This is a genomic window from Stenotrophomonas sp. YJH_SMC_82 (assembly GCF_059368875.1).
In genome coordinates, this window is the sequence record NZ_JCAFSE010000001.1 from 789144 (window position 1) to 846424 (window position 57281).

Here is a 57281-nt window from a genome sequence, read left to right on the forward strand (position 1 = left end):
CGACGCCACGCAGCGGGTGCCACATGCCGATCCACTCGAAATGACGCTCGTAGCGCAGGGTCTGCGCACTGCCCAGCCATAGCGGCGTATTGCCCGGTTGCAACTGCGCAGGGGCTGGCCACAGGCGCAGTACATAGCGCTCATCGCGGTGTGTACCCGGGCGCACCATCAACAGCGCTTCCACGCGCGTGTCCAGCGTGGCTGGCAGCACCGGCAGTTCGTCGGCACCCGTGTTCTTGTCCAGCATCAGCAGCGCCTCCTGCCAGCCGGCCTGTTCCTGCCGCTTCCAGCCGCGTGCTTCCAGCTGCGCCTGCAGCGGGGCCAGCGGGCCCGCCACCTGCACGTCCAGCGGCCAGCGCTGGTCGTCGTCGAACTCGTTGCGGCGCGCCGGCAGTGTCGCCCAGTCGTGCTGCCACCAGGCCTGCATGTCCATCGCCTGCGCCGCCGGCAGGGTCGGCTCGAAGCGTTCCAGCTTCACCGGAATGTGGCGCGGCGCGTACCACATCGCCGCCACGGCGAAGACACCGTAGAACAGCCACGCCACCGGCTTCACCCAGAACGAGCGGTTGAAGCGGCGGCGGTAGGCGATGCCCAGCACCAGCAGCCAGAACGTACCGAACAGCATGCCGCCGATCACATCGCTCAGCCAGTGCGCGCCCAGGTACAGGCGCGAGAAGCCGATCAGGCTGACCACGATGCCCGACACCAGGTACGGCCAGACACGGGTGCGGCCAGGCATCTCGCGGGCGATCAGCACCGCGAAGAAGCCGAAGGTGATGGTGGCCATGGTCACCGACACCGACGGGAAGCCAAAGCCACTGCTGGCATCGACCGGTCGCACCACATCCACCGTTGCGCCGAGCAGCATGGTCAACGCCAGGCCGAAGGCAAGCGCGGCCAGCCAGTGCGCGGCTGCCATCCAGCGGCGGCGCCAGATCAGGTAGCCCATCGCTGCAGCGGTGGCCGGCAACAACACCTGCCAGGCGCCCAGCGATGCCAGCGCGGCCATCGGGTAATCGGCCAGCGGATTGCGCAGCGCCAGCATGGCCTGGTGCACCAGCAGGTCGATCGCCAGCGGCTCGCCATGGGCGACCACCACGGTCAGCAGCGCGAACCAGCCCCAGCCCAGCACCAGCAGCATCAGCGCCAGCATCGCCAGCGGCACCGACTCGCGGCGCTTCGGGTCCAGCACACCGACGGTGTAGCGGCCCAGCGTCGGGTGTCGGTTGGACCAGTCCAGCAGCCGCGCCAGCCAGTTGTCCATGCGCGCGGCCGACCAGCGGTAGCCGTACAGCACGATGGCCCAGACCAGGCCGAGGATCACTGCCAGCAGGCCGACCACCACCACCAGGCGCCCTGCGACGGCGGCCACCGCGTCGTAGGCCTCGCCGAGCACCCAGCCCGGTGCCAGGAACAGCACCGCCCACGAAATGCTGGCGATGCCACTGGCCTGCATGTAGCGGCTGGCCGGCATTTTCATCATGCCGGCGATGGCCGGCACGAACGGCCGGATCGCGCCCACGTAGCGTGCTACCAGGATGCTCTTGAAGGCATTGCGGCGGAACAGGTTTTCGCCGCGGTCGAGCAGCTGCGGGTAACGGCTGAAGGGCCACACGCCACGCAGGCGGTCACCCCAGCGGCGCCCGATCCAGTAACTGATGCCATCACCGGCGAATGCGCCCAGTGCGGCTGCCGCCACCGCATACGGCCCGGAGATCTGGCCCAGCCCGATGAACACGCCCACCGCGAACAGCAGCGGCAGGGCCGGCACGATGGCGCCGAGAATGATCACCGCATCGCAGAAGGCGATGAGGAAGATAACGGCACCCGCCAGCACGGGGTGAGCGGCAATCCACGCGAGGGTGGCGTCGATCCATGAAGAGTCCATTGCCCGATTATAGGGGCGTGAAGGTGACTGGTTCCCGGCCGCTTGGTGACCGTTTGCAACGGGCGCCATCGCCTAGAATGGGCACATGCCGCATTCGTCAGACACGCCCTCGCACGCCCTGAAGGCCGACAGCTTCGGTCGCATCCTCCTTGTGGAAGGGCCGGCCGGCTCCTTTGTACGCCGTGATCTGGGCGCCACACCACTGTGGTTGCGGCTGCCGGCCTGGTGGCTGGCCCGCCGTGAAGCACGCGCACTGCGCCACATCCACGGCATGGCCGATGTGCCGCAGCTGCTGGCGTGGGATGGACGTCATCTCGACCGCAGCTTCATGGCCGGCGACGCCATGTACCAGCGTCCGCCTCGCGGTGACCTGGCCTGGTTCCGCGCCGCGCGTCGCCTGCTGCAGCAGCTGCATCGCAATGGCGTGGCCCACAACGATCTGGCCAAGGAAGCCAACTGGCTGGTCACCGACGATGGCCGCCCGGCGCTGATCGACTTCCAGCTGGCGGTGATCGGCAACCCGCGCTCGCGCTGGATGCGCCTGCTGGCCCGTGAGGACCTGCGCCACCTGCTCAAGCACAAGCGCATGTACTGCCGCGAGTCGCTCACCCCGGTGGAAAAGCGGGTGCTCAAGCGCACCTCCTGGGTGCGCGAGCTGTGGTTCGCCACCGGCAAGCCGGTCTACCGCTTCGTCACCCGCCGCATCCTGCATTGGGAAGACAACGAGGGGCAGGGGCCGAAGCCGTGAGCCGTACGCAGGTGGTGACCGGCCCGCCGAGTGCAGGCAGCATCCTGCGCCCACAGCTGGCTGGCGCCGACTTCGTGCACGCCTGCCAGGCGACGACCCGTCGTGATGGGCGCTCGGCCTTGCAGGCCTATCGCGACATGGCGGCGACCATTCCCGGCTGGTTCGATGGGCTGATGGCACTGCGCAATCGCGGCATGCGCCTGCTCGGCATGAAGCACCTGGGCTCGTTGCGTGCGGTACAGGACATCGCGCAGCCGCGTCCGGGGCAACGGCTGGGCATCTTCACCCTGCAGTCGCTGGATGACGATGCCATCGTGCTGGAAGACGACGACCGCCACCTGCGTGTGCAGCTGGCCCTGCAGTGGCAGGGCGATGTGCTGGAAGTGGCGACGGTGGTCCATACGCACAACGCGTTCGGGCGCGTGTACATGCTGCCGGTTGCACCCGTGCATCGGCTGATCGTGCCGCATCTGCTGAGGAAGCAGGTGCAGGCGTACCGGTAGATCCACGCCATGCGTGGGTGCATTAAGCAATTCAATGGTCGCGTGCAAGTGCCAGATGATTGCCGTTGACGACCCCTTCCATCTGTTCGCAGCGCTCGCCTAGAATCAGGAACGAGAGAGTCGCATGGAAGCAACGTCGCGCCGTCCTGGCGCGGCTACGCATGCGGACGCGAGGGGGAAATTGTGAAGCGAGTTGCTGCTTGGCAGTGCCGTGTTGCTACGGCACTGACGCTGTGCGTGGTCGCAGGTTCGGTCTCGGCAGTCGAGCCCTACCAAGAATACCGCAAGCTCATTGAGTCCGCCCAGAACCTGACGGCGCTGAAGGATGATCTTTTCGGCGAGAGCGTCAGCCTCTACAACGGCAAGACTGAGTTTGCCGTCACCGACGTCAGCCTGCCAGGCAACAACGCCCTGCCGGTGCAGATGCGGCGCCGGTTCAGTGTCGAGATGGACCTGGTCGGGAGTGGCAGCTTCAACGCCAGTCTCGATGGTGTGGGCGGCTGGGAGGTCGACACGCCGTACATCACCGGCATGTTCCCCGGCGCGAGCGCCTGGCTGAACAATCGTTGCAGTGGCGACATGGTGCCTCAGTGGCCCATTTCCTTCCGGCTCAACGAAGTCTGGCAGGGCAACATGATCCATGTCCCGGGTGGTGGTGATCGCACCATGTTGGGGGCCTGGAACAACACGCCGATGCCGACAGACGGCGTTGCACGCAAGTGGAGCACCTCGCATCGCGATGCCATCGACTGTATTCCAATGAAGTCGGGTCTGGCTGGCGAGGGCTATCGGGTCAGGACCACCTCGGGCGAGTCGTACTTCTTCGATACCGCGTTCACGCGCTTTGGCGGCACGCTGGAGCGCTCGGGCGGCGAAGGAGACAGGACCAAGATCGCTCGCACGCGCATCTACCTCATGGCCAGCCGTGTAGAGGACCGGTCGGGCAACTGGGTACAGTACGAGTACAACGGCAACGGTCACCCGACCCGGATCTGGTCCAGCGATGGCCGCGAGATCACGCTGGCCTACAGCGGCACGCTTCTGGTATCGGTGACTGCCGCGGGCCGTACCTGGAACTATGGCTACGGTCAGGTCGAAGGCCAGAACCGCCTCACCGCAGTTACCCAGCCCGATGGAAGCACTTGGTCCTACGCCTACTCCAGCGCGCTGCGCGCCTGGGAGAAGGTGAACTGGGACGGCAACAGCAACGAGACCTGTCAGGAGCAGCCGCCGGAGCGTGACGGTACGCTGGTCATGACCATCAAGCATCCGTCCGGTGCGATGGGTGAGTTCCAGTTTTCGAATGGTCGCCAGTACCGCAGTGGCGTCCATGCCAGCGAGTGCATCCGCCGGATCGCACAGTCGGCGTACTACTACGAAATCGTCACCCCGTTTTTCTACGACGTAGTCTCGCTGAGAGCCAAGAAGATCTGGGGACCGGGCCTGCCGAAGGTGCTGCAGTGGAGCTATGACTATGGCAGCGGCTACGAGCCGCTCTGGGGCGGCGTGGGCGGTGCAGCCATCTACCCCTGCACGACCTGCAAGAAGGAAAAGCAGGTCACGATCTCAAATCCCGACGGAACCCGCACGGCCTACCGCTATGGCTCGCAGTACGCGCTGAATGAAGGGCGGCTGCTGGGTAGCAGCGTCATTGACGCGGCCGGGAATGTGGTCAAGAGCAGCACCTCGGTCTACATGACCGAAGACGAAGTGAAATCACAGCCATTCGCCCCGCTTCACGGGATGATCTACAGTGGCGACGAGCCGAGCACAGCTCAGGTGCGGCCGGTCGTGGCCGAGGCCATCCAGCAGGATGGCGTGACCTACCAGACCAGCATATTGTTGTTCGATGATCTGGCTCGCCCGTTGCGTGTCAATAGCGCCAGTCCTTTGGGCAGCCGCACCGATGCCACTCAGTATGCGGACGACCGAAGCAGATGGATTCTGGGCGCGATCGCGAAGGTCACCAACGAGAATACCGGCGTGGTGGTCGAGCAGACGACGTTCGATGGCCTGATGCGGCCCACGGAAGTGCGTTCGTATGGGTTGTTGAAGCAGGTACTGGGCTACAACCCTGACGGAACCGTGGCCATGGTGGATGACGGTCGTGGCAATCGCACTACGCTTTCCGGCTGGAAGCGCGGCACGCCACAGCAGATCCAGTTTGCCGACGGCGCTGTGCAGTCGGCGGTGGTGGACGACAATGGCTGGGTCAGCAGCGTTACCGATGAGAACGGTGCAACCACCCAGTACGGCTATGACGCAATGGGACGCATGGCCACCATCGACTGGCCGGCGGGCGACAGTGTGGCTTGGGCACGTACGACACAGAGTTTCACCGCCATCAACGGCGACGAGTACGGTATCGGAGCGGGTCATTGGCGGCAGACCGTCGCAACCGGAAACGCGCGGCGCAACGTCTATTTCGATGCCTTCTGGCGTCCGCTGCTGACTGAGGAATATGACGAGTCCTCGCGTGGCGTGACCCAGCGCTACCAGAGGTTTGCCTACGACGAAGCGGGTCGGCAGGTGTTCGCCTCGCACCCTGGCGAGTCTGCTGTGCTGAGTACAGGTACATGGACCGGCTACGACGCGCTGGGGCGACAGACCTCGGTGTCCGTCGACAGCGAGGCCGGTCTGCTGACATCGCTGACCAGTTATCTGGCGGGTGGCGGCTTGAAAGTGGTCGACCCCAAGGGCAATACGACGCTGACCACTTTCCAGGCGTTCGGTGCGCCGTCGACGGAATCCCCGGTGTCGATCATTCACCCGGCGGGCGCGTTCACCGATATCGATCGCGACATCTTCGGCAAGCCGCGCTCGATCGTGCGCCGCAACCAGGACGGCAGCGCCCGGATTGCCCGCAATTATGTGTATGACGGTCATCAGCAGCTCTGCAAGAGTGTGGAGCCGGAGACCGGCGCAACGCTGATGGGTTACGACGCAGCGGGCAATCTTGCCTGGAGCGCAGCTGGCCTGGACCTTTCCAGCACCACGGCATGCGACGCTGATGCTGGACCGGTTGCGGCCCGCAGGATCGTTCGTGGCTACGATGCGCGCAATCGGCTGTCGACACTTGCGTTCCCGGATGGGAATGGCAACCAGGGCTGGACGTATACAAGGGACGGCAAGCCGGCCACGGTGACCACGGCAAACGATGCGGGGACGACGCAGGCGATCAACACCTATACCTACAACAAGCGTGGGTTGTTGACGGCCGAAACCTCCAGTGACAGTACCCTCGGCATCCAGTCGCTGGGATATGCCTACAACGCCAATGGCGCACTTTCAGGCCTGACCTATCCGAGTGGGCGCTTCGTTGACTATGCGCCCAACGCGCTGGGCCAGCCGACCAAGGCGGGAGGCTACGCCTCAGGGGTGACTTACTACGCCAATGGGGGCATGAAGCAATTCACCTATGGCAATGGCATCGTGCACACGATGGCGCAGAACCAGCGCCAGTTGCCTACCCGGGTGGTCGACAGTGCCGGAGCGCTGGACACGACCTACGAGTACGACGCCAATGGCAACGTCGCGCGTATCGTCGACAATCTGGACGGGCAGCGCACGCGCACCATGGCCTACGACGGACTGGATCGTCTGATTCAGGCCACCTCGCCTTCGTTTGGCGGAGATGGCGTGTACCGCTACACCTACGATGCTGTGGACAACCTGCGTTCGGCCGCGCTGACCGGTGTCAAGGATCACGTCTATTGGTACGACACCCATAACCGGCTTACCAACGTACAGAACAGTGGAGGCGCCACCACTCTGGGCTTGAGCTACGACGCACAGGGCAACCTCTCCAGCCGCAACGGCGTCGGCTACAGCTTCGACTTCGGCAATCGCCTGCGCAGTGTGGCCAGCGCGGAGCGATACCGATACGACGCACATGGCCGGCGCATCCTGTCGGCGGGCGCCAATGACGGTGCCACCATTCGATCGCTGTACGGCAACGACGGTGTGCTGCGCCGGCAGGAAAATGCCCGGGAGGGCCGCAATACCGAGTACATCCACCTCAATGGCAGCCTGGTGGCGCAGGCCATCCAGGTCGTCGCGCCGGTTACGCCGGTCCTGACCGCGCCCGCGTTCAGCAACAACGGTGCCTATGCACTGCAGTGGACGGCGGTGTCTTACGCCAGCCGTTATGAACTGCGAGAGCAGGCAGCTGGCGGAGCTTGGGCCACGATCTACAACGGCGCCGAACGTAGCTGGAACACGTCCGCGAAGGCGGAAGGAACGTTTGGCTATGCTGTCCGCGCTTGCCAACAGGACAGCTGCAGTGGCTGGTCGGCGACGGCCAGTGTCGTGGTGCAGCGTCCTCCTGCGGCAAAGGCTGCTGTAAGCGCGCCCGCAACGGCATTCAATGGCAGCTACAGCATTACTTGGACGGAAGCGGCGGGCGCGGCAACCTATCGCCTGCAGGAGCAGGTGGGAGCGGGCGCCTGGCAGACGGTGCAGGAGAGCGCGGCGCGCAGTCTCGCGGTCTCCGGCAAGCCGGCCGGGACGTATGGGTACCGGGTCTTTGGCTGTAACCCAGCGGGCTGTGGTCCTGAATCAGATGTTGCCCGGACCCAGGTGATCTATCCGCCTGCAGCGGCACCTTCGATCAACGTGCCGGGGCAGAGTCTCGATGGCAACTATACGATTGCGTGGAGCAGCGTCGACGGCGCATTGCGCTATGCACTGGAGGAGAGCTTCAACAATGGTGCATGGGCACAGGTTGCCTCACTGGCCAGCACCAGTCAGGCATTCGGTGGCAAGGGGACCGGCAACTATGCCTACCGCGTCCGGGCCGGCAACGATGCGGGGTGGGGCGGGTACTCGGCGACGAGTGTTGTTTCAGTGATCCGGCCACCGGCACCGCCCAGCCTGAGTGCGCCCGCAGGAACCTCGTCGGGCAGTGTCACGTTGAATTGGACGGGCGTTGCCATGGCGGCCAGCTACCTGCTGGATGAGAGTGTCAATGGCGGAACCTGGACGGCGGTCCAGAACGATGGTTCGACCCAGTCGCAGCGCAATGGTCTGGTGTTCGGCAACTACGCCTATCGCGTAAGGGCATGCAACATCTCTGGCTGCAGTGACTTCTCCAACACGGTGGTCGTCGCTTCCAATCCGCCCCCGGGTACGCCGCAGTTCATTCATTCCATCAAGTCGCAATGGAAGGAGGGGCGCGCCACCAAGATCTCCTGCGAGGTGAAGTGGACCAGCATGCCGGGTGCAACCAACTACGAGATGATGGCCTACGGCGGAAGGCTCGAGTATTCCGGTCCGGAGAGCTCAATCGAAGCCCAGGGCGCGGTCTACTGCGCGGAAGTACAGATTGTGCGCGCCTGCAATGCCAGCGGTTGTTCAGCCTGGTCCAACCCGTATCCGCAGAGCGTCGTGGATTACGGCGACCTGACCAACCCTTGGTGACCTGAAAATGAAGATCAAGAAGATTCTGGTTGGTGTCGCTGTCCTGTCGGGAATGTTGCTGGGGACGGTGAGTGCCTCGGCGCAGGAGATCGTCCAGTATGTGCATACCGACGCACTGGGGTCCCCGGTCGCCGTCTCTGATGCCAACGGCGCGATCATCGAGCGCACGGTGTATGAGCCCTATGGTGCGGTTGTAGGTGGCGCGAAGGGCGATCGGCCTGGGTTCACCGGGCATGTGTCGGACTCGGCGACGGGTCTGACGTACATGCAGCAGCGGTACTATGATCCTGAGATGGGTCGATTCCAGTCTGTAGATCCGATAACTGCATATGGCAGCCCGCTTTCGGCATTCAATCGATACTGGTATGCCAGTAGTGGCCCGTATAAATTCATTGATCCCGACGGACGTCGCGCGTGCGGAAAGGACACAACGTGTGCTCTGGAGCAGGGAGCCAGTGGTGGAGCGGTAATGGTCAATGGGGAGCGGAGTGAGCGATCAGAACAGCAAGCTCAGGTTGTGGGAAAAGCAGCGACCGCGGCTGCCAATAGCGCAATAGGCTCAATACGGGGGAAGGAGTTCAAGACGGCTGGGGCTGACGGGAGAGCGTGGCACGAGCGCGTTCGTAGAATCGCAGATAGATTCGACGCCGAAATAGCGTCCAGAATGTTCTATGGCAAGGATGGCATTGTTATCGGTAGCGCTACCAGTGACGGCCTGCGGAACTCGGTTGATCCTGATTTTTCGTCTGGGCCAAGTCCCTATTCAATAACTGCTGGGTATGTTCACTCGCATCCGGGTACGAATCTGTTCAGTAGAAATGACCTGAACTATGTCATTGGTCAGTATAGGAAGGCTAATGGATGGGTCCATAATGGAAAGTTCGATCAAAGCGTCATTGTTTCATTGTCAAATGGTAGGGTGGTGGAGTGGAAGGCAAGTAGCTATCTGGAGTCCGGTGGAAAATCGTACCTGAATGAGGCCTATTACAGTGATCATTGAACGGGGGGTCGCCTTCCTTCTCTTGCTTGTTTCATGTGGTGCTATGGCTGAGGTGCGTGAGAACCATGCCAAATGCTACGCGGTTTCAGAAGTTGACGGCGATGGCAAGCCTATTCGTGTCTGCACGCTGCTATTTCAGGACCTTCGGAATCGTCGCGATTCCGTGTACGTCGAAGTTTCGGGGTACGTTGCTTACATAGGTGGATTGCCCTATTTGTTCCCCTCCAGGGATGCGTACATTTATACCGGTGGGAAGGGGGGGGTGGCTCTTGCAATTCCTTTGCCGGAGAAGAAGCGTTTCAAGCGGCTGGTGCGCGCTGATTCTACGGTGACAGTTGCGGGATTGTATTCCCCGGGGGCAGGGTCCGGAAATGGAGGGCTGGGGCAGCTTGAAGTGATTGGTCGACACTACTGGCTGCAGGAACTGCCCGGGGATAAGCCTCAGTTGCCGATTGACTGATCAGTAGATTTGTATGTCTCGTTCTTTAATAAAAGGCATTGGAGTGATGGAGGGATGCTATGAACAGCTGCGTCGGAATTGCCAGTCGTTGGTCTGCAACCTGAGAGAAACTCGAAGCACAGGTTGATAAGCTATCCACGTCGCAGACATTTGGTGATGCTAGGGCCGGGGTAGACGCGAGCGAACCCGGCTCAAGGTATCCTTGTCCAACTCGAGCAGGTACTTCAGTGGAAGGTGCTGCTGGCTGAGATTTAGTCGTGCTACATGCCCTACCACCGGCCCTGGCGGGTGGGTGGCCGCCGCACTCAGTGGAAACGACGCCGTACATCCACTTGCTGCATCAGTGCTACACCTTCAAAGGTCCGGGCATGGAGCAAGCCCTGTACGAGATCGCTTCGGCGCGACTGATTACAGGGCTCAGCGAGCTTGATGTCTGTAGACAAGTATGGCTCAGCCATATTTTTCTCCAAGGTTGCGGGCCAGCGGGAGCCGTAGATTGAAGAGTGGCATTATCGTATCTAGGCCACATTTGAGCGCTCACAGCAGATCATTGTGGGTGATGGTGTCGTACCCGCACAGGTGCTGGGTGGACGATTTGCGGAGTTCAAGACGGAGCGATTGCGGACGCTCACAGACATGCGCGGTTTTTGCGCAGAGTACGACGACTGCATCATCGTCTACTCCGGTGGAATCTTGCCGACTGCCCAAGTCGGCCAGGTTTGCGATCCCCCGGCAGATCGCGAATAGTGTCCGTACGGCCGGGCATAGCCCGGCTCGACCGGGCCATCACTCCGGCCGGATCTCATGGCAGGCCCATTCCGCCAAGCCGCGGCAGGCCAGGAACATGCCTTCAACAACGCCCTCGTCGAGGTGTTGCTCCGGCTGCGCCGCCACGCGGCAGCGCTCGGCGGCGTGCAGCATTTCCAACACGGTCTGCAGCCCAACCAGCGCGCGCTCGGTGCGCGCCAGACTGATGCCACGGCCAGGAGAGAGGTCGTGCTCCGACCATGGATGGCCGTCGGCGGCCTCGCCAGCGCGGAGGTATTTGAGGATACCGAAGAAGGTACTGAGGTCTGGACGTTGAGTGCCGTCATTGGTGGCGGTGGCAACGTACGAGGAGAACGCGTCGGATTCATTCATGGCGATGGCTTCCGTGGCAATGCTGGGCAGCGCCACCGCGCAGAGCGAGGTGGCGGACGGTGCGGGTTCCAAACCGGGATGAAGTAGCGCCATTGACCGGCGGGCCCGAAAGCCCCCACGCACCGCCCGCCATAGAGGCCAACGGATTGCCCGCCGGCACCACGTATTGGTGATACCGGCGGGCAAGCGTAAACAACTAGCGCGAACTTCATCTCGGGTTTGGACGCCCGGCCACCCGTTATCGGTGGCGCGCCATGGTGGTTACGTCTTCGCCTCGAATTCCAATTGAACATTGCAAAGAGAACGCGTGATTCGAGAGCGTGGCGCTATTGTTGCATGCGACCCCCAGGCCTCACGCGACGCGGGAAGACGCACTTGCGCAAAAGTACTGACGACGGCGCATCAAAATGTCGCAATTGGCGGTGGCACACGCGAATAGCGCTACTGGCCACTCTGCAGTGATCTTTGCAGCGTAATGTAAGGCACAGCGTTTTCGGCGATCGCTCGGCCGTGTAGTCGGGCCAATGCCGACATGCGTGTTCCGCAGTCGGCCTCGTCGGGCATGGCCTAGCTAGGCCGCTGTTGTCGTATTCTGTTGATGCCTTGAGGGGTAGATGGCGTCGCTGAGTTTGGAAGCTGGCAACAGAACGAAATGAGCAACCCAATGCGTACCGTTTCCAGCGTTGAAAGAGCGCTGATTGAAGCTGTGGCAGTCTGTCTGCCTGCGGCCTCTGCTTCGCAGCTTCAAGCCGACCTGGCTTCCGCAAGCGCTGTGGAAACCAGTCTGGGTGGAGCTCGGGTGGGATTCGTCATTTCTGGATATGAGCGTCCGCCGTATCAAGGGCAGCACGCATATCCCGTCGAGCTGCAGATGCAGGACGCAGATGGTGCTGAACTCACGCCGATTCTTCATGCGGACGCAAGTGGCCGTCTGCTGGAGCTGGAGATCATCCGCTGGGACGGTGCCGAGCTGATATCTCCGCAGATCGAGAGCTTGGTCTGCTATGCATGAGGTGGCGAAGAAGGATTCTGGTGACGACAAGGGCAATGTGCGGAATGCCAGCCTCGAAGAGCCAGTGGATGTCGCGGAAGCGCTTGCGATGTATCAGCGCTTGATGCTTGAACGAAGCGATGCGGCGTTCGTCGCCGACTTCATGGTGTTCTGTTGGCAGGCCGTTGATCCCGGGCGCGTCGCCGCATTGGACTTGCCTGGGGACGTTGTGGACGCGTGCGCTGATCAGCTATCCCTGCTGATGCGGATGGAGGATCAGCAGGATCAGCAGCGCGCGGCGCCAGCGTTCTGGAAGCGCTACATCGAGTGGGCGGACTACGCCATCGATTTCCCGCTTGATGAACGCAAGCGGTTCATCTGTGAGGCAGCTGGCTACCTGGAGCCAGCATTTTCTGTGTTCGTGGCCACTGGCGGCGCTGAGATGAGGTCTGAGGCGATGGAGCTCCTGGCTGAGTACTCCGGGTCTGGCACAGCGAGGGCTGCCTATGTCAGATCGGTGATCGAGAGTCGGCTCAGCTCTGAAGGGTCATATGGTCATCAATCCGTCGGTGGCTGATGGCTGTCAAAGGGGTCTGCCCATCACAACGGAAAGTGGTCGACGTGCAACGGTTTGAATAGAGCACTTGGTATATCCCTGCTGCTGGCAGCGGGTGGGACGGGTCTGGTTCCCGCCTTTGCCAGAGACAAGCATCCAGGCATCTGCCAAGGAATGAGTGGGTCGCCCAATGATGTGCAGTCCTGCCGGACACCGCTGCAGGCGCTTCTTGCGAACTCGGGCGGCTATGATGGCGGGCACGTTGCTGCGTTCGGCTACCTGCTCCATGAGGGTGGGAGCAGTGATGCCCTCGGCCCCTCCGCCGATACGCTACGCAGAATCGACTTCATAGGGGATGTACCGCGGTCGATCTGAGTGGCGCGGAGTACGAGGACTCCGTGCGTGGCATCGAGCCAGGCCTGTACTTTGTCATGGTCCAGGGGATGTATTGCGCGGGGGGGCAGTGAACGGTGCCTGCGTGGGCGAACTGAGGGCGCCTTTCATATCGCGCATATCAAAGGTCGATGAGGTTGATTGACCAGAGTGCTGTTGAGGTAATGCATGTGGGACTGCACACACGCCATCCTCTATTACGAGAGCCAAGGGCAGGACTCGTTCCTGGTGCATGAGAACGTGTACCTGATCAGTGCCGATAACGGCGAGCGCGCTCTTGAGAATGCAAACGCGCTTGCTCGCGGGTATGAGGATCCGAGCGGCCGCCTGATGGGTGAAGACGGTAGACCGTCCCTCTATCGATGCGCCGGAATCCGCAAGCTGATATCAGTAGAGACTGATGAGGACACTGCCGAAGGACGCCTGCACTCCGGTGTGGAGGTCACGTACTCCGTCATGGCGGTGGATACGTTGGATCAGGTGAGACGTCTTGCCCGTGGTGATGGCGTGGAAGTGCTGTACCAGGAATGGAAATGTAGAGCCGAGCATGGCTCGGCTCTACAGAGGCGGGTGACCTTACGGCGTCGCCGGCACCACCTGCTGGCCAATGAAGTTGCGCTTGGCATCGAAGTCGTAGGCGATCTGCAGCTGGCCCACATCCGGGCAGGCGTGGCAGTCGCGCAGCGGCGTGCGGTACAGCAGGCGGACGCCGCCGTTCTCCAGCGGCGTGGCCCCGGCCGACTGCGCCGGTGCGAACGGCGTGGCCTGCGGGTGGTCCTTCAGCAGGGCCTGCACGGCGGGGTCGGCACGCAGGGTGTCGTCCAGCTGCACGGCATCCACATCGATGCGCTTGCCGGTGGCGTCGACCAGGCGGGTGCCCTCGTTGGTGTTGGCGCGGAACGGATACTCGACCGTCGCAATGCCCAGGCCTTCGTTCTCGTGCCAGGCCGTCACGTAGGCCAGCTCGCCCCCGGTGGACAGCTGTTCGGCGGCGGTGATCGCATCGGCGCTGGCGCCGCCGGCGCGCATCGCATCGCGCAGGCAATCACGCGTGGCGGCGTTCTCGCCCTGGCGGCAGGCGTTGAGGTCGCCATCCCACACCACGGCCTCGCTCCAGCGCAGCTTGCCGTCGGCGGCGGCCTTCTCCGCGCTGGGCGTGTCACCGGCAGGTGGCTCCTTGCCCGGTTCCGGCGAACGGCCCTGGCAGGCGGTCAGCAGGGCAAGCCCCAGGGCAGGCAGCAACAGGCGGGAACGGCGCATGGCGTGGACCTCGTGCGTTGTCTGGAGGCCCAAGTATCGTCAAGGCCGGGTGAACTCCACGTCGGCGCGGCATACTAGCGGCTCATTGCATACGCTGGAGTGTGGGACGTGGGCAGTCTGCAGGGCAAAACGCTTTTCATCACCGGTGCCTCGCGTGGCATCGGCCTGGCCATCGCACTGCGCGCTGCGCGCGACGGCGCCAACGTGGCCATTGCGGCCAAGTCGTCGGTGCCGAATCCGAAGCTGCCGGGCACCATCCATACCGCGGCCGAAGCGGTGACGGCGGCAGGCGGGCAGGGCCTGGCCCTGAAGTGCGACATCCGCGAGGAAGAGCAGGTGCATGCGGCGGTTGCGGCCACGGTCGACACCTTCGGTGGCATCGACATCCTGGTCAACAATGCCAGCGCGATCTGGCTGCGTGGCACGCTGGATACGCCGATGAAGCGCTTCGACCTGATGCAGCAGGTCAATTCGCGCGGCAGCTTCCTGTGCGCGCAGGCCTGCCTGCCGTACCTGCTGCAGGCGCCGAACCCGCACATCCTCACTCTCGCGCCGCCGCCGAGCCTGGAACCGAAGTGGTGGGGCGCGCATACCGGCTACACGCTGGCGAAGATGGGCATGAGCTTCGTCACGCTCGGCCTGGCCGCGGAATTCGGCCCGCAGGGTGTGGCGGTGAACGCGCTGTGGCCGCGCACGGTGATCGCCACCGATGCGATCAACATGATTCCGGGCGTCGATGCGGCCGGCTGCCGCACGCCGCAGATCATGGCCGATGCTGCGCACGCGGTGCTGGTGCGCGAGGCGGCGGGTTTCCACGGCCAGTTCCTGATCGACGATGACGTGCTGGCACAGGCGGGTATCACCGATCTGTCCGGCTATGCGGTGGATCCATCGCGTCCGTTGTTGCCGGATCTGTTCCTGGAGTGATCGCGCGTCGCCGGCAGAGGCCGAGGGCTGCGACCTTCGGCCTGCTGCGCTAGAATGCGCGGCTGTAATCGTTTTCAACAAGGACGTGAACCCATGTCACGCACTCTTTCCGTCGCGGCGCTGGCCGCTTCGCTGTCGATTGTCCTGGCTGCCTGCGGCGGCAAGGCACCCGCAACCACTGGCGACGCCGGCCCTTCCAGCACGCCCGACGCCAGCGCGGCGCCGTCCGACGCACAGCAGCAGTTGACCGCCAAGCTCAACGCCTACATCGGCTGCTTCAACACGCTTGATTCGAAGACCCACGGCAGCATCGAGTCCTATACGCGCTGGATCAAGGACGTCGAGGCCGGCCCGAGCGGGCGCGAGACCCAGGTGTACGGTCCGTTCGAGATCAGCGATTACGACATGAAGCAGTGCGATGGCCCCGTGACCGAGGCGATGGCTGCCAAGCCGGCGCTGGCTGAGCTCGATGCCGCTGCTGGCCATTACCAGCAGGCGCTGAAGGCACTGGTGCCGCTCAGCAAGGACGCGCACGACTATTACGATCGCCAGGACTACGAAGACGACCAGTTCGCCAAGGGAAAGCAGCTGCACGCGCCCTTGATGGCCGCCTTCAAGGAGTTCGTGACTGCCAGCGAAACGTTCAACGCCGAGCTGGAGCGCCAGAACGACGCCGCCCAGCGCGAGCAGCTCAAGGTATTGGAACAGGCCGAGGGACGCACGCGCGAGTACTACCGTCTGGCAATGATGCTGGAAGCCAAGGCCATCATGGATCTGATGAGTGAGGATGACTTCGATCAGGCCAAGGCGCGCGAGCGCCTGGATGCGTTCAACCGCATTTCCGACGAAGCGCATGCGAAGGTGGCTGATCAGGAGCCGGGCAAGCTGGACTGGAACAGCTTCGAGCGTGAAGCCGAGAACTTCCGTCGCGAAGGCAAGGAGCGGCTGCAGCGCGTCAGCGAGAAAAAGCCTTACAGCGATTTCGAACGACGCATGCTGGATTCGCCCTCGATGGCGCCGCGTGGCTCCGCCAACAAGCTGATGCAGGAATACAACGCGCTGGTTTTCCAGAGCAACCGCCAGTAGCGAAGCTCAACGTTATTTTTGTCGCGATCGAGCAGGATGATTGCGACATGACGCGCCCCGCAGCCCCGAATGCCAGCACCTTCCCGAGGTGCTGGAGCGCGCGCCCGCGCCATGCATGAAGATGCCTGCAGTTTTCACTGGTGCAAGGAACTGATTTGAACGCATCCACACGCCTGATTCCCGTTCTCCTGCTTGGCGCGCTGGCCGGCTGCAACAACCCGGCGGGGCTGGCGGTCGCCGACCCCGGGCTGGGGAAGGTGAACGCCTACATCGAGTGTTACAACGGCGTCGAACAGCCCATCCGCGAGGGTTTCCAGACCTATACGGGCTGGATGAAGGATCCCGAGGCCGGCCCGACCGGCAAGGAAGCGCAGCCGCGTTCACCCGGCAAGCTGTTGTCGCACCGGGTCGACCATTGCGGCCAGCCGCTGACCGATGCGCTGGCAAAGACCCCTGCCACGCCGCTGGATGCACCAGCGCGACAGTACCAGCGGGCATTCCAGGCACTGAACACCCTGATCGAGCGTGCCGATGGGTACTTCACCCGCGAGGACTATCGTCGCGATGGTGGCGAAGGGATGCGCAGCCAGCATACCCCGCTGATGCAGGCCTATGCTGATTTCTTCAAGGCCAGCGAAGCGATGGATGCTGCGCTGGAAAAGAACGAGAACGATCGCCGCGCCGCCCAGCTGAAGCAGATCGAGGAAAGCGAAGGCCGCTCGCTGGCCTATTACCACCTGCGCCTTGTCGGCGATGGCAAGCAGCTGGCGATGGCGTTCCAGAGCGACGCACCGGACGTTGCGGCGTTGCGCGGCCAGCTGGCCGACTATCAGGCGCTGGTGACGGAAATCCAGAACAGTGGTGTCGGCAAGGACGACCCGATGTGGGGTCATGTGCAGCGTTCGGCCGACAAGCTGGTGCGTACCGCCGGTCGCGGTGTCGAGCGTCTGGAGCAGGGCAAGCCGATCACCGCCGATGCGTTGGCCGCCGAGCGCAAGGCGTCGGGCAGCTGGCTCACCACCGATCCTGAGGGCGCGCAGTCGACGATCCTGGATGCCTACAACGACCTGGTGACCACCAGCAACCGCATGCGTTGAGGAGGATCCACGCATGGCGTGGAGCTACCGAGGGTAGTGCCGGGTCACGCCCGGCACGCACCCTGCGGGTTTGGTAGTGCCGGCCGCTGGCCGGCATGTGCCTCAATGGCTGAATGCATCCGGTAGTTCACCCCCGCACTTGCGGCAATGCCGTGCATCCGGCTCGTGGCCTTCCAGCCCGCAGTGCGGGCAGCCACGCGCATCGCGGCGCGCGGCCAGCTCGGCTTCACGCATGGTGCTGGCCAGCTCCGCGGTGTAGATGCCGGTGGGCACGGCGATGATGCTGTAGCCGATCAGGATCAGCACCGACGTGACGAAGCGGCCAAGCACGGTTTGCGGCACGATGTCGCCGAAGCCGACCGTGGCCATGGTCACCACCGCCCAGTACATGCTGGCCGGGATGTTGGTGAAGCCGTGTTCGGGGCCCTCGATCACGTACATCAGCGCGCCGGCGATGATGGTGATGGTGATCACCGTGAACAGGAACACCAGCACCTTGCGCCTGCTGCGCCACAGCGACGTCATCAGCACGCCGCTTTCCTCGATGTAGCGGGTCAGCTTGAGGATGCGGAACACGCGCAGGATGCGCAGCGCGCGTACCACCAGCAGGCTCTGCGCGCCAGGAATGAACATCGACAGGTAGGCGGGCAGGATCGACAGCAGGTCGATGATGCCCCAGATGCTCACCGCGTAACGCAGCGGGCGCTTGACCACGGCCAGCCGCAGCAGGTACTCGGCGGTGAAGATGATCGTGAAGGCCCATTCCAGGATGTACAGGCCGGTGGACCATTCGGCATGCAGGTGCTGCACGCTGTCGATCATCACCACCAGGATGCTGGCGACGATCGCCACCACCAGGATCAGGTCGAAATTGCGCGAGGGCCGCGAGTCGTGGCGGTAGATGATGTCGAACCACCGGCGGCGCCAGCCGGTCTCGGTGGCGGGGTTCAGCTGGGGGGCAGAAAACGGTCGCATGGGCGCATTGTGCCGCAGGGGTTCCGGCGCGAGAATGGGGATTCCTGAACCCTGCCGACTGCCATGACCGCCGCTACCGATCCGCTGATCTCCCTTTCGCACTATTACCTGCCGGTCTACAAGCCCCGCCAGGTGGTACTGGAGCGAGGCCAGGGCGCCCGCGTGTGGGACAGCCAGGGCCGTGAGTTCATCGACCTGGCTGCCGGCATCGCCGTGTGCGGGCTGGGCCACAACGATCCGGACCTGGTGGCCGCACTGGTCGAGCAGGCCGGCAAGCTCTGGCACACCAGCAACGTGTTCTACAGTGCGCCGCCGCTGCACCTGGCCGAGGAGCTGGTGAAGGCCAGCCGCTTCGCCGAGCGCGTGTTCCTGTGCAACTCCGGCGCCGAAGCCAACGAAGTGGCGATCAAGATGGTCCGCAAGTGGGCCTCCAGCCAGGGCCGCCCGGCCGACAAGCGGGTGATCATCACCTTCCGTGGCAGTTTCCACGGCCGCACCCTGGGCGCGGTGACCGCCACTGCCCAGCCGAAGTACCAGGAAGGCTACGAGCCGCTGCCCGGCGGCTTCCGCTACATCGATTTCAACGATGAAGTACAGCTGGAAACCGCGATGGCCGCCGGCGACGTGGCGGCGGTGATGCTGGAGCCGATCCAGGGCGAGGGCGGCGTGATGCCGGCCAAGTCCGGTTTCCTCAAGCGCGTGCGCGAACTGTGCGACCAGCACAACGCACTGCTGGTGCTGGACGAGATCCAGGCCGGCATGGGCCGCACCGGCACGCTGTTCGCGCACTGGCAGGACGACGTGGTGCCGGACATGGTTACCCTGGCCAAGGCACTCGGTGGCGGCTTCCCGATCGGCGCGATGCTGGCCGGCCCGAAGGTGGCCGAGACCATGCAGTTCGGCGCGCACGGCACCACCTTTGGTGGCAACCCGCTGGCTGCTGCGGTGGCCCGCGTGGCGCTGCGCAAGCTGGCCTCGGCGGAGATCGCCGCCAACGTCAGTCGCCAGTCCAAGGCGCTGCGCGATGGCTTCGCCCGCATCAACGACGAGTTCGGTGTGTTCAGCGACGTGCGTGGTCGTGGCCTGATGCTGGGCGCGGTGCTGAGCAAGGACTTCGCCGGCCAGGCCGGTGCGATCCTCGACCACGCCGCCGAGCAGGGCCTGCTGACCCTGCAGGCCGGCCCGGACGTGCTGCGCTTCGTGCCGTCGCTGAACATCACCGACGAAGAAGTGGCCGAAGGCCTGAAGCGCCTGCGCGCGGCGATTGCCGCGTTCATCGCCGCGCGCTGAGGCCATCATGCCGGGGTCGGACCCCTCTCCTGCGGAGAGGGCTCTGACCCCGTTGCTGAGGAATGCCCGTAGAGCCGAGCCCATGCTCGGTTCATCGCGATGCCAGGCCACAGCAGCCGAGCATGGGCTCGGCTCTACAGTGGTTCACGCAATCCGGTAGCGCTTCAACACCTTGCCCAATCCCCGGCCATCACGCACGGTTTCCGCGTGCAGGCCGGCAGCGCGCGCGCCACGCACATTGGCGAACAGGTCATCGACGAACAGCGTGCGCGAAGGTGCCACGCCCAGCGCTTCCAGCGTGCGCAGAAACACCGCCGGCGCAGGTTTGCGCAGGCCGAAATCCGCACTGCAGAACACGCGCGCCTGCAGGGCAGGAAACAGTTCCGGCAGCAGGGTGGGCAATGCCTGCTGCATCAGCGCGCCGTTGTTGGTCAGCACCGCGATTGGCAGTTGCAGGGCCTGCAATCGTTGCAACACGGCCGCCTGAGGATGGCTGGCGGCCCGTCGCGCCGCGGTCCATGCAGCCACATCGACAGTCGTGCCCAGAAGCTCTCCCAGCTGCGCCAGATAGGCCGGGCCATCCAGCGTGCCATTGTCATGCGCTGCTTCCAGCCCGCTGTCGTACAGCGCGGCCTGTACGGCGTGCGTCGGAACCTGCAGTGTCCGGGCCAGATGCAGCACGCGTTGCCCGCGCTGGTACTGCACCAGCACGCCATCCACATCCAGCAGCAACAGGTCGATCCGCATCGGCTGAGCATGCCATTGCGATGAGTGCGCGGGAAACCCTGGAGCTGGCATGCGACAGACGGTCGCAGACGGCGCCGCAGGGGGCTGCCTAGAATGGCGCTTGAATCCGCAGGAGATGCAATGATGAAGGCTTGGAGGGTGGCAGTGGGACTGGGTGCGCTGATGCTGGCGCCGTCGGCGATGGCGCGGGTGTGTGCGGTGAGCATCGACAGCACCGACCAGATGAGCTTCAGCAGCCGCGAGATCAAGGTTGCCGCTGATTGCACCGCCGTGGACCTGACCCTGCGCCATACCGGCAAGCTGGCGGTCACCGCGATGGGCCACAACTGGGTGCTGACCCGCAGCGCTGATTACCAGCCGGTGGCGATGGCGGGCATGCGCATGACCCTGGCTGACAGCTACCTGCCGAAGACCGACAAGCGCGTGCTGGCGCACACCAAGGTGATCGGCGGCGGCGAGACCACGCGCGTGCGTTTCTCTACCCAGGGCCTGCAGAAAGGTGGCGACTACACCTTCTTCTGTTCGTTCCCCGGCCACTTCGCGATGATGAAGGGCAAGTTCCTCTTCGGTTAGAAAAAAAGGGGACGGAGGGGATTAAGTCGTTTGTGCACAAACGACTTAATCCCCTCCGTCCCCTTTTTGCGATCAGCCCTTGGTGGCCTTGAACGCCACGCGTGCAGCGGCGAGGGTGGCCTCGATCACCGCATCGTCGTGCGCGCTGGACAGGAAACCGGCTTCGTACGCCGACGGCGCCAGGAACACGCCCTGGTCCAGCATCGCATGGAAGAAGCGGTTGAACGCCGGGATGTCACAGGCAGTGGCCTGCGCATAGGTCTCCACCTTCTCGCTGGTGAAGAACAGCCCGAACATCGCGCCCACGCGGGTGGTGGTCACGGCCACGCCGGCTTCGGCGGCGGCCGCTTCCAGGCCGGCACACAGGCGCGCGGTGCGCTCGGCCAGGTCGGCGTGGAAGCCCGGCTGCTGGATCAGTTCCAGCATCGCCAGACCGGCGGCCATCGCCACCGGGTTGCCGCTCAGCGTACCTGCCTGGTAGATCGGGCCGGCCGGGGCGATCTGCTGCATCAGCTCGCGGCGGCCGCCGTAGGCCCCGACCGGCATGCCGCCGCCAATGATCTTGCCGAAGGTGGTCAGGTCCGGGGTGATGCCGTAGTGCGCCTGTGCGCCGCCGAGGGCGACGCGGAAGCCGGTCATCACCTCGTCGAAGATCAGCAGCGCGCCATGCTTCGTGCACAGTTCGCGCAGGTGCTGCAGGTAGCCCTCGCGCGGCGGGATGCAGTTGGCGTTGCCGACCACCGGCTCGATGATCAGGCCGGCAATGTCGTCACCCTGCTGCGCGAACAGCGCAGTGGCCGCTTCGAAATCGTTGTAGGGCAGGGTCAGGGTCAGTTCGCTCAGCCCGGCCGGGACGCCCGGCGAGGTCGGCACGCCCAGGGTCAGCATGCCGCTGCCGGCCTTGACCAGGAACGAGTCGCCATGGCCGTGATAGCAGCCTTCGAACTTCACGATGCGGTTGCGGCCGGTCGCACCACGCGCCAGGCGGATCGCCGACAGCGTGGCCTCGGTGCCGGAGTTGACCATGCGCACCATCTCGCACGACGGCACCAGGCGGGTGATGGTCTCGGCCATGGTCACTTCGGCTGCGCACGGCGCGCCGAAGGACAGGCCGTTGTCGATCGCCTTCTTCACCGCTTGGCGCACGGCCGGGTGGTTGTGGCCGACGATCATCGGGCCCCAGGAACCGACGTAGTCGATGTAGCGGTTGCCGTCGACGTCGTACAGGTAGGCGCCGTCGGCGCGCTCGACGAAGAACGGTTCGCCACCGACCGATTTGAACGCGCGTACCGGCGAATTGACGCCGCCCGGCAGCAGTTGCTGGGCGCGGGAGAACAGGGCGTGGGACTGGTCGTGGTTCATGGGGCTTTCCTGGGCGTTACGCGAACTGGGCGAGGTAGGCGCGCTGGGTCGCGACCGGGTCTTCGGCGGCGAACACGCTGCTGACCACGGCGACCAGATCGGCGCCGGCGTCGATGATGGGACCGACATTGTCCGGCGTCAGGCCGCCGATCGCCACCCGCGGCACGCCCAGTGCGGCGCTTTGCCGCAGCAGGTCGGTATGCGCGCGGCTGCTGGTGACCTTGGTCGTGGTCGGGAAGAACGCGCCGAAGGCCACGTAGCTGGCGCCGGCGGCCACGGCCTTCTCTGCATTGGCAAGCTGGTCGTAGCAGGAGGCGCCGATGATGGCCTCGGCACCGAGCAGGGCGCGTGCGCTGGGGATGTCACCGTCGGTGCCGCCCAGGTGCACCCCCGCCGCGCCAACGGCTTTGGCCAGCGCCGGGTCGTCGTTGACGATCAGCGGCACGCCGTGTTCCGCGCACAGCGCCTGCAGGGCGGTGGCCTGCTCCCGCCGCAGCGCGTCACTGGCGGTCTTGTTGCGGTACTGCAGCCAGGTGGCGCCAGCGGCCAGCAGCGGCGCGGTACGGGCCAGCAGGCATGCGGTATCGGGCTCGTCCGGGGTGATCAGGTAGACGCCGCGGGGCGCCGGGGAAGCAGAAGTCATCGATGGCTACCGGTGAGTGGACCGCGATGGGACAATGGCGGCCCGTGAATCCAGCCCTGATTATCCGATGAGCGATGCCACCCCCACCACCTTGCGCACCTGGATGTGCGTGGTCTGCGGCTTCCTGTACAACGAAGCGGAGGGCCTGCCGGAGGAGGGCATCGCGCCGGGGACGCGCTGGGAGGACATTCCGGAGACCTGGACCTGCCCGGACTGCGGGGTCACCAAGGCCGATTTCGAGATGGTCGAGGTCGATTGATGAGGGTAGGTGTGGACTGTTGGTCCACACCCCGGCACCCTCAATGCAGCCGCGGCATCGGTCCGCCGAGGTCGATCAGCTTCTCGCGCAGCCACTGCGCATCACTGGCTTCCGGGTTGCGCTTCAGGTACTGCCCCAGATCGTGGCGGGCACCGGCCAGGTACTCCAGTTGCAGGTAGGCCAGGCCGCGGTCACGCAGCGCATCGTCCTGCTCCGGGGCGAGCTTCAGCAGGCGGTCGGCACTGCGCGCGGCGCGGTCCCATTCGCCGGCCTCGGCATACACGCCGTGCAGGTTGCGCAGCATGCGCATCAGGATCGCGCGCGCCGGCGCCGGGTCCAGAATCTGCGCCAGCACCTGGTCGTCGGGCATCTGCCCGCCCAGGTGTGACTTGGCGCGTTCGCGCAGTTCGTCCACGTCCAGCGGGCGACCACCATTGAACGGGTCCATCACCAGCACGCCGTCGTCCACCGGCAGGCGCACCAGGAAGTGGCCGGGGAAGGACACGCCGTCGAGCGGAATGCCCAGCCGCCGCGCGACTTCCATCTGCACCAGCGCCAGCGAGATCGGGTTGCCCAGCCGGCGCTCGAATACCTGGTTGAGGTAGCTGTTGCGCGGGTCGTAATACTCGTCGTGGTCGCCGCTGTAGCCCAGCTCGTCGAACAGGTGGCGGTTGATCGCCGCCATCTTCAATGGACTGTTGTCGATGCTCTCCACTTCCGAGCGGAGGTGGTCGACATGGCTCTGGATCAGCGCATCGTAGGTCGACGGCTGCAGATCGGGGTATTCATCGCGCGCGATCAGCAGCGCGGTCGGCAACAGTGGCAGCGCCTCGTCTTCGAGGTCGGCCAGTGCATCCCAGTCGGGGAGTGTGATCCGGTCCTGCATGGCCACAGACTGGCGTCATTCGCAGGCCGTTTCAAGCGGTGCCGCGTGAAAAATGCAGGGGTCAGATCCCTTTCGCGTGCGAAGGGGATCTGACCCCTGCAGGGTTGCCGGCCAGCGGCCGGCACTACTGCGGGTGCCGGGCGCAGCCCGGCCGTACCTTACTTTTCGATGCCCGGGCCGAATTTCAGCTCCGTGCCGTCCTTCAACTGCAGCTTCTCGGCCTGGCCGGCGTTGAGTTCCAGCACGTAGCGCGCCGGGCCACCGCTGGGGTAGGGCGGGCACATGTCGCCGGCCGAGCACGGCGGTACGTCGCGCTGCTGGCTGACCAGCCTGCGCTGGCTGTCGAAGTACAGGATGTCCAGCGCGATCCTGGTGTTCTTCATCCAGTACGCCTGCATTTCTTCGCGGTCGTGGATGAACAGCATGCCGTGGTCGGCCGCCATCTGGTCGCGGAACATCAGCCCGCGCGCGCGGGTTTCGTCATTGGTGGCCAGCTCCACCTGGTAGCGGGCGCCATCCAGCTCGACCCAATGGCGGGCCGCGTCGGTGGCACAGCCGGCCAGGGCCAGCAGCGGAAGCATCAGCAGCGAACGCAACAGCGACATCGTCAGGATCCTTCGGAAGGGTCAGAGCACGACCGGCGGCTCGCCGCCGACGATCACCACGTCGGCGCGACGGCGCGCGAACAGGCCCACGCAGACCACGCCCGGCAGTTGGTTGAGCTCGCGCTCCAGCTTTTCCGGATCGGTGATCTGCAGGTTGTGGATGTCCAGGATCTGGTTGCCATTGTCGGTGACCACGCCTTCGCGCCAGGTCGGCTGGCCGCCGGTCATGTCGCGGATCTGCCGGGCGACCAGGCTGCGCGCCATCGGGATCACTTCCACCGGCAGCGGGAACCTGCCCAGCACCGGCACCTGCTTGCTCGGGTCGACGATGCAGATGAAGCGCTCGCTGGCCTCGGCGATGATCTTCTCGCGGGTCAGTGCGGCGCCGCCGCCCTTGATCAGGCACTTGTTCGGATCGCACTCATCGGCGCCGTCCACGTACAGCGACAGGTTGCCGCTGTGGTTCAGCTCGATCACTTCGATGCCGTGCTGCTTCAGGCGCGCGGTGCTCTGCTCGGAGCTGGACACGGCGCCCTTGATGCGGTGCTGGATGCGGGCCAGGGCATCGATGAAATAGGCCACGGTGGAACCGGTGCCGACACCGACGATCATGCCGTCTTCGACGTATTCGATGGCTTTCTCGGCGGCCAGGCGCTTGGCTTCGGACATGGGAGAACTCTCAGGCAGGGAATCAGGATTTCTTTTCCAGCGACAGCAGCAGCTTCCACTGCGCGGCGGTCACCGGGAACACCGACAGGCGGTTGCCCTTGGCAACCAGCGGGAAGCCTTCGCCCAGTTCCTCGGCGTGCAGCTTGATCTCGTCCAGCGCGATCACCTGCTTCAGCTTGCGGTCGAAGGCCACGTCCACCAGCATCCAGCGCGGGTTCTCGCGCGTGCTCTTGGGGTCGTAGTAGTCGGATTTTGGATCGAACTGGGTGTCGTCCGGATAGGCGGTGCTGGCCACCGTGGCCAGGCCGACGATGCCCGGCACCTTGGTATTGGAGTGGTAGAACAGGATGCCGTCGCCCACCTGCATGCCATCGCGCATGAAGTTGCGCGCCTGGTAGTTGCGCACCCCGTTCCAGGGTTCGACCTTGACCTTGGCCAGGTCATCAATGGAGAAGGCGTCCGGTTCGGACTTCATCAGCCAGTAGCGCTTGCGGGCGGTCATGCGTTCACGGGGGCAGCGGAGGGGAACAGGGTGCCGTCTTCGGTGCAGATCGCATCCACCGGCACGTCCCACGACGCCACCGGCAAGGACTCGACCTGCTGCACCGCGAACGCAGCACCGACCAGCCAGGGCGGCGCCGGCCGGTCTTGGCGGAAGGCGAAGCTGCGATCATACCAGCCGCCCCCCATGCCCAGCCGCCGGCACTGTGCGTCGAAGCCCACCAGCGGGGCCACCACCAGCGCCATCTGCGCCGGTTCCAGCGTATCGTCCAGCGCTACGTCCGGTTCGGGAATGCCGTAGCGGTTGCTGGTCAGCGCCTGCCCCGGCCGCCACGGCGCGAAGCGCAGCACTTCGCCGGCCAGCACCGGCAGGCAGTAGGTGAGGCCTTCGGGCAGTTGCAGCTGCCAGCGGTGCAGGGCGATTTCGCCATCCAGCGCCCAGTAGCCGGCCACGGCGCCTTCGCGTGGGGCGAACGGCAGGGCGAGCAGGGCATCGGCAAGGGATTCGGCGGCAGCAATGCGCTCACCGGCGGAAAGGTCGCGGCGGCGTTGCCGCAGGTCGTGGCGCAGGGCCTGGCGCGGGTCGGTCATGGCAGCGTGCGGCAAGAATCAGCCGCCATTGTGCCGGAAAGAACAAGGGCGACGCCCGAAGACGCCGCCCTTGCTGGAATATTGCATTCTCCGCAATGTCGATGCATGCGAAACGACCTTGAACCCGGGGGCTCAAGTGGGAACGCTGGAGAACCATCGGGCTTCCCGCTACAAGGCGGACCTGCACTCCCGGCGCTGTCGCGCTCCCGGTGTCGTTCTTAAGGGACAAGGCGAATGTTTGCACATGCCGTCGAGTACCGCAGAGAACGCGTGGCCATTATAGCCAGCGTGCAGGATCTGGATAGGCCGTTCGTCGGCAACAGTCCGTGCCAATTCAGATATGCGAAAAGGGGACGGAGGGGATTAAGACGTTTCCGGCACGGATGGGGCGAATGCGCCTTAATCCCCTCCGTCCCCTTTTTCTAGGGGGTGCCGTCGATCGCGCGGTCGAGGCGCCTGTTCAGGTCGGCCAGCGTCTGCTGCAGGGCCACGGCCTGGCGGGCGTTCTCGTCGCGCAGCAGCTGCAGTTCGTGGGCCAGGTTCAGTGCGGCCAGCACGGCGACGCGGTCGACGGCGGCCATGCGGTTGCTGCCGCGGATTTCGCGCATGCGCGCATCGAGCAGGCGCGCGGCGGCCATCAGGCTGTCGCGTTCATCGCCGCCGACACCCACCGTGTATTCACGATCGAGGATGCGGACACTGACCGGTTCGGCGCTCATGTGTGCTGCTCCAGGGATTTGAGCCGGCTGATCATTGCTTCCACCCGCGAGCGTGCCTGCTCGTTCTTGGCCAGCAGCGTGGAACGCTCGGCCACCAGCTGTTCCTGCTGGTGGCGCAGGCTGCGGTTCTCCTCGGCCAGGCGCTGGTTGCGTTCGAGCAACGCTTCCACGCGGGCGGCGAAGTCCTGCAGCTGGGCAAGGGGATCGGCGGGTTCCATGCGGGCACGATAGGCAAGCCGGGCAAGGGCGGTCAAGCGTTGTCGCAGCAAGGCCTGGCGGCCGCAGAGAGGACGCCGCCGGGTTGCTACACTACGGGGTCTCACGGGCGCGCGCGTGCGCGCCCCGGGTTTCCTTTCCGAACGAGCCGCACGATGACCGAACTTCCCTCCGTCGACGACGTTACCCGCGCCAGCCAGGAACTGGGCCTGGGCGCTACCGCTGCCGAGCTGCACGGTGCGCTGTGTGGCTGGCTGGCCGCCGGTGGCGCCCCCGGCAACGACTGGCCGGCACGGGTGCTGGCCGACGACAACCTGCCGCCGGTGGCTGCCGACAGCGTGCTGGGGCAGCTGCTGCAGGCGACCATCAAGCAGCTGGAAGACCGCGACTTCGCCTTCGAACTGCTGCTGACAGACGGCGACGACGTGTCCGCGCAGGCCGATGCCATGTTCAGCTGGACCCGCTCGTTCCTGGGTGGTTTCGGCCTGGGCAGCGGCGGCCGCCGCCCGACCTTGTCCGAAGAGGGTGAAGAAGCGCTGACCGACATGGCCAGCCTGGCACGCGCCTCCAGCGAGGATTTCGAAGCGGGTGGCGATGATGACGACGAAGCCCTGTCGGAGATCGAGGAGTTCATCCGCGTGGCGGTACTGCTGCTGCACGGTGACGTGGTGCTGGCCTCGCGCCATCGGCAGCGCCTGAACTGATGGACATCAAGCAGCGCACCGGCATCGCGGCCGGCGAATACAAGCGTCGGCGCCGCCAGCTGATGGACATGGCCGGCGAGGACGCAATCCTGGTGCTGCCGGCCGCGGCCGAGAAGGTGCGCAGCCTCGATACCCATTACCCGTTCCGCCAGGACTCGGACTTCCAGTACCTGAGCGGTTTCCCGGAGCCGGAGGCGGTATTGGTGCTGATCCCGGGCCGGCGCCACGGCGAGGCCATCCTGTTCTGCCGCGAACGTGATGCCGAGCGCGAAGCCTGGGACGGCAGCCGTGCCGGCCAGGAAGGCGCGGTGGCGCAGTACGGCATGGACGATGCGTACCCGATCGATGATCTGGACGACATCCTGCCGGGCCTGTTGGAAGGCCGTTCGCGCGTCTACTACCACTTCGGTCGCGACGCCGATTTCGACCTGAAGCTGATCGGCTGGGTCAACCGCGTGCGTTCGCAGGTGCGCCACGGCGCGCAGCCGCCGCATGAATTCCTTGAACTGGGCCATCTGCTGCACGAGCAGCGCCTGTTCAAGTCCGGTGCGGAAGTTGCATTGATGCACCACGCCGCGCAGATCAGCGTGCGTGCGCATCTGGCGGCGATGAAGGCTGCCAGGGCCGGCATCCACGAATACGAGCTGCAGGCCGAGCTGGAACGCGTGTTCCGCGCCAGCGATGCAGTGCCGGCGTATTGCAGCATCGTCGGTGCGGGCCGCAACGGTTGCATCCTGCATTACCGGGACAACAACGCGCGTTCGCGCGACGGCGAGCTGGTGCTGATCGACGCCGGTGCCGAGTACCGTGGCTACGCCAGCGACATCACCCGCACGTTTCCGGTGAATGGCCGCTTCAGCGCCGAGCAGCGTGCACTGCACGACCTGGTCGGCGATGCGCAGGCCGCCGCGCTGGCCCAGGCCAGGCCGGGCGTGCCGTACGAGGCCGGTCACCTGGCCGCGGTGCAGACCCTGACCGAGGGCCTGCTGCGGCTGGGCCTGCTGAAGGGGACGCTGGAAAAGAACCTGTCCGAAGGCCTGTACCAGCGTTTCTACCGGCACAAGACCGGGCACTGGATCGGGCTGGACGTGCACGATGTGGGCGATTACCGCCTGGCGGGCGATTCGCGGCTGCTGGAGCCGGGCATGGCATTCACCATCGAGCCGGGGCTGTACATCGGCGTGGACGATACGACGGTGGAACCGCGCTGGCGCGGCATCGGCATCCGTACCGAGGATGATGTGCTGATCACCGACGACGGTCATCGCGTGCTGACCGAAGGCCTGGCGCGCAGCGCCGACGAGATTGAAGCGGTGATGGCGGGGTAAGGGGTGTTCTGCAGGGCTTGCAGCCCTGCACCCGCAGAGGCAACAGCAAGAGCAACAGCAACAGCAACAGCAACAGCAACAGCGCGCATTCCGTGGGATGGCGGGGCACTGTGGGTGTGCGGGGACGCCGTGAACCCATCCATGGGGGCTTGGTCGCGGCATCCATGCCGCTCACACCCCGCAAACCCACAGTACCCCGCCTTCGACAGGTTCACGCGGCTGTTGGCAACCGCGGTTATTGGCACGCGCGGCGGTTGGTAGGTGTCGACCTTGGTCGACACGGAGCGAGCGCAGCGAGCGACCCGCTTCTGCTTTTCTTTCTTCTTTTTCCGTGGTTGGACGCAGCAGGAAACTGTCAAAGGACGGGCGGGGTGGGTTTGCAGGACCGTTGGCGCCATGGATGGCGCCATCGAGCCCCCATGGATGGGTTTACGGCGTGTCCTGCAAACCCACCCCGCCCGGCCAAGCGCGGCCTCTGATATCAGCGCCCAACCACGAGGGGCTCAGCCGTTGGCCGCCGCAAACGCCGGCCGCGTCAGGTTGTCCGCCTCGCCCTCGGTGCACAGCACTTCGTCTTCAATGCGGATGCCACCATACGGACGGAAGAAATCCACGCGGTCCCAGTTGATCGCATCACCATGGCCGGCATCCTTCACTTCGTTCAACAGCATGTCGATGAAGTACAGGCCCGGTTCAATGGTCACCACCATGCCCGGTTCCAGTACGCGGGTCAGGCGCAGGTACGGGTGGCCCGCCGGGCGCTCGATGCGGCCGCCCTCGTCGCTGGCCGCGAAACCGGCCACGTCGTGGACCTGCAGGCCGATCAGGTGGCCGATGCCATGCGGGAAGAACGCGGCGCTGACGCCGGTCTCCAGCGCGGTCTGCGGCGAGACCTTGATCACGCCGAAGTCCTTCAGCACGCCCATCAGCGAAAGATGTGCGTCCACGTGCAGCTGCCTGTAGTCGAAGCCCGGGCGCACCGCTGCGCACATCTGCTGCTGGGCGGCGTCGACGGCAGCAATCATCGCAGCGAATTCGTCGTGGCCCTGCGCGGCGTAGGTACGGGTGATGTCGCTGGCGTAGCCGTGCGCGCTGGCGCCTGCATCGATCAGGAAGCTGCGCAGCGGCTGCGGCGCCTTGCGGCCCAGCTCGGTGTAATGCAGCACGGCGGCATGTTCATTGAGCGCCACGATGTTGCCGTAGGGCAGCTCGTTGGCATCCTGGCCCACTACCTGGCAGTACGCCATGTGGATGCTGAATTCGTCGGCGCCGTTGCGGAACGCGGCTTCGGCGGCGCGGTGGCCGCGCACGCCCAGCACCTGCGCCTGGCGCATCAGCGCGATCTCATACGGCGTCTTGCTGCCGCGGTACCATTCCAGGTAGTTCACCACCGGTGCCGGGTTGTTCGGCACGTAGCTGCCCAGCGCGCTCTGCGGCTCGCCGAGGATCGCGCAGCGCGACGGGTCGGCCGGCAGCAGGGCCAGCGCCTCTTCGGGCTTGCGGATGATGTGGATGTCGAAGTGCTCCACCCACCAGCCACTCGGTGCGTCCGGTACCACGTGCCAGTAATCGAAGGGCTGGTGGAAAATCACCGCCGGGCGCTTGCCCGGGGTGAACACGATCCAGCTGTTGGGCACCCGGGTCAGCGGCAGCCAGGCCTTGAACTGCGGATTGACCGCGTACGGGTAGTCGCGATCGTCGAACACCTGGTAGTGCAGGGTGCCGCTGGGCACGACCAGATGGTCGAAGCCGCCGCGGGCCAACGCCTGTTCGGCACGTCGGCACAGCACGGCCAGGTGGTCGGGGTACAGGGCGCCGGGGTCTTGCTGGATCATTGCGGTGGCTCGACACGGAAAACGGCCCTAGATTCTGCCGCATACCGGGAAAAACCGCTGTGCTGGAACCGGCACTCAGGCCGTCGAAACCGGTGCCTCGTCGCTGTCTTCGCCTATCCACTGGCGCAGCAGCTGCCGATGTTCGCGTGACAGGGTGAGGAAGCGGAAGCCGGTCCAGCTCTGGCCGGGCACATGCGCCGGCTCGCTCCACAGCAGGTGCACGCCCACGTCAATGGCCTCGTGGCGGCCGTCACCGATCGGCAACGGGAAGCGGAACTGGTACAGCGCGTCCTCGCGCAGCGGGGTGCTGGCCAGCATCAACATGCCAGTCTCGGAGACATTGCCGAGCCGGCCCACCACGCATTCGCGCATCTGGTCGGTGACCGGTACCAGGTCCGAGACCTGGCGACGCGGCGCGCGGCGGGTGTCCTGCGGCGGTTGCACGTTCAAACGGACGCCTCCCTGTAACGGCCGCCGGCCAGCGCACGCAGCGCACCGAGGCTGGCCTGCCATGCGCGATCGACCAGCCGCCCTTTGTCTTCGGTGACCAGCTGCGCGCGTCCGGCGCTGAGCTGCCGGGCCAGCGTATCAAGGTCGGTATCGGCGATCTTCTGCCCGCGCGGATTGACGAACAGGGCGTGGCCGGTCAGCAGGCTGTACCAGGACAGGCGCTGGCGGCGCAGGGTGCCGTCACCGTTGTCGATGTCGAACCAGCTGCCAAAGGGCAGGGTCACGAGCTGCTGGTAGGCCGCCTCTTCGGCGCTGCTGCGCGGCGTGCGCGGGGCGTCGGCGCTGCCGCTGGCAGCATGTTCGCCCAGTCGTGCACGTGCCTTCAGGCGCGCACTGAGCTCGGTGCGCGAGGTGCTTTCATCCTCGCCTCCTGGCGTGGCCAGGCGGCGCGCAACGGCGGCGGCTTCCTCGGCGTGATAGCCGACCTGCACGAGCGCCGATTCCACCTCGTTGGCCAGCACTGCATCGGTGCCACCGTTGGCATCGACGGCCTGCGCGGTCACCGCGGCGATGCGCTCGGTCTGTAGCAGGCGTTCCTGCCACTGCGGCGAATCTTCGCCATGGCGCAGGCGGGTGAGGGTGAGTGCATCGGCCCAGGCCTGGCGCAGCAGGGTCTGCACGAAGCGCGGCGGCGCCTGTGTGTCGCAGCACTGGTCGATCTGCGCATTGGCCTGGCGACGCGCCAGTTCCAGCCGTTCCTTGCCACGCGCGGCCTCGACGTGGCGGCGCTCGGCCAGTTCGGCGCGATGGGCCGCCGCGCGCTGATGCTGCTGTACGTCTTCGTTGGCGGCGGCGAAGGCCTCGGGCGAGCGTGCATCCTGGCCGAGCAGACCCTGCACGCTCTGCGCCATGCGCTGCAGCAGCTGGGGGTCCACGTCATCGTCGCCCAGCCAGTTGGCGCCGACTTCGGCAATCTGGTTGAGCAGTTCGCGTGCAGGGTGTTCATCGCGCACGAAGAAGCCGGGGTCGGCCATCGCCGCACGCGCCAGTGGTACCTGCAGGCGCGCCAGCAGGGCGGCCGGCACCGGGTCGGGGCGCTGCTGTTGCTGCACCTGCTGCATCAGCAGGCGCAGCAGGTCGAGGTTGTCGCGGTCGTGGCTGCCCAGCTGGGCCTGCGCGCCGTGCTCGCTGCGCAGCTGGGCGACCACCGCAGCCTGCAGGTCGGCGACGCCGGTGGCCGCGCTGGACTGGGCCTGCAGCCGCGCGAGGACCGCATCGACGGCCGCACTGGGCACGGCAGCGGTGTCCGCAGGAGGGGCAGTGGCATGGCGGGCCTGCTGCAGCAATTCATGCAGCGCACTGCCGGTGGACGTGGTCACGCCAGCGGTGGCTGCGCCCGGCGTACCCGCGTCGTTGAATGCGTCCTGCACCAGGTTCGACCAGGAACCGGCCGGAGCGGAGCCGTTCCAGCCGGTCAACGGCGCGGCGGAACGCTTGGCAGGCTGGGTCGTGCGGCCGCCGCCCACCGACTGGGTGATGATCCGCCGGGTGCTCGACGAGCGTGCCAGGTACGGGGTGTAGACCAGGCCCGGCAGCACGCCATGCTGGGCCAGCAGCGCATTGGCGCGGTCCAGCACATCGCCCAGGCGTTCCAGCACCTGCCGCTCGAAGCTGCGGTACAGCGCAAGCTGCACCTCCACGCCAAGGGCGTCCTGTTCGGCGATCCGGCGCACCATCGCGCACAGGGCCTGCGGTGCCAGTGGCAGGGTGTCGGCCTCGAACGCCGGCGCCGCCGCGAGCACGCCCAGGCGCTGTCCCAGCAGGTTCAACGTATTGGTTGAACGCAGGGTCTCGCGCCGGATCATTTCGGTCAGCAGCAGGTCGCGATCCACCTCGTGCTCATCGACCAGCGACAGGCCGAGCGTGCCCGGTAGCAGCGGCGGCGAAGCAGGGGCCACAGCGGCGGTGGACGGCTCGCGCAGGCCCGCCAGCGCTTCGGCCACGGCATCGAGCATGCGGTCGGCGAAATGGCCGGCGAAGGCGTGCAGCTGGCCACGCTGGGCCATCAGGTCCGCCTGCTGCATCGGATTGCGTGCACGGTCGGCGTCGTGCAGCAGCGTCTGCTCCAGCGCTTCGACGGTCAGGATCAGGGGCGCGGCCAGCGTTTGCCGGCACAGGCCGATCAACGCACCCAGCAGTTCACGCACCCGCGATGGCAGGTCGCTGGCGGCCAGGCGTGCTTTGTCGGCAGAGGTGATGGAAAAGACAGCTGACATCGGCGAGCGGTACCCGGATTCCCGCGGATCGATCCTGTGAATCTACCGTGTCGGCCGCAGTCGGCGCTACTTTAGGCTGAACGTGTCTCACGTTCATCGGGCAGGGCCGACGGATGAACGGTAGTGCCTGCCGCTGGCCGGCAGCGCTGTCTTTACCAGAGTGCCGGCCAGCGGCCGTCACTGCCCGGTATGGCGGAAGGCTTATTCCTCCAGGAACAGGCTCACCACATCGTTGGTGAACCGGCGGCCCAGCTCGGTCGGTTGCACATGACCCTCCGCCACCTCCAGCCAGCCGCGCTGGACGGCCTCGGCCAACGGAGCGTCCAGCACGCCGCGCGGCAGCCCGGTGCGCGACTCGAAATCGCGAAGGCCGAACCCTTCGTGCAGGCGCAGCAGGTTGAGCATGTACTCGAACGGCAGGCGCTCGGCTGCGATCACATCGTCACCCCCGAAAGAGGCCGGCGTGCCAGCGCTGTCCAGGTAGGCCTGCGGATGCTTCAGCTTCCAGCGGCGCAGCACGTGTTCTTCGGCGCCCGAGCTGATCTTGCCGTGCGCACCGGCACCGATGCCCAGGTAATCGCCGAAACGCCAGTAGTTCAGGTTGTGCGCGCTTTGCCGGCCGGGGCGCGCATAGGCGCTGACCTCGTACTGGCCGAAACCAGCCTGTGCCAGCAATGCCTGGCAGTGTTCCTGCATGTCCCAGGCGTTGTCTTCATCGGGAATGCCCTGCGGCGGCCGCGCGAAGAACACCGTGTTCGGTTCCAGGGTCAGCTGGTAGTGCGAGATGTGCGCCGGTTGCAGTGCAAATGCACGCTCCAGGTCGGCCTCGGCGCCGGCCAGGGTCTGTTCCGGCAGCGCATACATCAGGTCGATGTTGAAATTGTCGTAGCCCGCGTCCTGCGCCATCTTCACCGCGCGCTCGGCTTCGCCACTGTCGTGGATGCGGCCCAGGCGCTTGAGCATGGCGTCGTCGAAACTCTGGATGCCGAAGCTCAGGCGGTTCACGCCGGCCGCGCGGTAGCGGTCGAAACGGCCATGCTCGGCGGTGCCCGGGTTGGTTTCCAGGGTGATTTCGGCGTTGGGGGCAAAGCGCAGGCGCGCGCTGGCCTGCTGCAGGAAGCGGTCGATCGCTTCCGGCGGGAACAGGCTGGGCGTGCCGCCGCCGAAGAACACGCTGTGCACCACCCGGCCCCAGACCAGCGGCAGGTCCTGGTCCAGGTCGCGCAGCAGTGCATCGATGTAGGCCTCGAACGGCAACTCGCCCTTGGCCTGGTGCGAATTGAAATCGCAGTACGGGCATTTGCGCACGCACCACGGCAGGTGCACGTACAGCGACAGCGGTGGCGGCACCAGCCGCGGTGCGCTGTCGTGGTCAGCGGAGCAGGCTTCGCCGGGCAGGTGGTTGCAGTGGTCGTGGGCGTGCGGCATGGGCTTCATCGGTAGTGCCGGCCGTTGGCCGGCTTCCCTGGTTCGATCAGGTCGGGCGTCAGTACAGCGTCGCCAGCTGTTGCTTGAGCTGCTGCAGGGCAACGGCACGGTGGCTGATGGCGTTCTTCAACGCCGGCTCCATTTCCGCGGCGGTCAGGCCGTGGGTGGTGTCCAGGAACACCGGGTTGTAGCCGAAACCATTCGTGCCACGCAGCTCACGGATGATCTGCCCTTCCCAGCGGCCTTCGCAGATCAGCGGCTGCGGGTCGGTGGCGTGGCGCAGCAGCACGATCACCGCATAGAAGCGGGCACTGCGCTGGCCATCGGGAATACCGGCCATCGCGTCCAGCAGCTTGGCGTTGTTGGCAGCGGCGTTGGTCGGGTGGCCGGCATAGCGCGCGCTGTACAGGCCCGGTGCACCACCCAGGGCATCGACGATCAGGCCGGAATCATCGGCCAGCGCCGGCAGGCCGGTCGCTTCGCAGGCGGCGCGTGCCTTCAGCAGCGCGTTCTCGACGAAGGTCAGGCCGGTCTCTTCCACGTCGCCCAGGCCCAGCTCGGCGGCCGAGGTGATCTGCAGCGGCAGGTCGGCGAGGATCTCCTGCATCTCCACCAGCTTGCCGGCATTGTGGCTGGCCAATACCAGTTTCTTCATTGACGGGGCTCCAACAGGTCCCAGGTGTTGCCATACAGGTCGCGGAATACCGCGACCGTTGCATAGGGTTCTTCGCGCGGTGCTTCCAGGAACTCGACGCCGGCGGCCAGCATCGCCGCGTGGTCGCGGTGGAAGTCGTCGGTGTTGAGGAAGAAGGCGACGCGGCCACCGGTCTGGTTGCCGATGCGGCTGCGCTGCGCCTCGTCGCTGGCACGGGCCAGCAGCAGGGCGGCGGCGCTGCCGTCGGTGGGGCCGACCACCACCCAGCGCTTGTGGCCCTGGTCGATGTCCTCCAACAGTGCGAAGCCGAGCTTGCCGGTGTACCAGGCAATGGCTTCGTCATAGTCGGCAACCACCAGGGTGGTCAGGGCAAGACGACGGTTCATGCCGACAGCGCCGCCTGCTGCGCGGCCAGCAGCTCGGCCACGCCCTTTTCGGCCAGGCCCAGCAGCGCGTCCAGTTCATCGCGACGGAAGGCGTGGCCTTCGGCGGTGCCCTGCAGCTCGATGAAGCCGCCACCGTCGTTCATCACCACGTTCATGTCGGTGTCGCAGTCGCTGTCTTCGGCGTAGTCCAGGTCCAGCACCGGGGTGCCGCGGTACACGCCCACCGATACTGCTGCAACTGCGCCCAGGACCGGGTTGCGCTTGATGTCGCCACGCTTCATCAGCACGTTCACCGCATCGACCAGGGCCACATAGGCGCCGGTGACGGCGGCGGTGCGGGTGCCACCGTCGGCCTGCAGCACGTCGCAGTCGAGGGTGATGGTGCGTTCGCCCAGCGCATTGCGGTCCACGCAGGCACGCAGGCTGCGGCCGATCAGGCGCTGGATCTCCAGCGTGCGACCGCCCTGCTTGCCACGGGCCGCTTCGCGGTCGCTGCGGGTATGGGTGGCGCGCGGCAGCATGCCGTACTCGGCGGTGACCCAGCCTTCGCCCTTGCCGCGCAGGAAGCCCGGCACGCGGTTCTCGACGCTGGCGGTGCACAGCACGCGGGTTTCACCGAAGCACACCAGCACCGAACCTTCGGCGTGGCGGGTGAAGCCGCGTTGGATGACGACCGGGCGGAGCTGGTCGGGCTGGCGGCCGCTGGGGCGGGAGTCGGACATGGTGCGGGTTCCGTAATGGCGAGGGAGTACGCCGCCATGCCCGCGGCCTTCACGGGGCGGGCAAGGGGGCTCTGGTGAGGGCGCTAGGGTACCATTCCCCCTTTGCACGCACCGGACACATTCCATGATTCGAAGCATGACCGCCTATGCCGGCGGCGAGCGGGTCACCCCGTGGGGCACGCTGGGCTGCGAGCTGCGCTCGGTCAACCACCGCTTCCTGGAGGTCGGCACCCGCCTGCCCGAGGAACTGCGGGCGCTCGAACCGCAGCTGCGCGAGCGTATCGCCGCGCGCCTGAGCCGCGGCAAGCTGGATCTGGTGATGCGCCTGCGCGCGCCGGAGGCGGCTGCCAACCTGCAGGTGGACGAGGCCCTGCTGGGCCAGCTGGGCCGCCTGGCCCACCGCCTGACCTCCGATTTCCCGAACCTGCAGGTCAGCTTCACCGATCTGCTGCAGCTGCCGGGCGTGACCCGCGGCGAGGCCACGGATGCCGCCGCCCTGCAGGTCGAGGCGCTGGCCCTGCTGGACCAGGTGCTGGACGGCTTCGTCGAAGCGCGTGAGCGCGAAGGCGGCAAGCTGGCTGCGGCCATCAGCGAACGCGTGGACGGCATCGAACGCATCGCCACCGAAGTGCGCACCTTGATTCCGGCCATTCGCGACGGCCAGCGCGCCAAGCTGGCCGCCCGTCTGGCTGACCTGCCGCACCCGGTCGACCCGGGCCGTGCGGAGCAGGAGCTGGTCCTGTGGCTGCAGAAGCTGGACGTGGATGAAGAGCTGGACCGGCTCGGCAGCCATATCGTCGAGATCCGCCGCGTGCTCAAGCAGCGCGAGCCGGTCGGCCGCCGCCTGGACTTCCTGCTGCAGGAGTTCAACCGCGAAGCCAATACGCTGGGCTCGAAGTCGGTGGACAGCCGCACGTCCAATGCCGCGGTGGAGCTGAAGGTGCTGATCGACCAGATCCGCGAGCAGGTGCAGAACATCGAATGATGTTGCATCCAGCGATACAGCAGGGGCGCCTTCGGGCGCCCTTGTCGTTCCAGCGCATCAGCGCACGCTGACGCCCGGCGCTCCTTCACCCAATCGCCCGACCACGGCGGCTTGGCCGAACCCTGCGTCGTGGAAGCAGGCCAGCACCGCATTCACTGCCTCCGGGGTGCAGGACACCAACAGCCCGCCACTCGTCTGCGGATCGGTCAGCAGTGGCTGCCAGTGGCCGGCCAAGCGCTCGGCGAAGCGCACTTCGGCGCCGTACGAGGCCCAGTTGCGGGCGGAGGCGCCGGTCACGCAGCCGCGCTGCAGCAGCTCCAGCGCCTGCGGCAGCAGCGGCACCTGTGCACTGTCCACTTCGGCAGCGACGCCGCTGGCGCGGCACACTTCCAGCAGGTGGCCGAGCAGGCCGAAGCCGGTGACGTCGGTCATCGCGTGCACGCCGTCCAGCGCAGCCAGCGGCACGCCCACGCTGTTCAGGCGGGTGGTCGACGCGATCATCTGCCGGTAGCCCTCTGCATCCAGCACTTCTTTCTTCAGCGCCGACGAGTACACGCCCACGCCCAACGGCTTGCCCAGCACCAGCACATCGCCGGCGCGGGCATCGGCATTGCGCTTGAGCCGTTGCGGGTCGAGCACGCCGATCGCGGCCAGGCCGTAGATCGGTTCCACCGAGTCAATGCTGTGACCGCCGGCCACCACGATGCCGGCATCGGCGCAGGCGCGTTCGCCACCTTGCAGGATGCCGCGGATGGTGTCCTGCGGCAGGGTGTTGATCGGCATGCCGACGATGGCCAGCGCGAACAGCGGCCGCGCGCCCATCGCGTACAGGTCCGACAGCGCGTTGGTGGCGGCAACGCGGCCGAAGTCGAACGGGTCGTCGACAATGGGCATGAAGAAATCGGTGGTGGCCACGATTGCCTGCCGGTCATCGAGGCGGTACACCGCGGCGTCGTCGCTGGTCTCGCGGCCAACCAGCAATTCGGCCGGTGCGGGAAGTGCTGGAACGCCGCGCAGCAGTTCGCTCAGCACGCCCGGCGCGATCTTGCAGCCGCAGCCGCCGCCATGCGCGAGAGAGGTCAGTCGTCGCGTGGCATCGGCCGTGGATGGAGCGGGTGACTGCGCGTGCGTGGCCATGCCGACATCTCCTGCGGAAACACGAATGGCGGAAGGCAGCAGGAGTCGAACCTACCAGGGAACGATCGACGCCCCCTACTGGGTTTGAAGCCCAGCCGCATGCCCGGATGCGCATGCCTTCCGAAAGTACGGCGGTACCGGTGGGCTCAGTCGCGGGCTGCGTTCCACTGCAGGTCGCCGCGCGGCCGATGCTGGTCACCGACGCGTCGAGTGTAGCCAACGCGATTGAAGAACTCCAAGATCTGGATGCTGCGTTTGCGGCCCAGGCCGATGGCATCGCGGAAGGCCGCCGCATCCACCGCGCCGCTGGCCTGTGACAGCTGCGCGACCATCGCGGCGAGTTCCGCAATGCGCGCGGGTGCATAGAACAGGTCCGGCACCACCTGGAACAGTTCGCCACGTGCGGCGGCGCGGCGCAGGACGGCGCGGACATCGTCTTCGGTCAGTCCGAAGTCGGCGGCCAGAGTACGCACCCACGGCGGATCGAAGCCACCGGCGTGCAGTTGCGGCAGCACGCGTTCCAGCAGCAGGCGCTCGCGTTCCGGTGGCGCATGGTCATGGCCGGGCAGGCGCCACCAGGCGCCCACGCGTTGCACGCTGCCGTCGTCCAGCAGGTCCTGCAGCAGCGCATTCCAGAGCCCCGTCGCAAGCGCGGGCAGGGTGCTGCGTTGCAGGCGCCCGCTGTCGACACCGGGTTCGTCCGGGCGTCGCTCATGCCAGCTACGCAGCGATGTGATCACCTGCTCGTGCAGCACCTGCCAGTGCGAGGCAAGGATGACCACCGTGTCCTCGCGGGTGATGATGCGCTGTGCGTCTGCAGGAAGATCGATCCGGTCGGCCGCGCGCCGGCAGTAGCGTTGCAGCGCGGCCATGGCAATGCCGAAGGGCGCCTGCTGCAACAGCGGGCCGATTCCCGCACCTGTGGCCAGCTGCTCCAGTGCGCCCAGCCAGGCGAGCCGTGCCGGGCTGCGCCGGCGCCGCTGTGGCGGGTCCGGGTCGAGCACGACGCCACCGCCCAGCGTGTGGGTCGCGGCGGAATCGCGGGCGATGAAGCGTTCACCACACATCGCACAGACCGGTGCATCGAACACCAGCTGCACCAACTGCCCATCACCTTGGTCACGGTCCTCCAGCAGCACCACATGGGCCTGCCGGTGCATCGTGCCCCAGTGGATGTGCAGGGGTGCCCAGTCACGCAGTGGTGCTGCCCGTGCGGACAGGCGCAGGCGCACATCGACGCGGGTGGTGGCCAGCAGCGCGCGCGGGTCGGCAATCCAGTCGCCACGATGAATCTCGTCGCGGGCGATGGCGGCCAGGTTCAACGCGCAGCGCTGTCCGGCCATGGCGTGGTCACTGGCCTGGTTCTGCGCGTGGATGCTGCGTATGCGCACATCGGTGGCGGCGGGCATCAGTTGCAGGTGCTCGCCCACCGTGACGCCGCCGCCATGTACCGCGCCGGTCACCAATGTGCCGTGGCCGGCCAGCGAGAACACGCGGTCCACCGGCATGCGGAACAGCTCGCTGCGCAGCGCGGCCTGGCGCGCGTTGGCCTCGCCGGCGGCCCATGCGTGCAGGTGGGCGCGCAAGGCGTTGATGCCTGCGTCATCGGGGGACGTGCTGTTGCAGGCGAACACGGGGGAACCCTGCAGCGGCGTTCCGGCCAGCAAAGCGGCAATCTCGATCTCGACCCGGGCGATGCGCGCGGCGTCCACGCGGTCGATCTTGGTCAGCGCCACCGCGCCGCGATCCACGCCCAGCAGCTGCAGGATCGCCAGATGCTCGCGGGTCTGCGGCATCACGCCGTCGTCGGCGGCGACGACCAGCAGGGCGACATCGATACCGGTGGCGCCGGCCACCATCGTGTGGACGAAGCGCTCATGACCCGGCACATCGACGAAACCCAGCATCGCGGCGGGGCCTGTGCCGTTCGCGCTTTCCACCGGGACATAGGCATAGCCCAGTTCAATGGAGATGCCGCGCGTGCGTTCTTCCTGCAGGCGATCGGTTTCGATGCCGGTCAGTGCCCGCACCAGGCGCGTCTTGCCATGGTCGATATGCCCGGCGGTGCCGACGATCATGGTTGCAGCGTGCTCCATTGGGCGAGGAAGTCCGCTTCGTCGGCCGGTTCCAGGCAACGCAGGTCCAGCCACAATGCGTCCTCGCCGATGCGGCCCAGCACCGGTCGCGGCAGCTGGCGCAGGCGCTTGGCCAGGCGGTCCAGGCCGCCACGTTGCGCAGTGGTGATGCGCAGGCCGGCACTGCCGAGCTGCGCCTGTGGCTGCGCACCACTGCCGATCTGGCTGTGCATCCGTGCCTGTTCAAGCATGTAGCCGGTCGGCAGCGCCGAGCGCAGCGGCGGCAGCAGGCGCTGGGCCTGCGCATCCATGTCCTGCTGCGTGCGCGAGAGCGTACGCAGTGTCGGCAGCCGTTGCGCCAGCAGCTCCGGCTCGCGGTACAGCGCCAGTACCGCCTCCAGCGCGGCCAGGCCCATCTTGTCCATGCGCAGCGCACGCTTGAGCGGGTTGCGGTTGATCCGCGCGATCAGGTCGGCGCGGCCGGCGATGATGCCGGCCTGCGGCCCACCCAGCAGCTTGTCGCCACTGAACGAGACCAGGTCGGCACCGGCCGCCAGTGTTTCCTGCACGGTCGGCTCGTGTGGCAGGCCGAAGGCCGCCAGGTCGCACAGGCTGCCGCTGCCCAGGTCCACCACCAACGGCAGGCCATGGTCGTGCGCGATCGCTGCCATCGCCGCGGTGTCGACCTTGGCGGTGAAGCCGGTGATCGCGTAGTTGCTGGCGTGCACCTCCATCAGCAGTACGGTGCGCGGGCCGATGGCATGGGCGAAGTCGGCCGGGTGGGTGCGGTTGGTGGTGCCCACTTCCAGCAGCCGCGCGCCGGCACTGCGCATCACATCGGGAATGCGGAAGGCACCGCCGATTTCCACCAGTTCGCCGCGCGACACCACCACCTCGCGGCGGTTGGCCAGGCTGTTGAGCAGCAGCAGGACCGCCGCCGCATTGTTGTTGACCACGGTGGCGGCTTCGGCGCCGGTCAGCTCGCAGACCAGCGCCTGCACCCGTGCATCGCGGTCGCCGCGGCGGCCGCGGGTGATGTCGAATTCCAGGTCAACCGGTGCGGCCATCGCGCGGGTGACGGCCTGCACCGCGGACTCGGGCAGCAGGGCGCGACCCAGGTTGGTATGCAGCACGGTGCCGGTCAGGTTGAACATCGGCTGCAGGTTCAGCCGTGCATCGGCGATGAGTGCGGCATCAAGCGCCGCGACCAGTGCCGGGCCTTCAATGGCCTGATGCAACTGCTCGGCCGAGAGCTGCGTGGCACTGATGCGCTCACGCAGCGCCTGCAGATGTACGCGCAGCAACTGGGTGATGCGGCTGCGGCCGTGGCCCTCGATCAGTGTTGCCAAGGCAGGCAGGCGCAGCAACCGGTCCAGCGAGGGCAGCGCGGAAGCCGATGCCGGGGTGGGGGGCGTGGCTGTCATCGCCTCACTCGCCGTCGGATTGCCACAGCAGCGGATTCTGGCTGGCGCGTGCATAGCCTTCCTCGCCCAGCAGCAGGTCCAGCGCCAGCGTGCCAAGGTCATCAGCCACCGGTTCCAGCGACGGATCTTTTTCCAGATACAGGATCTTGCGGTAGCTGTGGCAGTGGTCGCAGGTTTCTGCACGTACCGCGCTCTCGCGCACCGCCTGGCCGGTATCGCCGTCGGCATCAGCCAGGGCGCGATAGGCGATGTCCTTGCCAGCGGCGCCACACTGGCTGCACTGCACGCGCACGTAGTGCCACTGGCAGGCGCACAACGAGCACGACAGGTAGCGGTAGGCGGCATAGGGCGGGCGGGCCTGCACCATGCTGGTCACCGGCAGGGTGCCGCACAGCGGGCACAGCCCTGGCGCATCGGCCAGCGGCTTCAGGTCGCTGGGGCGGAAGCTGGCCGCCAGTACTGCCCAATACACCTGCAACGCATTCATCACCAGCAGCGCAGCGACCGCGTCGACCGGGGGCGCGTCAGCGCGTTCCAGCACGGCGTGGGCCTGCGCATCCAGCCAGGTGTCGTCGGCGGCGGCGACGCGCAGCAATTCCTGCCGTGTTTCCGCCGGTAGCCCCGCTTCGTCGGCGCAGTGCCGGCACAGCGTGCGCAGCCAGTCGCGCCAGCGCCCGTCCAGATGAAGTGTGTTGGCGGGCCGCAACGGCATGCCGGCACTGGCGGCCGCGCTGGACTGCTGCGCGCGCGCGTGGTCCTGCAGCGCCTCGCGTTGCTGGGGTGTCAATTCCTCCAGCAGCGCCTGCTGTGCATCGGCCAATGCCGCCAGCAGCTGCAGGTAACCGCCGATGGCGCTGTGCGCGGCCAGGCTGCGCAGGCGCGCCGCGCGTGTGGCGAACAGCGACCCGGTATCAGGCAGGATGATGCGCGGCACGTCGCGCGAGGCGAGCGTCTCGATCTCACCGGGTTCAAGGATGCGTTGCGCCATGCAGGGCCAGCCAGAAGAACCAGCCTCCATCCTCGCCGTTGTCAGCGCTGGCGTCCAGCGCACTGTAGGCCATTTGAAATGGTCGGGGTCAGATCCGTTTTCCACAGGAAAAACGGATCTGACCCCATCGGTTGTTGCCGTGTTCATCGTGTCGACCAAGGTCGACACCTACCAAAAGCACCGGGGAACTGTCGAAGGCGCCTCTGCAGGTGCAGGGCCGCAGGCCCTGCCGTTACCCCTCTTCCCGACGTCCGCGCAGGATGTCCCGGAACCACTGCCGGTGGTGCTTGTACGCCCACCCATAGGTCACCTTGCCCTGGGTCATCGCCCGCACCGAGCCCTTGATCCAGAGCGCCGCATAGATGTGCACCACGATCGCGCACACCAGCACCCAACCGAACAACGCATGGGCCAGCACCGAGAAGCGGATCAGCCCGATCGGGAAGAGATGGCTGAAGTATTGCCGCCAGATCACGAAGCCGGTCAGCAGCAGTGCCGACAGGCAACCAATGATCGCCCAGAACAGGAGCTTCTGGCCGGCATTGAAGCGGCCCACCGGCGGCAGCCTCTCATCCTCGTTGCGCAGCACATCGCGCATGCCGCGCATCCATGCGCGATCGTCGGCCGTCGGCAGATTGTCGCGCCACATGCGGAACGCCAGAAACGCAAAGCCGACCACCATGACCAGCCCGATGAATGGATGCAGGATGCGCGTCCACGGGCCGCCACCGAACAGCTGGGTCAGCGGAAACAGCGCGGGATGGAACAGTGCCAGCCCGGACAGCGCCGTCAGCACGAAGCAGATCGCCACGATCCAGTGATTGATGCGGGTCGGCGCGCGGTAGCGGATGATCTGCCGCGGGTGCGGGGCGTACTTCATGGCCGCTGCTCCTCTTCGATCTTCTTCGCCTCGTGTTCGGCTTCCTCTTCTTCCTCGTCATTGACCGTGTTGCGGCCGATGCCGATGTAATGCAGGAAGCCGGCGAAGGCGGTGGCGGCGATCGCCAGCACGCCCAGCGGCTTGGCCACGCCCTTCCAGACTTCCACCATCGGGCTGATCCGCGGGTCCTTGGGCAGGTCGGCGTACAGCTCAGGCTTGTCCACATGCTGCAGCACGTACATCACGTGGGTGCCACCCACGCCCTGCGGGTCGTACAGGCCGGCGTTCCCGTAGCCGCGCGATTTCAGGTCTTCCACGCGGCCGGCCGCGTGCTCGGTCATCGCCTGCTTGCTGCCGAAGGTGATCGCCCCGGTCGGGCAGGTCTTCACGCAGGCCGGTTCCTGGCCCACCGCCACCCGGTCCGAGCAAAGCGTGCACTTGTAGGCCTTGTGGTCCTTCTTGGAAATGCGCGGCACGTCGAACGGGCAACCGGTCACGCAGTAGCCGCAGCCGATGCAGTTCTCTTCCTGGAAGTCGACGATGCCGTTGGCGTACTGGATGATCGCGCCCGGCGACGGGCAGGCCTTCAGGCAGCCCGGGTCGCTGCAGTGCATGCAGCCCTCCTTGCGGATCAGCCACTCCAGCTTGCCCTTCTCGTCCTCGTACTCGCGGAACTTCATCACCGTCCACGACTGGTCGCTCAGGTCGGGCGGGTTGTCATAGCTGCCAACGCAGCTGCCGACCTCGTCGCGCAGGTCGTTCCATTCCATGCAGGCGACCTGGCAGGCCTTGCAGCCGATGCATTTGCTCACATCGATCAGCTTGGCGACCTGGCCGGTGTGCGCACCGCGCGCTTCCGGCGAGGGCGTGGTGGTGGCCGAGCGGCGGATGATGTCCAGCGATTGCAGTGACATGGCGTGTCTCCTACACCTTCTCGACCTTGACCAGGATGCACTTCGATTCGGGCGTCTGCGAGTTGCCGTCACCGATGGCGTTGGTCAGCGTATTGGCGATGTATCCGGGCTTGGCCGCACCGAGGAAGCCCCAGTGGATCGGCACGCCCACCTGGTGCACGGTCCGGCCATCGATCTGCAGGGCCTTGATGCGCTTGGTCACCATCGCCACCGCTTCGATGTGGCCACGCTTGGAACTGACCCGCACGCGGCTGCCGTTGCTGATGCCCAGCTCGTCGGCCAAGGCCGCGCCGATCTCGACGAACTGCTCGGGCTGGATGATGGCGTTCAACTTGCCGTGCTTGGTCCAGAAGTGGAAGTGCTCGGTCAGGCGGTAGGTGGTGGCCACATGCGGGAACTCGTCCGGCGAACCGATCTGTGCGCGATCGCTGGCGAATACGCGGGCGGCCGGGTTGTTCAGCGTCAGTGCCTGGCCGGGGCTGAGCGGATTGCTGCGCAGTGGCGTGTCGAATGGCTCGTAGTGCTCCGGGAACGGCCCTTCGGCCATGCCGGCCTTGGCGAAGAAGCGGGCGATGCCTTCCGGGTTCATGATGAACGGGCCCATCCCGCCGGCGGGATCTTCGTCGGCCTTGAAGTCCGGTACGTCCACGCTGCCCCAGTTCTTGCCGTTCCAGGCCAGCAGCGTGCGGCGCGGGTCGAACGGCTGGCCGGCCACGTCGCACGACGCGCGGTTGTACATCACGCGGCGATTGGCCGGCCACGCCCAGGCCCAGCCCAGCGTGTTGCCGATGCCGGTGGGGTCGCTGTTGTCACGCCGCGCCATCATGTTGCCGGTCGGGCCCCAGGCACCGATGTAGATCCAGCAGCCCGACGCGGTGCTGCCATCGTCGCGCAGGTCGCCGAATGCGGCCAGCTGCTCGCCGGCCTTGCGCACCAGCCTGGTCGGATCCTTCGGATCGAACACGTCGGCCAGCGCCTTGCCGTTGTATTCCATCGCCAGCTCTTCCGGCGTCGGCAGCTCCGGGTTGGAATACTTCCAGGCCAGGTCGCGCACCGGCTCCCACCACGCACCGCCGTCCTTCTCGTACATCGCCTTGATGCGATGGAACAGCTCGGACATGATCTCGATGTCGCTGCGCGCTTCACCCGGCGGATTGGCGCCCTTCCAGTGCCACTGCAGCCAGCGCGAGGAGTTCACCACCGCGCCGTTCTCCTCGGCGAAGGACGTGGTAGGCAGGCGGAATACTTCGGTCTGGATCGTGCTCGGGTCGACGTCGTTCAACGCGCCGTGGTTCTGCCAGAAGGCGATGGTCTCGGTTTCCAGCGGGTCCATGCTGACCATGAACTTCAGCTTGGAGAACGCGCTGATCAGCTTGCCCTTGTTAGGCGCCGAGGCCAGCGGGTTGAAACCCTGGCAGATGTAGCCGTGGATCTTGCCCTCGTTCATCAGCTCGTACGCCTGCAGCATGTCGTACGGCTTGTCGAGCTTGGGCAGGTAATCGAAGCACCAGTTGTTGTCGGCGGTGGCGGCATCGCCCCACCACGATTTCATCAGGCTGACGTGGAACTTCGGATAGTTCTGCCAGAACGACATCTGGTTGGCGCGCAGCGGCTTCTGCGTGCGCTTGGCGATGTAGGCGTCGTAGTCCTGCTCGTCCTGCCTCGGCAGCGTCAGGTAGCCGGGCAGCAGGTCGGACATCAGGCCGATGTCGGTCAGGCCCTGGATATTGGAATGCCCGCGCAGCGCGTTCATGCCGCCACCGGCCACGCCGATGTTGCCCAGCAGCAGCTGCACCATGGTGCCGGCACGCACGTTCTGTGCGCCGATCGAGTGCTGCGTCCATCCCAGCGCGTACAGGATGGTCATCGCCTTGTCCTTGCCGGCGGTGGACGCGATCATGTCCCAGATCTGGCGGATGCTGTCGGCCGGCGTGCCGCAGATGCGCTCGACCATCTCCACGGTGTAGCGCGCGTAGTGTTGTTTCAGCAGGTTGTAGACGCAGCGCGGGTCCTTCAGCGTCGGGTCGCTGCGTACGTAGCCGTCGTCACCGTAGGCGTAGTCCCAGCTGGAACGGTCGTAGCTGCGCTTCTCTTCGTTGTAACCCGAATACAGGCCGTCCTTGAAGGCGAATTCGTCCTTCACCAGGAACGGCATGTCGGTGTAGTTCAGCACGTACTCGTGCTGGATGCGGTCCTCGGTCAGCAGGTAGTTGATCAGGCCGCCCAGGAACACGATATCGGTACCGGTGCGGATCGGTGCGTACACGTCGGCCACCGCGGCCGAGCGGTTGAAGCGCGGATCGACCACGATCAGCCGGGCCTTGTTGTGGGCCTTGGCCTCGGTCACCCATTTGAATCCGCACGGGTGTGCCTCGGCGGCATTGCCACCCATGATCAGGATCAGGTCGGCATTCTTGATGTCGACCCAGTGGTTCGTCATCGCACCACGGCCTAGCGTCGGGGCAAGACCTGCCACCGTCGGGCCGTGTCAGACACGTGCCTGGTTGTCGAATGCCAGCATGCCAAGGGAGCGGACGACCTTGTGGGTCAGCACCGCGGTTTCATTGCTGGTGGCCGAGGCCGCCAGCATGCCGGTGGTCAGCCAGCGGTTGACCGTCTGCCCGGCTTCGTTCTTCTGCACGAAGTTGGCATCGCGGTCTTCCTTCATCAGCCGCGCGATGCGGTCCAGCGCATCGTCCCAGCTCAGCCGCTTCCACTCGTTGGAGCCCGGTGCCCGGTACTCGGGGTAGAGCAGGCGCGACTTGCTGTGGATGATGTCGGCCAGGCCGGCGCCCTTCGGGCACAGCGTGCCGCGGTTGACCGGATGGTCCGGGTCACCCTCGATATGGAAGATGCTCGGCTCGGCGTTCTTGGCGCCGTCGCCGAGGCTGTACATCAGGATGCCGCAGGCCACCGAACAGTAGGTACAGGTGTTGCGGGTCTCGGTCGCGCGGGTCAGCTTGTACTGCCTGACCTCTGCGAGCGCGACGCCGGGCGCGAAGCCCATCAATGCCAGGCTGGAGCCGACCAGGGTTGTCCCGGTCACTTTCAGGAACTGGCGGCGGCTCATCGATGGCATGCCGTTCTCCTGGGATGGCGGGGAGGCACGGGCCTCCGGGCTGTCGTTGGGTACGGCCCGGTTATAGCACAGGCCCCCGCACGCCCATGTGGCACAAGGCCCGGCGCCGGCGGGGCGGGCGCGCAACGGGGCCGCTCTGGTAAAGTTGCGTGCCCGCCCCCCGGGGAAGCGTCTGCCGGGCCTGGTTCCAGGATGTTCCGCGCAGCCCCCGCCGTCCTGGCGCGATCCTCCGCGCCGGATCTGGAACACCGAGGAAAAATTTTGCGAAATCAACCAGTTGGGTTCCGCGCATGAGCGCCCCGTCGAAGCCGTCGGACGCCGTTGCGCGCGGCACGCTGTACATCGTTGCCGCCCCCTCCGGCGCCGGCAAGAGCAGCATCGTCAATGCCACCCTGGCGCGTGACCCGCAGATCGCGCTGTCGATCTCCTTCACCTCGCGCGCGATGCGCCCGGGGGAAGTGAACGGCCAGCACTACCATTTCGTCTCTGCGGAAAGGTTCGAAGAAATGATCGCCGCCGGCGACTTCTTCGAGCATGCGTGGGTGCACGGCGACTGGAAGGGCACGGCCCGGCAGTCGGTGGAGCCGCAGCTGGCCGCCGGCCAGGACGTGCTGCTGGAAATCGACTGGCAGGGCGCGCAGCAGGTGCGCCAGCTGGTGCCGGGCACGGTCACCGTGTTCATCCTGCCGCCGTCCAGGCAGGCCCTGCAGGATCGCATGCGCAAGCGCGGCCAGGACAGCGAGGCGGTCATCGCCCAGCGCCTGGGCGCGGCGCGCGATGAAATGCTGCACTTCAACGAGTTCGACTACGTCATCGTCAACGAGGTGTTCGACACCGCCGTGGACGAGTTGTGCGCCATCTTCACCGCCAGCCGCCTGCGCCGGGAGGCCCAGAAGGTCCGCCACGCCGGCCTGATCCAGGCCCTGCTGACTCCCGATCCGGGCGCAACTGACTGATTCCAAAAGAATCGGGTAGGGGTTGGCTTGATTTTGTCCAGCCCCTGCCAGTACACTCCGTCCCCTTTCCCTCATTCGACTGAGCGGCCGACCGGTCGCCGGGAGCCCGTATGGCCCGCATCACCGTAGAAGATTGCCTGGAAGTCGTTAACAACCGTTTCGAACTGGTCATGATGGCATCCAAGCGTGCCCGCCAGCTCGCCAACGGCGTGCAGGCCACGCTGGACAACAGCGAGACCGAGGACAAGCCGACCGTGCTGGCGCTGCGCGAAATCGCCGCCCGCAAGATCGACAACGCGCTGATCGACGAAGTCGAGAAGGCCGAGCGTGAGCGCGCCGAGCGCGAAGCGCTGGAGTGGGCTGCCGCCGAAGTGGTCGCTGACGAAGACATGTCCAAGAACGACGATTGATCGCATCGATCAACGTAATCGTTGGATACACCGAACAGCCCGCCCCGTGCGGGCTGTTTCGCATTCAGGATTTGCCGTAAACGTCGCGCTGGAATAGGCTGCGGGCATGAACCCAGGCCCCACTGCCAAGGTCGCCGCAGCCCCCACTGCCGCCGTACCCGACTACGTCCTCCAGCTTGAACGCGCCGCCCATTACCTGCCGCCGGAACAGCTGCCGCTGTTGCGCCGTGCCTGGGAAGTCGGAGCCTCCGCGCACGCTGGGCAGACGCGCAAGTCGGGTGAGCCCTATATCACCCACCCGGTGGCGGTGGCCCAGGTGCTGGCCGAGCTCGGCCTGGACGTGGAAGCGCTGATCGCCGCGATCCTGCACGACACCATCGAAGACACGCCGCTGACCCGCGAGGCGCTGGCCGCCGAGTTCGGCGAAGCCGTGGCCGAACTGGTCGACGGCGTCACCAAGCTGGACAAGCTGAAGTTCCGCGACCGCCAGGAGGCGGCCGCCGAGAGCTTCCGCAAGATGCTGCTGGCGATGTCGCGCGACCTGCGCGTGATCATGATCAAGCTGGCCGACCGCCTGCACAACATGCGTACGCTGGGTGCGCAGAGCCGCGAAGCGCGCGGCCGCATCGCCCGCGAGACGCTGGAGATCTACGCGCCCATCGCCCAGCGCCTGGGCATGAGCCTGGTCAAGAGCGAGCTGCAGAACCTCGGTTTCAAGGCGCTGTACCCGTGGCGCCACGCCATCATCGAGAAACACATCCGCAGCCAGCCGGTGGTGCGTCGCGAGGCGATGGCGCAGGTGGAAGTGCAGCTGTCGCAGCGCCTGGCCAAGGAGGGGATCGAGCATCGGCTGATCAGCCGCATCAAGACCCCGTGGAGCATCTACAACAAGATGCGCGACGAGAACAAATCCTTCGACCAGGTGATGGATGTGTTCGGCTTCCGCCTGGTCGTGCGCAGCGTGCCCAGCTGCTACCACGCGCTGGGTTCGGTGCATGCCACCTTCAAGCCGCTGGATGGCCGTTTCCGCGACTTCATCGCCATTCCCAAGGCCAACGGTTACCAGTCGCTGCACACGGTGCTGTTCGGGCCGTATGGCTCGCCGATCGAAGTGCAGATCCGTACCGAGGAAATGGACCTGATCGCCGAACGCGGCGTGGCCGCGCACTGGACCTACAAGTTCGGCGGCGATTCGCCCAACAGCGCACAGAGCCGTGCCCACGCGTGGATCGTCGAGCTGATCGACTCGCAGCGTGCCGCCGGTTCCTCGCTGGAGTTCCTGGACAACGTCAAGGTCGACCTGTTCCCGGACGAGGTCTACCTGTTCACCCCGAAGGGCAAGATCCTGGCCCTGCCGCGCAATTCCACCGCGCTCGATTTCGCCTACGCCGTGCATACCGACGTCGGCAACATGGCGGTGGCCTCGCGCGTGGACAAGAAACTGGTGCCACTGCGCACCAAGCTGGTGTCGGGCCAGTCGGTGGAGATCATCACCGCACGCTCGGCCACGCCGAAACCGCAGTGGCTGGAATTCGTGGTTACCAGCAAGGCGCGCACCGCCATCCGCCACCAGCTCAAGCAGCTGGAGCACGAGGATGCCGTGCAGCTGGGCCACCGCATGCTCGACCGTGCGCTGGAAGCGATGGATTCGTCGCTGGAGCGGCTGCCGAAGGGGCGCCTGGATGCGTTCCTGGCCGAACACCGCTTCCCGCGCCTGGAAGCCCTGCTGGCCGAGGTCGCACTGGGCAACTGGATGCCGACCCAGGCCGCGCAGGCGCTGATGGCCTACGCCGAACTGCGTGGTGGCCCGCATTCGCGCCACCACTCGCAGGAAAAGATCCTGATCAACGGCAGCGAGCGTGGCGTGGTCACCTTCGCCGGCTGCTGCCAGCCGATTCCCGGCGACGAGATCATGGGCTACCACACCGCCGGCAAGGGCATCGTGGTGCACCGCATGGACTGCCCGAACCTGGCCGAGCTGCGCAAGTCGCCCGAGCGCTGGGTGCCGATCGGCTGGGACACCACCGTCTCCGGCGACTACGACACCTCGCTGGTGGTGGAAGTGGAGAACGGCACCGGCGTGCTGGCACAGCTGGCCGCTGCCATCGCGCAGAGCCACTCCAACATCGAGCGCGTGGACTACCTGGATCGCGATTTCAACGCCGCCGTGCTGGCGTTCAACATCCAGGTGCGCGACCGCAACCACCTGGCCGAAGTGATGCGCCGCCTGCGCCGCCTGTCGGTCGTGCAGTCGGTACGCCGGCAGTAGGTCCACGCCATGCGTGGATGACGTTCCGCGCACACGACATACGGGGTCGGATCCGTTTCCCGCCGGGAAACGGATCCGACCCCCAGCCGATGCCGCGCCCACCCGGTACAATCACCGCTCTGTTTTCCCCCAAAGCACCGGAGCGACCCATGTCCCGCCAGATCATCAACACCGAAAAGGCCCCCGCCGCCATCGGCCCGTACTCGCAGGCCGTGCGCGCCGGCAACACCGTGTACTTCTCCGGCCAGATCCCGCTTGACCCGGCCACCGGCGACATCGTCGGCGCTGGCGACGTCGAAGCGCAGGCCCGTCGCGCCTTCGACAACCTCAAGGCCGTGGCCGAAGCCGCCGGCGGCTCGCTGGACAAGGTCGTGCGTCTGGGCCTGTACCTGACCGACCTGGGCGAGTTCGCCAAGGTCAACGCGGTCATGCAGGACTACTTCCAGGCCCCGTACCCGGCCCGTTCCACCATCGAAGTCTCCGGCCTGCCGAAGGGCGCCAGCTTCGAGGTCGACGCGGTGATGGTCATCGACTGACCACCACGTGGCACGCAAGGCGGCGGTCACCCCGGTCCTGTCACCGTCCGGCGAAGCATCCTTGGCGATGCTCGCCGGCGTCGGTCCGGCCGTGGCCGCCAAACTGCAGGCGCGTGGCCTGGCCACCCTGCAGGATCTCTGGCTTCACCTGCCCCTGCGCTATGAAGACCGGACCCGGCTGACCCGCATCGAAGACCTGCGCAACGGCGTGCCGGCGCAGGTGGAAGGGCGGGTGGTCGCGGTCGAGCGCGGCATGCGCTATCGACCGATGCTGAAGGTCGCGGTGGAGGACGAAGGGCAGGGCACCCTGGTGCTGCGCTTCTTCCATTTCCGCCAGCAGCAGGTCGGCCAGTTCGCGGTCGGCAACCGGCTGCGCTGCTTCGGCACGCCCAAGCCCGGCCACCTCGGCCTGGAAATCGTCCATCCCAGCTACCAGGTGCTGGGCCGCAACGATGATCCCGAACTCGGCGACCGCCTCGACCCGGTGTATCCCACCGTCGAAGGCGTGGGCCCGATGACGATGCGCAAGCTGATCGGCCAGGCCCTGGATCGCCTGCCCGAGGAGAGCACGCTGGAACTGCTGCCCAGCGGTTGGCTCGATGGCCTGGGCCTGCCGTCGCTGCGCAGCGCGCTGCTGACCGTGCACCGGCCACCGCCGGATGCCGACCTCGCCGCGCTGGCCGCCGGCACCCACCCGGCGCAGCGCCGCCTGGCGATGGAAGAACTGCTGGCCCACCACCTCAGCCTGCGTCGCCAGCGCATTGCCTTGCAGGCACACCATGCGCCGCCGCTGGCTGGTCCTGGCAAGCTGGCCAAGGCGCTGCTGAAGCAGCTGCCGTTCGCGCTCACCGGCGCGCAGGCGCGCGTGTTCAAGCAGATCCGTGAAGACCTCGCGCGCCCCAGCCCGATGCTGCGGCTGGTGCAGGGCGACGTCGGTTCCGGCAAGACCGTGGTGGCCGCACTGGCGGCGATGCTGGCGGTGGAGCAGGGCAAGCAGGTCGCATTGGCAGCGCCCACCGAACTGCTGGCCGAACAGCATCTCAACAACCTGCGCGGCTGGCTGGAGCCGCTCGGTGTGCGTATCGCCTGGCTGGCCGGCAAGGTCACCGGCAAGGCGCGCGCCAAGGTGATGGAGCAGGTCGCCAGTGGCGAAGCGCAGGTGGTGGTCGGTACCCACGCGCTGATGCAGGAGGCGGTGGTGTTCCAGGATCTGGCCTTGGCCATCGTCGACGAACAGCACCGCTTCGGCGTGCACCAGCGCTTGGCGCTGCGCGACAAGGGCGCGGGCGGCAACAGCGTGCCGCACCAGCTGGTGATGACCGCCACGCCGATTCCGCGCACGCTGGCGATGTCCGAGTACGCGGACCTGGATGTGTCGGCCATCGATGAACTGCCACCGGGACGCACGCCGGTGCAGACCGTCGCCCTCAATAATGACCGTCGCCCGGAACTGATCGAGCGCATCGCGCTGGCCTGCGAGGAAGGGCGGCAGGTGTACTGGGTGTGCACGCTCATCGAGGAAAGCGAAGAACTGGATGCCACCCCGGCGCAGGCCACCTACGAATCGCTGCAGGCACTGCTGCCCGGCGTTCGCGTGGGGCTGGTGCACGGACGCCTGAAAGCCGCCGAAAAGCTGGCGACGATGGTGGCGTTCAAGACCGGCGAGATCGACCTGCTGGTCGCGACCACGGTCATCGAAGTGGGCGTGGACGTACCCAATGCTTCGTTGATGGTGATCGAGAACGCCGAACGCCTCGGCCTGGCCCAGCTGCACCAGCTGCGCGGCCGCGTGGGGCGTGGTTCGGCGGTATCGCGCTGCGTGCTGCTGTACCAGGCTCCGCTTTCGCAGATGGCGCGTGAGCGCCTGCAGACCATGCGCGAAACCAACGATGGTTTCGTCATCGCCGAGAAGGATCTGGAACTGCGCGGCCCCGGCGAACTGCTGGGCACCCGCCAGACCGGCCTGGCCGGTTTCCGCATTGCAGACCTGGCCCGCGATGCCGGCCTGCTGCCCGGCGTGCATGACCTGGCCGAGCGGCTGCTGGCCCAGCAGCCCGCGTTGGCCGATCGCGTGGTGCAGCGCTGGATTGGCACCGCCGTGCGCTACGCCTCGGCGTAAGTGGCGGGGTCAGGCCCCTTTGCACAGCAAAGGCCTCTGACCCCATCCCCGGGACGCTCATCCCCGCATGGCGTGGATCTACTGTAGAGCCGAGCCCATGCTCGGCTGCCGTTCGCGCTGCGCGCGTGAGTCGAGCATGGCTCGACTCTACAGAGAGCTCTTCCCTGCCATCCGCGGGAAACCCGTTTTCGGCGTTGCTGTTGAAGTTGTCGGCCAGCGGCCGGCACTACCGCGGGTGCAGGTCGCAGCCCTGCCGCCCCCCATACTTGCAACGGTCATCATCCCGGTCCACACTTCGTTGCCGATCTGAAGACGGCAACGATGACCCACAAGATCCCCCTGTTGATCGACACCGACCCCGGTGTGGACGACGCCCTGGCCCTGCTGATGGCCTTTGCCGATGAACGGCATGACGTGGTCGCCCTGACCATCGCCGCCGGCAATGTCGGCCTGCAGTACACCGTCCGCAACGCCCTCAAGCTCTGCGACATCGTCGGCCGCACCGACGTGCCGGTGTTTGCCGGCAGCCCGGATCCGCTGCTGCATCCTTCCGTAGACGCTGCCCACGTGCATGGCCGTGATGGCTATGGCGACGTGGACCTGCCGCCGCCGAGCCGCCAGGCCGAAGCCGAGCATGCTGCGCTGGCCATCCTGCGCCTGTCGCACGCGCATGCCGGCGAACTGATGCTGGTGATGCTTGGCCCGCTGACCAACCTCGCGCTGGCACTGAAGCTGGACCCGACCCTGCCCCAGCGCATCAAGCGCATCGTGGTGATGGGCGGCGCGGTCACCTGCCACGGCAACATCACCCCGGCGGCCGAATTCAACATCGCCTTCGATCCGGAAGCGGCGCATGTGGTGTTCACCTCGTTCAAGCATCTGCTGGTGTCGGACTGGGAGGCCACCGTCGCCCACGGCCTGCCGCTGGAAGAAGCCGAGAAATGGCTGCAGGCCGATTCCGATCGCGCCCGCTTCTACGAGCTGATTTCGCGCAAGACCCGGGGCCTGTCCGAAGACAGCAAGGGCGGCCGCTGGTACACCGCCGACGCGGTTGCCATGGCCTGGGCACTGAACCCGGAAGGGCAGCTGCGGGTCGAGTCGCGTCCGCTGAACGTGGAGCTGAATGGCACGTTCAGCCGCGGCGCCACCATCGTCGACTGGAACCGCCAGACCGGCCAGCCGGACAACTGCGATCTGCTGATGGCCTACGACCAGCAGCGTTTCGAGGCCCTGGTACGCCAGGCCCTGGGCGCGGACTGAAGCCGATTGACCGGCACCGGTTGCCCCGGGCGGCAACCGGTGCTTATAATGCCGCTCTTGACCACCAGCCCATTTACGGTGTGAGCCCATGAAGGCCGATATCCATCCGAACTACCGCGACGTCGTCTTCCATGACGTCACCTCCGATTTCAAGATCCTGACCCGCTCGACCATGGCGACGAAGGAAACCATCAAGTGGGAAGACGGCAACGACTACCCGCTGGTGAAGGTTGAAATTTCCTCGGCTTCGCACCCGTTCTACACGGGCAAGCACAAGGTCATCGACACCTCGGGCCGTATCGACAAGTTCCAGAAGCGCTACGCGCGCTGATCTGTCGATCCAGCTTCGAACCGACGGCCGCGCTCTGCGCGGCCGTTTGTTTTTCCCCAACGCCTACCCAACGGGCGTTTGGATGGACAGAACACTGCGTTCGTGTGACAACGCTTTTGCCGATCCGGGCCGCTTGCTGGCCGGGTTCTGGCCGCCTGCCGTCTACGACTTCTGTCTAGCGCCGGGCAAATGCTGCTGTGCGATAATGGCATGATCCCCGGCACAGGCCGAGGACGTCATTCACGTGCCTGACCAATGCGCTTGGGCAGGCGCCTTCCCATGAAGGAGCGCACACAGTGTCCGATCTTGATCAGGTCACGCTCAACGCCGGCGATAAGTCCGTCGTTCTGCCCGTCATCAAACCCACCCTCGGCAACGACTGCGTCGACATCGCGAAGCTGACCAAGGAAACGGGGTTTTTCACCTACGATTCCGGCTTCACCGCGACGGCCAGCTGCAAGTCCGCCATCACTTACATCGACGGCGACAAGGGCGTGCTGCTGTATCGCGGCTACCCGATCGAGCAGCTGTCGGAAAAGTCGAGCTACGTCGAAGTGGCCTACCTGCTGATCAACGGCGAGCGCCCGAGCGCCGAGCAGCTGAAGGCCTTCACCGATGAGCTGACTGCCGA

The 57281-nt window shown here is 66.1% G+C and carries 52 protein-coding genes, 1 tRNA gene and 1 other RNA gene (2 of these 54 cut by a window edge); 24 read left to right on the forward strand and 30 right to left on the reverse strand.

Annotated features, from left to right (window positions below):
- A protein-coding gene (locus AC5P53_RS03555; RefSeq protein WP_046432354.1) for a bifunctional DedA family/phosphatase PAP2 family protein crosses the window boundary here: on the reverse strand, positions 1 to 1888 show its 5' portion. It extends 110 nt beyond the left edge of the window; the window shows 1888 of its 1998 coding nt (coding positions 1-1888); the start codon lies at positions 1886 to 1888; its stop codon lies off the left edge, out of view.
- A gap of 85 nt (positions 1889 to 1973) precedes the next feature.
- Between AC5P53_RS03555 and AC5P53_RS03560 the strand changes: the two genes are divergently transcribed.
- From AC5P53_RS03560 to AC5P53_RS03580, 5 genes are all read left to right on the forward strand, one after another.
- A complete protein-coding gene (locus tag AC5P53_RS03560) occupies positions 1974 to 2636 on the forward strand; it encodes a serine/threonine-protein kinase (protein WP_014648307.1) in 663 nt (220 codons plus the stop codon).
- A complete protein-coding gene (locus AC5P53_RS03565; protein WP_041863783.1) occupies positions 2633 to 3139 on the forward strand; it encodes a DUF2867 domain-containing protein in 507 nt (168 codons plus the stop codon). The genes AC5P53_RS03560 and AC5P53_RS03565 overlap by 4 nt, the downstream gene beginning before the upstream one ends.
- Before the next feature lie 183 nt (positions 3140 to 3322).
- Positions 3323 to 8557, forward strand: a complete 5235-nt coding sequence (locus AC5P53_RS03570; RefSeq protein WP_241887089.1) for an RHS repeat domain-containing protein — start codon at positions 3323 to 3325, stop codon at positions 8555 to 8557.
- Between the two features lie 7 nt (positions 8558 to 8564).
- Positions 8565 to 9557 carry an RHS repeat-associated core domain-containing protein gene (locus tag AC5P53_RS03575; protein ID WP_495227118.1) on the forward strand — a complete coding sequence of 331 codons (993 nt, stop codon included), beginning with the start codon at positions 8565 to 8567 and terminating at the stop codon, positions 9555 to 9557.
- Positions 9558 to 9600: 43 nt separating this feature from the next.
- Positions 9601 to 10017, forward strand: a complete 417-nt coding sequence (locus AC5P53_RS03580) for a hypothetical protein (RefSeq protein ID WP_241887087.1) — start codon at positions 9601 to 9603, stop codon at positions 10015 to 10017.
- 786 nt (positions 10018 to 10803) lie between these two features.
- On the opposite strand, the gene AC5P53_RS03585 is transcribed toward AC5P53_RS03580, so the two are convergent.
- The gene (locus tag AC5P53_RS03585; protein ID WP_241887086.1) at positions 10804 to 11157 is read right to left on the reverse strand and encodes a hypothetical protein; all 354 of its coding nucleotides are present in this window, start codon (positions 11155 to 11157) and stop codon (positions 10804 to 10806) included.
- A 664-nt stretch (positions 11158 to 11821) separates the two neighbouring features.
- Between AC5P53_RS03585 and AC5P53_RS03590 the strand changes: the two genes are divergently transcribed.
- Both AC5P53_RS03590 and AC5P53_RS03595 read left to right on the forward strand, forming a co-directional pair.
- Complete coding sequence (locus AC5P53_RS03590) at positions 11822 to 12169, forward strand: DUF6984 family protein (protein ID WP_241887085.1); 348 nt, start codon at positions 11822 to 11824, stop codon at positions 12167 to 12169.
- Between the two features lies 1 nt (position 12170).
- Positions 12171 to 12725 (forward strand): hypothetical protein, encoded by a 555-nt coding sequence (locus AC5P53_RS03595; protein ID WP_288496533.1) that lies wholly within the window; start codon positions 12171 to 12173, stop codon positions 12723 to 12725.
- Positions 12726 to 13673: 948 nt separating this feature from the next.
- Here the strand turns inward: AC5P53_RS03595 and AC5P53_RS03600 are convergent.
- Complete coding sequence (locus AC5P53_RS03600) at positions 13674 to 14357, reverse strand: hypothetical protein (RefSeq protein WP_032956036.1); 684 nt, start codon at positions 14355 to 14357, stop codon at positions 13674 to 13676.
- Between the two features lie 108 nt (positions 14358 to 14465).
- Between AC5P53_RS03600 and AC5P53_RS03605 the strand changes: the two genes are divergently transcribed.
- The 3 genes from AC5P53_RS03605 (at position 14466) to AC5P53_RS03615 (ending at position 17467) form a co-directional block, all read left to right on the forward strand.
- Positions 14466 to 15284 carry an SDR family oxidoreductase gene (locus AC5P53_RS03605; RefSeq protein WP_014648303.1) on the forward strand — a complete coding sequence of 273 codons (819 nt, stop codon included), beginning with the start codon at positions 14466 to 14468 and terminating at the stop codon, positions 15282 to 15284.
- A gap of 93 nt (positions 15285 to 15377) precedes the next feature.
- A complete protein-coding gene (locus AC5P53_RS03610) occupies positions 15378 to 16370 on the forward strand; it encodes a YiiG family protein (protein ID WP_241887083.1) in 993 nt (330 codons plus the stop codon).
- Between the two features lie 155 nt (positions 16371 to 16525).
- Positions 16526 to 17467, forward strand: a complete 942-nt coding sequence (locus AC5P53_RS03615) for a YiiG family protein (RefSeq protein ID WP_046432346.1) — start codon at positions 16526 to 16528, stop codon at positions 17465 to 17467.
- A gap of 102 nt (positions 17468 to 17569) precedes the next feature.
- On the opposite strand, the gene AC5P53_RS03620 is transcribed toward AC5P53_RS03615, so the two are convergent.
- Positions 17570 to 18442, reverse strand: a complete 873-nt coding sequence (locus AC5P53_RS03620) for an ion transporter (RefSeq protein ID WP_014648300.1) — start codon at positions 18440 to 18442, stop codon at positions 17570 to 17572.
- Positions 18443 to 18505: 63 nt separating this feature from the next.
- On the opposite strand from AC5P53_RS03620, the gene AC5P53_RS03625 reads away from it, so the two are divergent.
- Positions 18506 to 19732, forward strand: a complete 1227-nt coding sequence (locus AC5P53_RS03625; protein ID WP_049440495.1) for an acetylornithine transaminase — start codon at positions 18506 to 18508, stop codon at positions 19730 to 19732.
- A 144-nt stretch (positions 19733 to 19876) separates the two neighbouring features.
- Here AC5P53_RS03625 and AC5P53_RS03630 read toward each other — a convergent pair whose 3' ends face one another.
- On the reverse strand, positions 19877 to 20479 hold the full coding sequence (locus AC5P53_RS03630; RefSeq protein WP_014648298.1) for an HAD-IA family hydrolase: 603 nt from the start codon (positions 20477 to 20479) through the stop codon (positions 19877 to 19879).
- A 123-nt stretch (positions 20480 to 20602) separates the two neighbouring features.
- Between AC5P53_RS03630 and azu the strand changes: the two genes are divergently transcribed.
- Entirely contained in the window at positions 20603 to 21052 is a 450-nt protein-coding gene (azu, locus tag AC5P53_RS03635; protein WP_049440596.1) for an azurin, read from the forward strand.
- Positions 21053 to 21124: 72 nt separating this feature from the next.
- Here azu and hemL read toward each other — a convergent pair whose 3' ends face one another.
- Positions 21125 to 22414, reverse strand: a complete 1290-nt coding sequence (gene hemL, locus AC5P53_RS03640) for a glutamate-1-semialdehyde 2,1-aminomutase (RefSeq protein ID WP_049407023.1) — start codon at positions 22412 to 22414, stop codon at positions 21125 to 21127.
- Positions 22415 to 22430: 16 nt separating this feature from the next.
- Positions 22431 to 23057, reverse strand: a complete 627-nt coding sequence (thiE, locus tag AC5P53_RS03645) for a thiamine phosphate synthase (RefSeq protein WP_032956049.1) — start codon at positions 23055 to 23057, stop codon at positions 22431 to 22433.
- Between the two features lie 34 nt (positions 23058 to 23091).
- On the opposite strand from thiE, the gene AC5P53_RS03650 reads away from it, so the two are divergent.
- Positions 23092 to 23316: a rubredoxin gene (locus AC5P53_RS03650; protein ID WP_075076014.1), complete on the forward strand. Its 225-nt coding sequence runs from the start codon at positions 23092 to 23094 to the stop codon at positions 23314 to 23316.
- A gap of 40 nt (positions 23317 to 23356) precedes the next feature.
- Here the strand turns inward: AC5P53_RS03650 and AC5P53_RS03655 are convergent, their stop codons facing one another.
- From AC5P53_RS03655 to AC5P53_RS03690, 8 genes are all read right to left on the reverse strand, one after another.
- Positions 23357 to 24202: a SirB1 family protein gene (locus AC5P53_RS03655; RefSeq protein WP_024957828.1), complete on the reverse strand. Its 846-nt coding sequence runs from the start codon at positions 24200 to 24202 to the stop codon at positions 23357 to 23359.
- Positions 24203 to 24360: 158 nt separating this feature from the next.
- Complete coding sequence (locus AC5P53_RS03660; protein WP_014648292.1) at positions 24361 to 24807, reverse strand: DUF192 domain-containing protein; 447 nt, start codon at positions 24805 to 24807, stop codon at positions 24361 to 24363.
- 21 nt (positions 24808 to 24828) lie between these two features.
- A complete protein-coding gene (gene rpiA, locus AC5P53_RS03665) occupies positions 24829 to 25476 on the reverse strand; it encodes a ribose-5-phosphate isomerase RpiA (RefSeq protein ID WP_014648291.1) in 648 nt (215 codons plus the stop codon).
- A 22-nt stretch (positions 25477 to 25498) separates the two neighbouring features.
- Positions 25499 to 25978: an EVE domain-containing protein gene (locus tag AC5P53_RS03670; RefSeq protein WP_014648290.1), complete on the reverse strand. Its 480-nt coding sequence runs from the start codon at positions 25976 to 25978 to the stop codon at positions 25499 to 25501.
- The gene (locus tag AC5P53_RS03675) at positions 25975 to 26568 is read right to left on the reverse strand and encodes a 5-formyltetrahydrofolate cyclo-ligase (RefSeq protein ID WP_164077189.1); all 594 of its coding nucleotides are present in this window, start codon (positions 26566 to 26568) and stop codon (positions 25975 to 25977) included. Before AC5P53_RS03675 ends, AC5P53_RS03670 begins: the two co-directional genes overlap by 4 nt.
- Before the next feature lie 83 nt (positions 26569 to 26651).
- Positions 26652 to 26837: non-coding RNA, 6S RNA (ssrS, locus tag AC5P53_RS03680), on the reverse strand.
- A 153-nt stretch (positions 26838 to 26990) separates the two neighbouring features.
- The gene (locus AC5P53_RS03685; RefSeq protein ID WP_005410899.1) at positions 26991 to 27287 is read right to left on the reverse strand and encodes a cell division protein ZapA; all 297 of its coding nucleotides are present in this window, start codon (positions 27285 to 27287) and stop codon (positions 26991 to 26993) included.
- On the reverse strand, positions 27284 to 27505 hold the full coding sequence (locus AC5P53_RS03690) for a TIGR02449 family protein (protein WP_005410898.1): 222 nt from the start codon (positions 27503 to 27505) through the stop codon (positions 27284 to 27286). Before AC5P53_RS03690 ends, AC5P53_RS03685 begins: the two co-directional genes overlap by 4 nt.
- A 153-nt stretch (positions 27506 to 27658) precedes the next feature.
- Here AC5P53_RS03690 and AC5P53_RS03695 point away from each other — a divergent pair, with 153 nt between their 5' ends.
- Positions 27659 to 28207, forward strand: a complete 549-nt coding sequence (locus AC5P53_RS03695; protein ID WP_014648288.1) for a YecA/YgfB family protein — start codon at positions 27659 to 27661, stop codon at positions 28205 to 28207.
- 5 nt (positions 28208 to 28212) lie between these two features.
- A complete protein-coding gene (locus AC5P53_RS03700; RefSeq protein WP_087786593.1) occupies positions 28213 to 29535 on the forward strand; it encodes an aminopeptidase P N-terminal domain-containing protein in 1323 nt (440 codons plus the stop codon).
- A 503-nt stretch (positions 29536 to 30038) separates the two neighbouring features.
- Here AC5P53_RS03700 and pepQ read toward each other — a convergent pair.
- From pepQ to rph, 7 genes are all read right to left on the reverse strand, one after another.
- Positions 30039 to 31370 carry a Xaa-Pro dipeptidase gene (gene pepQ, locus AC5P53_RS03705; protein ID WP_241887082.1) on the reverse strand — a complete coding sequence of 444 codons (1332 nt, stop codon included), beginning with the start codon at positions 31368 to 31370 and terminating at the stop codon, positions 30039 to 30041.
- A gap of 75 nt (positions 31371 to 31445) precedes the next feature.
- Positions 31446 to 31820 (reverse strand): PilZ domain-containing protein, encoded by a 375-nt coding sequence (locus AC5P53_RS03710; RefSeq protein ID WP_014648285.1) that lies wholly within the window; start codon positions 31818 to 31820, stop codon positions 31446 to 31448.
- Positions 31817 to 34096: a DUF1631 family protein gene (locus AC5P53_RS03715; RefSeq protein WP_197606811.1), complete on the reverse strand. Its 2280-nt coding sequence runs from the start codon at positions 34094 to 34096 to the stop codon at positions 31817 to 31819. Before AC5P53_RS03715 ends, AC5P53_RS03710 begins: the two co-directional genes overlap by 4 nt.
- Positions 34097 to 34297: 201 nt before the next feature.
- Positions 34298 to 35524: a radical SAM family heme chaperone HemW gene (gene hemW / locus AC5P53_RS03720; RefSeq protein ID WP_014648283.1), complete on the reverse strand. Its 1227-nt coding sequence runs from the start codon at positions 35522 to 35524 to the stop codon at positions 34298 to 34300.
- 58 nt (positions 35525 to 35582) lie between these two features.
- Positions 35583 to 36179: an RdgB/HAM1 family non-canonical purine NTP pyrophosphatase gene (rdgB, locus tag AC5P53_RS03725; RefSeq protein ID WP_134809243.1), complete on the reverse strand. Its 597-nt coding sequence runs from the start codon at positions 36177 to 36179 to the stop codon at positions 35583 to 35585.
- Positions 36176 to 36565: a VOC family protein gene (locus AC5P53_RS03730; RefSeq protein WP_005418968.1), complete on the reverse strand. Its 390-nt coding sequence runs from the start codon at positions 36563 to 36565 to the stop codon at positions 36176 to 36178. Before AC5P53_RS03730 ends, rdgB begins: the two co-directional genes overlap by 4 nt.
- Positions 36562 to 37287 carry a ribonuclease PH gene (gene rph, locus AC5P53_RS03735; protein WP_495227119.1) on the reverse strand — a complete coding sequence of 242 codons (726 nt, stop codon included), beginning with the start codon at positions 37285 to 37287 and terminating at the stop codon, positions 36562 to 36564. Before rph ends, AC5P53_RS03730 begins: the two co-directional genes overlap by 4 nt.
- Positions 37288 to 37411: 124 nt before the next feature.
- Here rph and AC5P53_RS03740 point away from each other — a divergent pair, with 124 nt between their 5' ends.
- On the forward strand, positions 37412 to 38272 hold the full coding sequence (locus AC5P53_RS03740) for a YicC/YloC family endoribonuclease (protein WP_005410888.1): 861 nt from the start codon (positions 37412 to 37414) through the stop codon (positions 38270 to 38272).
- 57 nt (positions 38273 to 38329) lie between these two features.
- On the opposite strand, the gene selD is transcribed toward AC5P53_RS03740, so the two are convergent.
- The 8 genes from selD to fdnG form a co-directional block, all read right to left on the reverse strand.
- On the reverse strand, positions 38330 to 39409 hold the full coding sequence (gene selD / locus AC5P53_RS03745; RefSeq protein WP_241887081.1) for a selenide, water dikinase SelD: 1080 nt from the start codon (positions 39407 to 39409) through the stop codon (positions 38330 to 38332).
- A gap of 26 nt (positions 39410 to 39435) precedes the next feature.
- Positions 39436 to 39531 (reverse strand) — tRNA-Sec (locus AC5P53_RS03750).
- Positions 39532 to 39555: 24 nt separating this feature from the next.
- Positions 39556 to 41487 (reverse strand): selenocysteine-specific translation elongation factor, encoded by a 1932-nt coding sequence (selB, locus tag AC5P53_RS03755; RefSeq protein ID WP_241887080.1) that lies wholly within the window; start codon positions 41485 to 41487, stop codon positions 39556 to 39558.
- Positions 41484 to 42908 (reverse strand): L-seryl-tRNA(Sec) selenium transferase, encoded by a 1425-nt coding sequence (gene selA / locus AC5P53_RS03760; protein ID WP_495227121.1) that lies wholly within the window; start codon positions 42906 to 42908, stop codon positions 41484 to 41486. The genes selB and selA overlap by 4 nt, the downstream gene beginning before the upstream one ends.
- Positions 42909 to 42912: 4 nt before the next feature.
- On the reverse strand, positions 42913 to 43896 hold the full coding sequence (gene fdhE / locus AC5P53_RS03765) for a formate dehydrogenase accessory protein FdhE (RefSeq protein ID WP_241887079.1): 984 nt from the start codon (positions 43894 to 43896) through the stop codon (positions 42913 to 42915).
- 232 nt (positions 43897 to 44128) lie between these two features.
- Complete coding sequence (locus AC5P53_RS03770) at positions 44129 to 44776, reverse strand: formate dehydrogenase subunit gamma (protein WP_241887078.1); 648 nt, start codon at positions 44774 to 44776, stop codon at positions 44129 to 44131.
- Positions 44773 to 45690, reverse strand: a complete 918-nt coding sequence (gene fdxH, locus AC5P53_RS03775) for a formate dehydrogenase subunit beta (RefSeq protein WP_014648273.1) — start codon at positions 45688 to 45690, stop codon at positions 44773 to 44775. The genes AC5P53_RS03770 and fdxH overlap by 4 nt, the downstream gene beginning before the upstream one ends.
- Before the next feature lie 10 nt (positions 45691 to 45700).
- A complete protein-coding gene (gene fdnG, locus AC5P53_RS03780; protein ID WP_241887077.1) occupies positions 45701 to 48769 on the reverse strand; it encodes a formate dehydrogenase-N subunit alpha in 3069 nt (1022 codons plus the stop codon).
- A gap of 290 nt (positions 48770 to 49059) precedes the next feature.
- Between fdnG and gmk the strand changes: the two genes are divergently transcribed.
- The 8 genes from gmk to AC5P53_RS03820 all read left to right on the forward strand — a co-directional run.
- The gene (gene gmk, locus AC5P53_RS03785) at positions 49060 to 49725 is read left to right on the forward strand and encodes a guanylate kinase (protein ID WP_014648271.1); all 666 of its coding nucleotides are present in this window, start codon (positions 49060 to 49062) and stop codon (positions 49723 to 49725) included.
- Between the two features lie 110 nt (positions 49726 to 49835).
- Entirely contained in the window at positions 49836 to 50135 is a 300-nt protein-coding gene (gene rpoZ / locus AC5P53_RS03790) for a DNA-directed RNA polymerase subunit omega (protein WP_005410877.1), read from the forward strand.
- Between the two features lie 106 nt (positions 50136 to 50241).
- A complete protein-coding gene (locus AC5P53_RS03795) occupies positions 50242 to 52404 on the forward strand; it encodes a RelA/SpoT family protein (RefSeq protein ID WP_005418955.1) in 2163 nt (720 codons plus the stop codon).
- 149 nt (positions 52405 to 52553) lie between these two features.
- Positions 52554 to 52940, forward strand: a complete 387-nt coding sequence (locus AC5P53_RS03800) for a RidA family protein (protein WP_005418954.1) — start codon at positions 52554 to 52556, stop codon at positions 52938 to 52940.
- 7 nt (positions 52941 to 52947) lie between these two features.
- The gene (recG, locus tag AC5P53_RS03805) at positions 52948 to 55059 is read left to right on the forward strand and encodes an ATP-dependent DNA helicase RecG (RefSeq protein ID WP_046432316.1); all 2112 of its coding nucleotides are present in this window, start codon (positions 52948 to 52950) and stop codon (positions 55057 to 55059) included.
- A 321-nt stretch (positions 55060 to 55380) separates the two neighbouring features.
- Positions 55381 to 56319: a nucleoside hydrolase gene (locus AC5P53_RS03810; RefSeq protein WP_049407499.1), complete on the forward strand. Its 939-nt coding sequence runs from the start codon at positions 55381 to 55383 to the stop codon at positions 56317 to 56319.
- Between the two features lie 88 nt (positions 56320 to 56407).
- The gene (locus AC5P53_RS03815; RefSeq protein ID WP_010484049.1) at positions 56408 to 56650 is read left to right on the forward strand and encodes a type B 50S ribosomal protein L31; all 243 of its coding nucleotides are present in this window, start codon (positions 56408 to 56410) and stop codon (positions 56648 to 56650) included.
- Between the two features lie 296 nt (positions 56651 to 56946).
- Positions 56947 to 57281, forward strand: the beginning of a protein-coding gene (locus AC5P53_RS03820; protein WP_014648268.1) for a citrate synthase. 943 nt of this gene lie beyond the right edge of the window; the window shows 335 of its 1278 coding nt (coding positions 1-335); the start codon lies at positions 56947 to 56949; the stop codon falls past the right edge of the window.

Bases quoted from the DNA above. Each gene is read 5' to 3' on its own strand.
- AC5P53_RS03560 (WP_014648307.1), top strand. From the start codon at position 1,974: ATGCCGCATTCGTCAGACACGCCCTCGCACGCCCTGAAGGCCGACAGC.
- AC5P53_RS03575 (WP_495227118.1), top strand. From the start codon at position 8,565: ATGAAGATCAAGAAGATTCTGGTTGGTGTCGCTGTCCTGTCGGGAATG.
- AC5P53_RS03580 (WP_241887087.1), top strand. From the start codon at position 9,601: ATGGCTGAGGTGCGTGAGAACCATGCCAAATGCTACGCGGTTTCAGAA.
- AC5P53_RS03585 (WP_241887086.1), bottom strand. From the start codon at position 11,157: ATGAATGAATCCGACGCGTTCTCCTCGTACGTTGCCACCGCCACCAAT.
- AC5P53_RS03590 (WP_241887085.1), top strand. From the start codon at position 11,822: ATGCGTACCGTTTCCAGCGTTGAAAGAGCGCTGATTGAAGCTGTGGCA.
- AC5P53_RS03600 (WP_032956036.1), bottom strand. From the start codon at position 14,357: ATGCGCCGTTCCCGCCTGTTGCTGCCTGCCCTGGGGCTTGCCCTGCTG.
- AC5P53_RS03610 (WP_241887083.1), top strand. From the start codon at position 15,378: ATGTCACGCACTCTTTCCGTCGCGGCGCTGGCCGCTTCGCTGTCGATT.
- AC5P53_RS03620 (WP_014648300.1), bottom strand. From the start codon at position 18,442: ATGCGACCGTTTTCTGCCCCCCAGCTGAACCCCGCCACCGAGACCGGC.
- AC5P53_RS03625 (WP_049440495.1), top strand. From the start codon at position 18,506: ATGACCGCCGCTACCGATCCGCTGATCTCCCTTTCGCACTATTACCTG.
- AC5P53_RS03630 (WP_014648298.1), bottom strand. From the start codon at position 20,479: ATGCGGATCGACCTGTTGCTGCTGGATGTGGATGGCGTGCTGGTGCAG.
- azu (WP_049440596.1), top strand. From the start codon at position 20,603: ATGAAGGCTTGGAGGGTGGCAGTGGGACTGGGTGCGCTGATGCTGGCG.
- hemL (WP_049407023.1), bottom strand. From the start codon at position 22,414: ATGAACCACGACCAGTCCCACGCCCTGTTCTCCCGCGCCCAGCAACTG.
- thiE (WP_032956049.1), bottom strand. From the start codon at position 23,057: ATGACTTCTGCTTCCCCGGCGCCCCGCGGCGTCTACCTGATCACCCCG.
- AC5P53_RS03650 (WP_075076014.1), top strand. From the start codon at position 23,092: ATGGCGGCCCGTGAATCCAGCCCTGATTATCCGATGAGCGATGCCACC.
- AC5P53_RS03655 (WP_024957828.1), bottom strand. From the start codon at position 24,202: ATGCAGGACCGGATCACACTCCCCGACTGGGATGCACTGGCCGACCTC.
- AC5P53_RS03660 (WP_014648292.1), bottom strand. From the start codon at position 24,807: ATGTCGCTGTTGCGTTCGCTGCTGATGCTTCCGCTGCTGGCCCTGGCC.
- rpiA (WP_014648291.1), bottom strand. From the start codon at position 25,476: ATGTCCGAAGCCAAGCGCCTGGCCGCCGAGAAAGCCATCGAATACGTC.
- AC5P53_RS03670 (WP_014648290.1), bottom strand. From the start codon at position 25,978: ATGACCGCCCGCAAGCGCTACTGGCTGATGAAGTCCGAACCGGACGCC.
- AC5P53_RS03675 (WP_164077189.1), bottom strand. From the start codon at position 26,568: ATGACCGACCCGCGCCAGGCCCTGCGCCACGACCTGCGGCAACGCCGC.
- AC5P53_RS03685 (WP_005410899.1), bottom strand. From the start codon at position 27,287: ATGAGCGCCGAACCGGTCAGTGTCCGCATCCTCGATCGTGAATACACG.
- AC5P53_RS03690 (WP_005410898.1), bottom strand. From the start codon at position 27,505: ATGGAACCCGCCGATCCCCTTGCCCAGCTGCAGGACTTCGCCGCCCGC.
- AC5P53_RS03695 (WP_014648288.1), top strand. From the start codon at position 27,659: ATGACCGAACTTCCCTCCGTCGACGACGTTACCCGCGCCAGCCAGGAA.
- pepQ (WP_241887082.1), bottom strand. From the start codon at position 31,370: ATGATCCAGCAAGACCCCGGCGCCCTGTACCCCGACCACCTGGCCGTG.
- AC5P53_RS03715 (WP_197606811.1), bottom strand. From the start codon at position 34,096: ATGTCAGCTGTCTTTTCCATCACCTCTGCCGACAAAGCACGCCTGGCC.
- hemW (WP_014648283.1), bottom strand. From the start codon at position 35,524: ATGCCGCACGCCCACGACCACTGCAACCACCTGCCCGGCGAAGCCTGC.
- rdgB (WP_134809243.1), bottom strand. From the start codon at position 36,179: ATGAAGAAACTGGTATTGGCCAGCCACAATGCCGGCAAGCTGGTGGAG.
- AC5P53_RS03730 (WP_005418968.1), bottom strand. From the start codon at position 36,565: ATGAACCGTCGTCTTGCCCTGACCACCCTGGTGGTTGCCGACTATGAC.
- rph (WP_495227119.1), bottom strand. From the start codon at position 37,287: ATGTCCGACTCCCGCCCCAGCGGCCGCCAGCCCGACCAGCTCCGCCCG.
- AC5P53_RS03740 (WP_005410888.1), top strand. From the start codon at position 37,412: ATGATTCGAAGCATGACCGCCTATGCCGGCGGCGAGCGGGTCACCCCG.
- selD (WP_241887081.1), bottom strand. From the start codon at position 39,409: ATGGCCACGCACGCGCAGTCACCCGCTCCATCCACGGCCGATGCCACG.
- selB (WP_241887080.1), bottom strand. From the start codon at position 41,487: ATGATCGTCGGCACCGCCGGGCATATCGACCATGGCAAGACGCGCCTG.
- selA (WP_495227121.1), bottom strand. From the start codon at position 42,908: ATGACAGCCACGCCCCCCACCCCGGCATCGGCTTCCGCGCTGCCCTCG.
- fdhE (WP_241887079.1), bottom strand. From the start codon at position 43,896: ATGGCGCAACGCATCCTTGAACCCGGTGAGATCGAGACGCTCGCCTCG.
- AC5P53_RS03770 (WP_241887078.1), bottom strand. From the start codon at position 44,776: ATGAAGTACGCCCCGCACCCGCGGCAGATCATCCGCTACCGCGCGCCG.
- fdxH (WP_014648273.1), bottom strand. From the start codon at position 45,690: ATGTCACTGCAATCGCTGGACATCATCCGCCGCTCGGCCACCACCACG.
- gmk (WP_014648271.1), top strand. From the start codon at position 49,060: ATGAGCGCCCCGTCGAAGCCGTCGGACGCCGTTGCGCGCGGCACGCTG.
- rpoZ (WP_005410877.1), top strand. From the start codon at position 49,836: ATGGCCCGCATCACCGTAGAAGATTGCCTGGAAGTCGTTAACAACCGT.
- AC5P53_RS03795 (WP_005418955.1), top strand. From the start codon at position 50,242: ATGAACCCAGGCCCCACTGCCAAGGTCGCCGCAGCCCCCACTGCCGCC.
- AC5P53_RS03800 (WP_005418954.1), top strand. From the start codon at position 52,554: ATGTCCCGCCAGATCATCAACACCGAAAAGGCCCCCGCCGCCATCGGC.
- AC5P53_RS03810 (WP_049407499.1), top strand. From the start codon at position 55,381: ATGACCCACAAGATCCCCCTGTTGATCGACACCGACCCCGGTGTGGAC.
- AC5P53_RS03815 (WP_010484049.1), top strand. From the start codon at position 56,408: ATGAAGGCCGATATCCATCCGAACTACCGCGACGTCGTCTTCCATGAC.